At 67.5% G+C, this 56,260-nt stretch carries 49 protein-coding genes and 1 tRNA gene (2 of these 50 cut by a window edge); 17 read left to right on the forward strand and 33 right to left on the reverse strand.

Annotated features, from left to right (window positions below; all coding sequences use genetic code 11):
* The 4 genes in view from DV704_RS07860 to DV704_RS07875 are tightly spaced (at most 46 nt apart) and all read right to left on the reverse strand, a layout consistent with a single transcriptional unit that may run on beyond the window.
* Window positions 1-1,210: the 5' portion of a carbohydrate ABC transporter permease gene (locus tag DV704_RS07860; RefSeq protein WP_114799030.1), read on the reverse strand. Its footprint begins 152 nt before the window's first position; only the first 1,210 of its 1,362 coding nucleotides appear in the window; it begins with the start codon at window positions 1,208-1,210; the stop codon falls past the left edge of the window.
* Between the two features lie 8 nt (window positions 1,211-1,218).
* Entirely contained in the window at window positions 1,219-2,310 is a 1,092-nt protein-coding gene (locus tag DV704_RS07865; protein ID WP_114799031.1) for a carbohydrate ABC transporter permease, read from the reverse strand.
* Window positions 2,311-2,356: 46 nt separating this feature from the next.
* Window positions 2,357-3,589 carry an extracellular solute-binding protein gene (locus tag DV704_RS07870; RefSeq protein WP_114799032.1) on the reverse strand — a complete coding sequence of 411 codons (1,233 nt, stop codon included), beginning with the start codon at window positions 3,587-3,589 and terminating at the stop codon, window positions 2,357-2,359.
* Between the two features lie 39 nt (window positions 3,590-3,628).
* The gene (locus DV704_RS07875; RefSeq protein WP_114799033.1) at window positions 3,629-4,612 is read right to left on the reverse strand and encodes a LacI family DNA-binding transcriptional regulator; all 984 of its coding nucleotides are present in this window, start codon (window positions 4,610-4,612) and stop codon (window positions 3,629-3,631) included.
* A gap of 154 nt (window positions 4,613-4,766) precedes the next feature.
* Between DV704_RS07875 and DV704_RS07880 the strand changes: the two genes are divergently transcribed.
* Window positions 4,767-5,831 carry a glucose-1-phosphate thymidylyltransferase gene (locus DV704_RS07880; RefSeq protein WP_114799034.1) on the forward strand — a complete coding sequence of 355 codons (1,065 nt, stop codon included), beginning with the start codon at window positions 4,767-4,769 and terminating at the stop codon, window positions 5,829-5,831.
* Here DV704_RS07880 and DV704_RS07885 read toward each other — a convergent pair.
* From DV704_RS07885 to DV704_RS07925, 9 genes are read right to left on the reverse strand one after another with little or no spacing between them, the layout of a single operon-like run.
* The gene (locus DV704_RS07885) at window positions 5,828-6,664 is read right to left on the reverse strand and encodes a PfkB family carbohydrate kinase (protein ID WP_114799035.1); all 837 of its coding nucleotides are present in this window, start codon (window positions 6,662-6,664) and stop codon (window positions 5,828-5,830) included. The genes DV704_RS07880 and DV704_RS07885 overlap by 4 nt on opposite strands.
* A complete protein-coding gene (locus DV704_RS07890) occupies window positions 6,661-7,971 on the reverse strand; it encodes a fucose isomerase (protein ID WP_114799036.1) in 1,311 nt (436 codons plus the stop codon). The genes DV704_RS07885 and DV704_RS07890 overlap by 4 nt, the downstream gene beginning before the upstream one ends.
* A gap of 8 nt (window positions 7,972-7,979) precedes the next feature.
* Complete coding sequence (locus DV704_RS07895) at window positions 7,980-8,810, reverse strand: carbohydrate ABC transporter permease (protein WP_114799037.1); 831 nt, start codon at window positions 8,808-8,810, stop codon at window positions 7,980-7,982.
* Window positions 8,803-9,708 (reverse strand): carbohydrate ABC transporter permease, encoded by a 906-nt coding sequence (locus tag DV704_RS07900; RefSeq protein ID WP_114799038.1) that lies wholly within the window; start codon window positions 9,706-9,708, stop codon window positions 8,803-8,805. The genes DV704_RS07895 and DV704_RS07900 overlap by 8 nt, the downstream gene beginning before the upstream one ends.
* Before the next feature lie 2 nt (window positions 9,709-9,710).
* Entirely contained in the window at window positions 9,711-10,970 is a 1,260-nt protein-coding gene (locus tag DV704_RS07905; RefSeq protein ID WP_114799039.1) for an ABC transporter substrate-binding protein, read from the reverse strand.
* Between the two features lie 11 nt (window positions 10,971-10,981).
* Window positions 10,982-11,962, reverse strand: a complete 981-nt coding sequence (locus tag DV704_RS07910) for an Ldh family oxidoreductase (RefSeq protein WP_114799040.1) — start codon at window positions 11,960-11,962, stop codon at window positions 10,982-10,984.
* Window positions 11,959-12,888 carry a hydroxyacid dehydrogenase gene (locus tag DV704_RS07915; protein WP_114799041.1) on the reverse strand — a complete coding sequence of 310 codons (930 nt, stop codon included), beginning with the start codon at window positions 12,886-12,888 and terminating at the stop codon, window positions 11,959-11,961. Before DV704_RS07915 ends, DV704_RS07910 begins: the two co-directional genes overlap by 4 nt.
* A gap of 2 nt (window positions 12,889-12,890) precedes the next feature.
* The gene (locus DV704_RS07920; protein WP_114799042.1) at window positions 12,891-14,057 is read right to left on the reverse strand and encodes a UxaA family hydrolase; all 1,167 of its coding nucleotides are present in this window, start codon (window positions 14,055-14,057) and stop codon (window positions 12,891-12,893) included.
* On the reverse strand, window positions 14,057-14,368 hold the full coding sequence (locus DV704_RS07925) for a UxaA family hydrolase (RefSeq protein WP_114799043.1): 312 nt from the start codon (window positions 14,366-14,368) through the stop codon (window positions 14,057-14,059). Before DV704_RS07925 ends, DV704_RS07920 begins: the two co-directional genes overlap by 1 nt.
* Window positions 14,369-14,471: 103 nt before the next feature.
* On the opposite strand from DV704_RS07925, the gene DV704_RS07930 reads away from it, so the two are divergent.
* Entirely contained in the window at window positions 14,472-15,179 is a 708-nt protein-coding gene (locus tag DV704_RS07930; protein WP_114799044.1) for a GntR family transcriptional regulator, read from the forward strand.
* Here the strand turns inward: DV704_RS07930 and DV704_RS07935 are convergent.
* The 4 genes from DV704_RS07935 to DV704_RS07950 all read right to left on the reverse strand — a co-directional run bounded on the left by DV704_RS07935 (window position 15,115) and on the right by DV704_RS07950 (window position 18,876).
* Window positions 15,115-16,542 carry an amidohydrolase gene (locus DV704_RS07935; protein WP_114799045.1) on the reverse strand — a complete coding sequence of 476 codons (1,428 nt, stop codon included), beginning with the start codon at window positions 16,540-16,542 and terminating at the stop codon, window positions 15,115-15,117. The two genes, DV704_RS07930 and DV704_RS07935, sit on opposite strands and share 65 nt — an antisense overlap.
* Before the next feature lie 14 nt (window positions 16,543-16,556).
* Window positions 16,557-16,907, reverse strand: coding sequence for a hypothetical protein (locus DV704_RS07940; protein WP_114799046.1), 351 nt, complete (start codon window positions 16,905-16,907; stop codon window positions 16,557-16,559).
* 252 nt (window positions 16,908-17,159) lie between these two features.
* Window positions 17,160-17,236: transfer RNA gene (locus tag DV704_RS07945), tRNA-Trp, on the reverse strand.
* 62 nt (window positions 17,237-17,298) lie between these two features.
* On the reverse strand, window positions 17,299-18,876 hold the full coding sequence (locus tag DV704_RS07950) for an acyl-CoA dehydrogenase family protein (protein ID WP_114799047.1): 1,578 nt from the start codon (window positions 18,874-18,876) through the stop codon (window positions 17,299-17,301).
* 82 nt (window positions 18,877-18,958) lie between these two features.
* Here DV704_RS07950 and DV704_RS07955 point away from each other — a divergent pair, with 82 nt between their 5' ends.
* Window positions 18,959-19,978: a low specificity L-threonine aldolase gene (locus tag DV704_RS07955; RefSeq protein ID WP_114799048.1), complete on the forward strand. Its 1,020-nt coding sequence runs from the start codon at window positions 18,959-18,961 to the stop codon at window positions 19,976-19,978.
* A 3-nt stretch (window positions 19,979-19,981) separates the two neighbouring features.
* Here the strand turns inward: DV704_RS07955 and DV704_RS07960 are convergent, their stop codons facing one another.
* Window positions 19,982-20,176 carry a hypothetical protein gene (locus tag DV704_RS07960; protein WP_114799049.1) on the reverse strand — a complete coding sequence of 65 codons (195 nt, stop codon included), beginning with the start codon at window positions 20,174-20,176 and terminating at the stop codon, window positions 19,982-19,984.
* Between the two features lie 4 nt (window positions 20,177-20,180).
* Entirely contained in the window at window positions 20,181-20,864 is a 684-nt protein-coding gene (locus DV704_RS07965; protein ID WP_114799050.1) for a glycerophosphodiester phosphodiesterase, read from the reverse strand.
* A gap of 78 nt (window positions 20,865-20,942) precedes the next feature.
* Here DV704_RS07965 and DV704_RS07970 point away from each other — a divergent pair, with 78 nt between their 5' ends.
* The 3 genes from DV704_RS07970 to DV704_RS07980 are packed head-to-tail and all read left to right on the forward strand — an operon-like array spanning window position 20,943 to window position 24,066.
* Window positions 20,943-21,686, forward strand: coding sequence for a hypothetical protein (locus DV704_RS07970; RefSeq protein ID WP_114799051.1), 744 nt, complete (start codon window positions 20,943-20,945; stop codon window positions 21,684-21,686).
* 8 nt (window positions 21,687-21,694) lie between these two features.
* Complete coding sequence (locus tag DV704_RS07975) at window positions 21,695-22,030, forward strand: ComEA family DNA-binding protein (RefSeq protein WP_114799052.1); 336 nt, start codon at window positions 21,695-21,697, stop codon at window positions 22,028-22,030.
* Entirely contained in the window at window positions 22,027-24,066 is a 2,040-nt protein-coding gene (locus DV704_RS07980; protein ID WP_114799053.1) for a DNA internalization-related competence protein ComEC/Rec2, read from the forward strand. Before DV704_RS07975 ends, DV704_RS07980 begins: the two co-directional genes overlap by 4 nt.
* Here the strand turns inward: DV704_RS07980 and DV704_RS07985 are convergent.
* Genes DV704_RS07985 through mnmG form a run of 4 tightly spaced genes read right to left on the reverse strand, consistent with a single transcriptional unit; the run spans window position 24,063 to window position 28,168 of the window.
* Entirely contained in the window at window positions 24,063-24,878 is an 816-nt protein-coding gene (locus DV704_RS07985; RefSeq protein ID WP_114799054.1) for a ParB/RepB/Spo0J family partition protein, read from the reverse strand. The genes DV704_RS07980 and DV704_RS07985 overlap by 4 nt on opposite strands.
* A complete protein-coding gene (locus DV704_RS07990) occupies window positions 24,862-25,611 on the reverse strand; it encodes a ParA family protein (protein WP_114799055.1) in 750 nt (249 codons plus the stop codon). The genes DV704_RS07985 and DV704_RS07990 overlap by 17 nt, the downstream gene beginning before the upstream one ends.
* A 7-nt stretch (window positions 25,612-25,618) precedes the next feature.
* A complete protein-coding gene (gene rsmG / locus DV704_RS07995; protein ID WP_114799056.1) occupies window positions 25,619-26,338 on the reverse strand; it encodes a 16S rRNA (guanine(527)-N(7))-methyltransferase RsmG in 720 nt (239 codons plus the stop codon).
* A gap of 27 nt (window positions 26,339-26,365) precedes the next feature.
* On the reverse strand, window positions 26,366-28,168 hold the full coding sequence (gene mnmG, locus DV704_RS08000) for a tRNA uridine-5-carboxymethylaminomethyl(34) synthesis enzyme MnmG (RefSeq protein WP_114799057.1): 1,803 nt from the start codon (window positions 28,166-28,168) through the stop codon (window positions 26,366-26,368).
* Between the two features lie 91 nt (window positions 28,169-28,259).
* Here mnmG and dnaA point away from each other — a divergent pair, with 91 nt between their 5' ends.
* The 4 genes from dnaA to pyk all read left to right on the forward strand — a co-directional run bounded on the left by dnaA (window position 28,260) and on the right by pyk (window position 33,845).
* A complete protein-coding gene (gene dnaA / locus DV704_RS08005) occupies window positions 28,260-29,579 on the forward strand; it encodes a chromosomal replication initiator protein DnaA (protein ID WP_114799058.1) in 1,320 nt (439 codons plus the stop codon).
* A gap of 380 nt (window positions 29,580-29,959) precedes the next feature.
* A complete protein-coding gene (dnaN, locus tag DV704_RS08010; RefSeq protein ID WP_114799059.1) occupies window positions 29,960-31,048 on the forward strand; it encodes a DNA polymerase III subunit beta in 1,089 nt (362 codons plus the stop codon).
* Window positions 31,049-31,121: 73 nt separating this feature from the next.
* Entirely contained in the window at window positions 31,122-32,396 is a 1,275-nt protein-coding gene (eno, locus tag DV704_RS08015) for a phosphopyruvate hydratase (protein WP_114799060.1), read from the forward strand.
* 24 nt (window positions 32,397-32,420) lie between these two features.
* Entirely contained in the window at window positions 32,421-33,845 is a 1,425-nt protein-coding gene (gene pyk / locus DV704_RS08020; RefSeq protein ID WP_114799061.1) for a pyruvate kinase, read from the forward strand.
* On the opposite strand, the gene DV704_RS08025 is transcribed toward pyk, so the two are convergent.
* Entirely contained in the window at window positions 33,842-35,473 is a 1,632-nt protein-coding gene (locus DV704_RS08025) for a class I SAM-dependent DNA methyltransferase (RefSeq protein WP_114799062.1), read from the reverse strand. The genes pyk and DV704_RS08025 overlap by 4 nt on opposite strands.
* A gap of 8 nt (window positions 35,474-35,481) precedes the next feature.
* Entirely contained in the window at window positions 35,482-37,296 is a 1,815-nt protein-coding gene (gene glmS / locus DV704_RS08030; RefSeq protein ID WP_114799063.1) for a glutamine--fructose-6-phosphate transaminase (isomerizing), read from the reverse strand.
* A 564-nt stretch (window positions 37,297-37,860) separates the two neighbouring features.
* Between glmS and DV704_RS12165 the strand changes: the two genes are divergently transcribed.
* Window positions 37,861-40,599 (forward strand): S-layer homology domain-containing protein, encoded by a 2,739-nt coding sequence (locus DV704_RS12165; RefSeq protein WP_158539615.1) that lies wholly within the window; start codon window positions 37,861-37,863, stop codon window positions 40,597-40,599.
* A 46-nt stretch (window positions 40,600-40,645) separates the two neighbouring features.
* On the opposite strand, the gene DV704_RS08045 is transcribed toward DV704_RS12165, so the two are convergent.
* Window positions 40,646-42,661: a M3 family metallopeptidase gene (locus tag DV704_RS08045; RefSeq protein WP_114799064.1), complete on the reverse strand. Its 2,016-nt coding sequence runs from the start codon at window positions 42,659-42,661 to the stop codon at window positions 40,646-40,648.
* 41 nt (window positions 42,662-42,702) lie between these two features.
* Window positions 42,703-43,476: an ABC-2 family transporter protein gene (locus DV704_RS08050; RefSeq protein ID WP_199489963.1), complete on the reverse strand. Its 774-nt coding sequence runs from the start codon at window positions 43,474-43,476 to the stop codon at window positions 42,703-42,705.
* A gap of 47 nt (window positions 43,477-43,523) precedes the next feature.
* Between DV704_RS08050 and opgC the strand changes: the two genes are divergently transcribed.
* Entirely contained in the window at window positions 43,524-44,612 is a 1,089-nt protein-coding gene (gene opgC / locus DV704_RS08055) for an OpgC domain-containing protein (RefSeq protein WP_158539616.1), read from the forward strand.
* On the opposite strand, the gene nrdR is transcribed toward opgC, so the two are convergent.
* The 3 genes from nrdR to DV704_RS08070 are packed head-to-tail and all read right to left on the reverse strand — an operon-like array spanning window position 44,609 to window position 48,597.
* The gene (gene nrdR / locus DV704_RS08060) at window positions 44,609-45,115 is read right to left on the reverse strand and encodes a transcriptional regulator NrdR (protein ID WP_114799066.1); all 507 of its coding nucleotides are present in this window, start codon (window positions 45,113-45,115) and stop codon (window positions 44,609-44,611) included. The genes opgC and nrdR overlap by 4 nt on opposite strands.
* A complete protein-coding gene (locus DV704_RS08065; protein WP_114799067.1) occupies window positions 45,112-45,831 on the reverse strand; it encodes an SDR family NAD(P)-dependent oxidoreductase in 720 nt (239 codons plus the stop codon). The genes nrdR and DV704_RS08065 overlap by 4 nt, the downstream gene beginning before the upstream one ends.
* Before the next feature lie 30 nt (window positions 45,832-45,861).
* The gene (locus DV704_RS08070; RefSeq protein ID WP_233498298.1) at window positions 45,862-48,597 is read right to left on the reverse strand and encodes an HD domain-containing phosphohydrolase; all 2,736 of its coding nucleotides are present in this window, start codon (window positions 48,595-48,597) and stop codon (window positions 45,862-45,864) included.
* Window positions 48,598-48,740: 143 nt separating this feature from the next.
* Here DV704_RS08070 and DV704_RS08075 point away from each other — a divergent pair, with 143 nt between their 5' ends.
* Window positions 48,741-49,517, forward strand: coding sequence for an inositol monophosphatase family protein (locus DV704_RS08075; protein ID WP_114799068.1), 777 nt, complete (start codon window positions 48,741-48,743; stop codon window positions 49,515-49,517).
* On the opposite strand, the gene hrpB is transcribed toward DV704_RS08075, so the two are convergent.
* Window positions 49,505-51,955: an ATP-dependent helicase HrpB gene (gene hrpB, locus DV704_RS08080; protein ID WP_114799069.1), complete on the reverse strand. Its 2,451-nt coding sequence runs from the start codon at window positions 51,953-51,955 to the stop codon at window positions 49,505-49,507. The genes DV704_RS08075 and hrpB overlap by 13 nt on opposite strands.
* 58 nt (window positions 51,956-52,013) lie before the next feature.
* Here hrpB and DV704_RS08085 point away from each other — a divergent pair, with 58 nt between their 5' ends.
* Both DV704_RS08085 and DV704_RS08090 read left to right on the forward strand, forming a co-directional pair.
* Window positions 52,014-52,220, forward strand: a complete 207-nt coding sequence (locus DV704_RS08085; protein ID WP_114799070.1) for a hypothetical protein — start codon at window positions 52,014-52,016, stop codon at window positions 52,218-52,220.
* 79 nt (window positions 52,221-52,299) lie between these two features.
* Window positions 52,300-52,494, forward strand: a complete 195-nt coding sequence (locus tag DV704_RS08090) for a hypothetical protein (RefSeq protein WP_114799071.1) — start codon at window positions 52,300-52,302, stop codon at window positions 52,492-52,494.
* Here DV704_RS08090 and DV704_RS08095 read toward each other — a convergent pair.
* A complete protein-coding gene (locus tag DV704_RS08095) occupies window positions 52,491-53,252 on the reverse strand; it encodes a C40 family peptidase (protein ID WP_114799072.1) in 762 nt (253 codons plus the stop codon). The genes DV704_RS08090 and DV704_RS08095 overlap by 4 nt on opposite strands.
* Before the next feature lie 182 nt (window positions 53,253-53,434).
* Here DV704_RS08095 and DV704_RS08100 point away from each other — a divergent pair, with 182 nt between their 5' ends.
* Window positions 53,435-54,691 carry an S-layer homology domain-containing protein gene (locus DV704_RS08100; protein WP_114799073.1) on the forward strand — a complete coding sequence of 419 codons (1,257 nt, stop codon included), beginning with the start codon at window positions 53,435-53,437 and terminating at the stop codon, window positions 54,689-54,691.
* Between the two features lie 57 nt (window positions 54,692-54,748).
* Window positions 54,749-55,834 carry an MFS transporter gene (locus DV704_RS08105; protein ID WP_114799074.1) on the forward strand — a complete coding sequence of 362 codons (1,086 nt, stop codon included), beginning with the start codon at window positions 54,749-54,751 and terminating at the stop codon, window positions 55,832-55,834.
* On the opposite strand, the gene DV704_RS08110 is transcribed toward DV704_RS08105, so the two are convergent.
* Window positions 55,812-56,260 carry the end of a glucose-6-phosphate isomerase gene (locus DV704_RS08110; protein ID WP_114799075.1) on the reverse strand. Its footprint extends 883 nt past the window's final position, so 449 of the gene's 1,332 nt are visible here — the last part of the coding sequence; its start codon lies off the right edge, out of view — the gene reads right to left on this strand; it ends in the stop codon at window positions 55,812-55,814. The two genes, DV704_RS08105 and DV704_RS08110, sit on opposite strands and share 23 nt — an antisense overlap.

Below are 56,260 nucleotides of genomic sequence, written 5' to 3' on the forward strand. Positions count from 1 at the left end.
GGCCCAGGGGCAGGGTGTAGCTGGCCTGCTGCCCCGAAAGCACCACGGCGGCCTTGAAGAACTCGTTCCACATGCCCTGAAAGGTGAGGATGGTGAGCGCCCCTAGGGCCGGGGCGGCCAGGGGCAGGATGATGCGGAAAAAGGTGGTGGCCGGGCTGGCCCCGTCTATCAGGGCGGCCTCCTCAATCTCGCGGGGGATGGACTCGAAGAACTGCTTCATGATAAACACCGCCCCGGCCCCCACCGCGCTCCACACAACCATCCCCCAAAGGCTACCCAAAAGGTTCAGGTCGCGCAGCACCAGGTAATTGGAGATGAAGGTGGCCTGGCTGGGCACGGTCATGGTGAAAACGATGAAGGCGAACAGGTACTGCTTGCCCGGCAGGCGCATGCGGGCCAGGGCGTACCCCCCCAGCGAGGCGAAGAGCAGGGTGGTGAGGACCACGGCCAGGCAGACGAAAAAGGTGTTCAGCGTCCAGCGGAGGAAGAAGCTCTCGCCCGTGTTGGGGTCCCTGGCCTCGTTGAAGACCCGCACGTAGTTGCGGAACACGTAGCCCAGCAGGCCAGGGGTCACGCTGTCCCAGCTCGCCACCCGGCCCCGGCGCTCGAGGCGGTTGGGGTCGAGGGCGGCGGCGTGGTACTGCTGCCCCCTAGGGGCCTCGACATCCAGGGGCAGCCTGGGCACCACCGGCAGGCCTTCGGCCCCCTCGGGCCTGGGGTAGCGGATGGTAAAGCCGTAGGTCACGAGCTGGCCAGGCTGGCCCTCGAGAACAAAGGGCCTGCGCTCCAGCTCCTCCACCTGCGACACCTGGGCATAGCGCGCCGCCTGTACCTCCTCGAAGATGGCCCCCAGCCCAGCCCCTGCCCGTCTTACGGGCACGGTCACCAGGGGCTTTTCAGGGGTCTGGCCTTCGGGCACGAAGTAGGTGACCCAGAAGGGCACCTCGGCCCCCGGGGCGAACCCGCCCGTCCAGGGGTTGCCGGCCCCAAGCTGGCCCAGCCGCCAGGCCGCCACCCAGTTCTTGGGCTGGGTCTGGGCGAAGCTGTAGCGAAAGGGCCACTCCAGCGGGTTGTCCTTCAGGCTGCCCAGGAAGGCCACGTAGAAGGGCCCCACGAAGAACACCGCCAGGGCCAGCATAATACCGTACACCCAGCCGACGCGGGCCCAGCGCTGGCGGGCCAGGTGGCGCTCATCGAGCTTTCCAGCCATAGAACACCTCAGTGGGCCTTCTCCGAAATGCCCAAGGCCCGCTGCAAAAGCACGATGGCGAAGGTCAGCCCGGCCAGGACCAGGGCTGCCGCCGAGGCCAGCCCTACCTTGCCCTCCCCGCTAAAGACGTTGTTGTAGACGTAGTAGGCCAGGACGATGATCGAGTCCAGAGGGGCCGCATCTCCCATCAGCGCCACCTGGTCGAACATCTGCAGGGTGCCTATAAGCGAGAGGGTGACCACCAAGAAGGTGACCGGGCGCAGCATGGGCACCGTCACATGGAGAAACTGCTGCCAGGGGGTGGCCCCGTCGATGGAGGCCGCCTCGTAGAGGCTCCTGGGGATGTCCTGCAGGCCTGCTAGAAAGATGAGCATCAGGGTGGGGATGGTGGTGAAGGTGTTGAGGATGATGATGCTCCAAAGCGGGATGGGCACCCCCAAAAAGCGGTCGGGGTTGGTGAGCCAGGTGAACTCGGGAGGACGGGCCTCGAGGGGCCGCACCACCCCCAGGGCCGAAAGCCCCCAGGTGAAGGCCAGGGCCAACACCAGCGAAAGGGCTGCCAGCGCGGGGTCGGTGAGGGGGACCGCCACCCCTCGCCGCCGCTCCAGGCCCACCTGTAGGAGCTGGGCCAGCGCGAAAATTCCCAAAAAGGTGAGCCAGACCGGGGCGGTGGCGCTGACATACCCCAGGAAGGTGTTGAGAAACCCGGTCTTCTGGAAAAACCAGATGGCGATCACCGTCACCGCCGCCGAGGAGAGCACGCTGGGCAGGTAGTAGACCGTGCGGAAGAAGATGATGCCCCGCAGGCGCTGGTTGAGCACCGCGGCCAGGGCCAGCGCGAGGCTGGTCTGCAGCGTGGTCACGATGAACATGAAGCTGAGGGAGTGGCTAAGGGCGGTCAGAAAGCGAGGCTCGCGCAGCAGCTCGGCAAAGTTGGCCAGCCCCACGAAGCGGACCTCCTGGCCCAGAAGGGTGGCATCGGTAAAGCTGAAGCCCACCGTGCGCACAAAGGCGAAAACGAAAAAGATGCCCAGGTGGATGAGAAAGGGGGCCAGGAACAGAAGGGCGTAGAAAGCCTCCAAGCGCTCTGAGCGACGCATACTTTAGACTCCAAGAGTGGGTGGGGCTCGAGGCCCCACCCACCCCTTAGCGCTCAATGCGGTTCAGCTCGGCCTGGGCATCGGCTATAGCCTGGTCCACCGTCTTCCGGCCAGTAATCACCGCCTGCAAGGCCTCGTTGATGGGCCGCATCCAGTTGCCCCCATCAAGGGCACCGAACTTGAAGGGCAGCACCGCCCCGCCCACGCTGGTGGAACCCTGGAAGACCACCCGGTTGAGCTCGTTCTCCCTGCCCGGGCGCTGGAGGACGGGGCTGTTGGCCAGGGCGCTGCGGCTTGGGAGGGCCAGGCCACGGGAAAGAATCCAGTTCTGGGCCTCCACGCTGGTGAGCTGGCGCAGCACCTTGGCTGCGGCCTCCTTGTTGCGCGAAGCGGCGTTCATGCTCCAGGAGACGGTGAAGATGAAGTTCCCGCGCTGCCGGGTGACTGGGTCAAGGGGAATGAAAGTGGTGCCGTAGCGCAGGTTGGGGGCCTTGTCGCGCAGGAAAGCCCCAATCCAGGCCCCCTCGATGGCCACCGCGGCCTTCTCGGCCCCAAAGCAGCCACCCGTCCAGCCCTCCCCCAGGTCCTGGGCCAGCCTGCCCGCCCCGTCCCGCACCAGGCTGGTGTACCACTCGAAGGCCCGGCGGAAGTTGGCGTCCAGCACGGTGCGACCCTGGGCGTTGAAGGGCCGCCAGCCGGTGGCGTGGGCGAAGGCTCCGAATCGGGCATGGTCGGCCACCACGCAAAGCCCCACCACATCCTTCAAAGCGGCCTGCACCCTTCTGAGCTTGTCCTTGAAGGTGTCCCAGGTATCGGTCTGGTTGGGGTAGGGCACCTTGGCCTCATCGAAGAGGTCCCTGTTGAACTGCACCGCCAGGGTGTTGAAATCCTTGGGCAGCCCGTACACGTTGCCCCTGAGGGTGAAAGCGTTTAGAAGATTGCGGTTGAACACCGCCAGTTCCTGCGGGGTGAAGTAGCGGTTCAGGGGCTCTACCCGCCCCGAGGCGAAAAGGGGCTCCGACCAGAAGATGTCCACGTAGAAGAGGTCGGCTGCAGTACCCGCCGAGATGGCGTTGAGGAGGGCAGCCCGGTAGTCGCCCTCAATGCCCTGGTACTCGGCTCGGATTCCCTCCCGCTCCAGCGCAGGGTTCACGATCTCCCGCACCAGGCTGCTCATGATGGCGGTGTCGTTGCCGCCAAAGCCCTGCAGCCGCACCACAGTTTGCGCTGAGGCCATCCCCAGCGCCGCCAGAAAGACCAAAACCATCCAGTGCTTCATGTTCTTTCCTCCTCTCCTCGGCCAACGAAGACGCGCAAACTACGCCGTCTCCACCTCCTTCAAGCGGGTAGTCCCCCGCACCACCAGCCGCACCGGCACCCGCACCCCCCGGGGCTCGGCCCCCCCCAGGGCTTCGCGGAGCAAGCCGGCGGCGATCCGGGCAATCTGGGCGATGTCCTGGCGGATGGTGGTGAGGCCCTCGCCCACCTCGGGCAGATCGTCGTAGCCCACCAGCGAAACGTCCTGCGGAACGCGCAGGCCCAGGTCCTCCAGAGCGGCCCTGGCCCCCACCGCCATCTCGTCGGAGGCTGCGAACAAAGCGGAAAAGCGCAACCCCCCCTCCCAGGCCCTGCGCAGCACGCGGTAGGCCGTAAGGGTGGAGAAGTCGCCGTCCAGCACCAGCTCAGGCCGGTAGGCCACACCGTAGGCCTCCAAAGCCCGGCGGTAGCCGCGCAGCCGCTCGCGCCCAGCCTGGTGGTGGGGCTGGCCGGTGAGGTGGGCAATCTCGCGGTGGCCCAGCTCGAGCAGGTGGCGGGTTGCCGCATAGCCCCCTGCCTCGTCGTCCGGGGCCACCCAGAAACTCCCTGGGTAGACCCCCACCAGCACATGGGGGACCCCCGCCTGGGCCAGGGCCTCCAGGCGGGGGTCGTGGTCGTGGGCCCCCAGGAGAATATAGCCCCGCGCAGCCCGCAGGGGCAGGCCTGCCGGGTCGGTGGGGGTCTCCTCCAGACGCAGCCCCTCCTGCCACAAGGCCTCGGAGAGGTGCTCGAAAAGCAGCACGAAGTAGGGGATGTAGCGGCGTACCCCAGGGGCCAGCAGGATGCCCACCACCTCGCCCTTGCCAGCGAGCTCGCGGGCCGCTTGCATGGGAACGTACCCGAGGCGCTTCACCACCTCGAGCACCCGCTCCCGGGTTCTGGGATGCACCCCAGGCCGCTGGTTCAACACCCGGCTCACGGTGCCGGTGGAGACCCCGGCCAGGCGGGCCACGTCCTGTATGGTGGGGGTGCGGTTGGGCTCCATGGTTTGTAAACGCTTACGGTTTTTCTTTAAAGTATATCCAGCTCACGCAAAAAATCAAGGCCCTGAGCATGACCAAAGATTTTGTAATCGCTTACAAATTGCCGGCCCATTTGCACCGCCCTCCAAAGACCTCCCCTGCTAGAATGGGCCTGCCATGAAAGGACTCATCCTCGCGGCCGGGCGGGGCACCCGCCTGCGCCCCCTGACCCACACCCGCCCCAAGCCGGTCATCCGGCTGGCCGGCAAGCCCATCATCCGCTACGCGGTGGAGAACCTACTCCAGGCCGGCATCCGCGAGATTGGGGTGGTGGTCTCACCCGACACCCAGGAGGACATTCGCCAGGCCCTCCGAAACTGCCTGCCCGCCGACATCACCTACATCGTGCAGGAGCAGGCCCTGGGAATTGCCCATGCCGTGGGGGTGGCGCGGGAGTGGCTGGAGGGGAGCCCCTTTGTGCTCTACCTGGGCGACAACCTGTTCCAAAAGGGGGTGCAGCCCTTCGTGGAGGCCTTTAGGCCCGGGGTGGGGGCGGTGATCGCCCTGGTGCGGGTGCCTGACCCCCGGCAGTTCGGGGTGGCGGTCCTGGAGCAGGGCCGGATTACGAAGCTCCTGGAGAAGCCCAAGGACCCCCCCTCCGACCTGGCGGTGGCCGGGGTGTACGTCTTTAGCCCAAGCATTTTGGAGATTATCGCCAACCTGAAGCCCAGCGCCCGGGGCGAGTACGAGATTACCGATGCCATCCAGGCCCTGATGGACCAGGGCCATACCGTGCTGGGTCAGGAAATCGCCGGCTGGTGGAAGGACACCGGCCGCCCCGACGACCTGCTGGACGCCAACCGGCTCCTGCTGGTGGAGCAAAAAAGCCCCACGCCGGTGGTGGAGGGGCAGGTAGAGGACAGCAAGATCACCGGGCGGGTGGTGGTCGAGAAGGGGGCCACGGTGCGCAACAGCACCGTGCTGGGCCCGGTGCACATCGCCTCCGGGGCTCTGATTGAGGGGGCCTACATCGGACCTTTCACCTCGATTGGGCCCAACGCCAGGGTGCGCCAGGCCGAGGTGGAGTTCTCCATTCTGGAGGAAGGCGCGGTGGTGGAAGACGTGCCTTTGCGGCTGCACGAGTGCATCCTGGGGGTGGGAGCCCGGGTCACCCGCCGAAGCGGCCTGCCCAAGGCCCACAAGCTGGTGCTGGGGGACCTGAGCAGCCTCGAGCTAGCCTAGCCCAGAAGGGCCTCCACCGCTTGCCGGGAAGGCGGGCTGCCCCGGGCGCAGTGCAGCGCCGCTGCGGCGTTGGCAAAGCGGAGGGCCACCGAAGCGGCTTGCCCCTCGGCCAGGGCCAGGGCAAAGGCCCCGTGGAAGACATCCCCGGCCCCGGTGGTATCCTGCACCTCCAGTCTGTGGGCCGGCAGATGCCCCCCTTCGTAGACCACCCCCCGGGCCCCCAGGGTCACCGCGGCGAAGACCCCTTGCTTCGCCAGCCTGTCCAGAAGCAGCTCTATCCCACCGTGCTCGAGGGCCAGCTCCTCCGAGGCCACCACGTGGGAGGCCACCGTCACCAGCGACCAGTCCGGCGCGCGGTTGCGGTCCAGGTCCAGCACCACCGGAAGGCCCCGCGCCCGCGCCAGCGCGCCCACCGCCTGGCCTGCCTCGGGCCAGCGCCCATCTAGCAAGACCGCCCCCACCCCCTCGAGGAGCCTGACGGGGTCCAGCTCGAGCCCTGTCGGCAGGGGAGGGCGGTAGGGGAAGATGTAGCGCTCCCCCACCGGGGTCACCAGTACCGCCGAGACCGGGGTGGCATCCCCGAGCTGGAGGTGGACCTCTACCCCCTCGGCCTCGAGCATGGCCCGAAGCCGGGCCCCCGCTGGGTCCTTCCCCCAGCGGGAAAGCAGCCGGGCCGAACCCCCCAGCCGGGCCACCGCCTGCGCCGCCACCGCCGCCGGCCCCCCCAGGGTCTCACGGTAGGCCCGCACCCCGGTGCGGCTTTTCGTGGGGGGAAAAGCCTCCACATAGTAGCGCTGGTCCAGATTGGCCCAGCCCACGGCCAGCACCCTCATGCCAGCCCCTCCTCAGGGCGGGCAGGCAGCACCTCCAGCCCGAGCCAGGCGCACATCTCCAGAAGCGCGCCCTCGTGCGCCCCCATCCCCGCCACCAGGTGGTGGGGCAGGCGGTGGTTGAGCCAGCTCGCCAGGAACTGCTGGGGGGTGAGGGGCTGGGCGGCCCAGGTGGGGCGGGTGAGGTAGCCGGAGACCCCCTCGTAGCCCCGCTCGCCGCTCAGGTGCCCGCCGTAGACCACAGCCCTGCGGCCCGGCAGGAGGCGCAGGCCGCTGACGGGCCCTGCCCGGAGGGCCATATCCCGCACCGCCGGCAGCCCGCGGTTGAAGTGGGGAACGAGCCGGGTGGGGCCGCCGGCCCAGGCCCGGGAGGCCTCCCCCCCGTGCCAGAGCAGAAGCCCCTTATGGGAGAGGTGGACGAGGTCGAGCAGCAAGGCCGGCCGGCCCGAGACGGCCCGCAGGGCCAGCATCGAGGCCAGCCCCATCACATCCCCCTCGGGGGCCAGCGCATACCCTGCATCGGCCAGCCGGGCCAAGGCGGCCTGGGGCATCACCCCAAGCCGCCCCGGAATCTCCGGCCAGTCCCTGAGGGCCACCCCGTCGTAACCCCGGGCCAGGCGGGCCAGGGCCAGCTCGAGCCTGACGCTCTCCCAAAGGGCCTCTTCGGAGCACTCCGCAAGCTCATCCAGGGCCTGCAGGCGCTCTTTTACCTCGGCCTCGCGCACCTCACCGAGGGCTGCCCAAAGCTCGTCCAGGCCGGCCTGCTCCACCACCAGCCCGGTCTCGGGCAGGGCCTCAAAGGCGAAAAACCCCGGCGCCGCGCCCCCCAGCCAGAGCACCCGCCCCTCCCGCAGGACCCTGGCCCCCCGCAGCGCTGCGAGGGTAAGCCTGAAGCGCGACTGGAACCAGTCATCCTCCACCCAGCCGTAGAACCACTTGACCGGCCCCCTTGCCAGCGAGAGCCCCAGGTTGAGGCCGCACAGGGCGTTCTGCGGCAGGGGCCCTCCCTCCCAGGCCTCGGGAAGGGCCCAAAGGCCCAGCGGCAGAGGCAGCCGCAAAAGCGGCAGGAACTCCTCCCCCGTGGTGAAGGTCACGCACTGGAGCAGCAGGAAGTCCAGCCGCGCTGCCATGGCCGCCTGCGCAGCCGCCTCGGCCTGGGCCGCCTCCGCCACCGGCTCGGCCACGTAGGCCAGCTCAAAGCCCAGCTCCTCCCCGAGGGCCGCGAGGGCCCTTCGGGTGGTCTTTTCCAGACCGAGCCTGGAGCCCCGGAAAAGGGGCCGCACGAGGGGGACCAGGCCGATGCGGAGCATGCCGTAAGCTAGCCCTTCACCCCTCCTTGGGTCAACCCCCCCACCACCCGCTCCTGGAAGAGCGCGATCACCACCGCCACCGGCACCAACGCAATCACCAGCGCCGCCGAGATAAGGGGCCAGGGGAAGGTGTACTCCCCCTGCAGGAACTGAATCCCCACCGGCAGGGTGCGCATGGCCTGGGAAGGCATCAGGGTCAGGGCCAGCAGAAACTCGTCCCAGCTATTCACAAAAGCCAGAATGCCGGCGGTGAAGACCCCGGGAGCGGAAAGCGGCACCACCACCCGCCACAAGGCCCCCAGCCGGGTGCAGCCGTCCACCATGGCCGCGGCCTCGAGGTCCTTGGGGATTCCCTGGAAAAAGCTCACCAGCACCAAGGTGGCCACCGGAATCGAGAGCGCAGCATGGGGCAGGATGAGGGCGATGTAGGTGTTTCTCAACCCTAAGGCCAGCACCATCTCGAACAGGGGCAGCAGAAGGGTCACCGTGGGAAACATCGAGACCCCCACCAGCAGCGAAAAGATGAGGGTCTTGTAGGGGATGCGCAGCCGGGCCAGGGCGTAGGCCGCCAGGGCCGAGACGAAGACGCAGAGCACCGTGGCCCCTGTTGCCACTACCAGGCTGTTGAGAAAGTAGCGCCCGATGGGGGCTCCGGTTAGGGCCTGCACGTAGTTCTGCAGGGTAAAGCGCTCGGGCCACCAGGTGATGGGGATACGGGTGAGCTCGGCCTCGGTCTTGAAGGAGGTGAGAAGAATCCAAACCGCGGGGAAAAACCCGTTCACCACCACCGCGGCCGCGGCCAGCCAGAGCCAGATGCGCTGGCGGAACCCCCTACTCATCTACCCCCCGGATGTAGCGCAGATAGACCAGCGTCACCCCCAGGCTGAGGAGAAACATCAGCACCGCCAGGGCCGAGCCGTAGCCGAAGTTGAGGTTTTCTATGCTGGTGGTGCGCACGTACATGGCCAGCGTCTCGAAAGCGCTCCCCCCGTTTTGCATGGCATAGGGGATGTCGAAGGTCTGGAAAGCGGTAATGGTGCGAAAGATGGCCGCCACCAAAAGGGCCGGTAACAAAAGCGGCAGGGTAATGCGCCAGAAGCTCTGCCAGCGGCTGGCCCCGTCCACCGCAGCCGCCTCGTAGAGTTCTTTGGGAATCACCTGCAGACCGGCCAGCAGGATCAGGGCCACGAACGAGCTGGTCTTCCAGATGATGGTGAGGCAGATGGCCCAGAACAGAAGCTCGGGGGTGGTCACCCAAAAGAGCCGTTCGCCCCCCAGGCGCACCAGCACATCGTTGACCACCCCATACTGGCTGTCGAAGAACCAGCGGAAGATGAGCCCAGCGAAGACCAAAGGCAGCGCCCAGGGAAGCAAAAGCCCAAGCCGCACCGGCCACCTCACCCGGAAGGGCAGGTTGGCCAGCAGCGCGAGCAGCAGCCCCACCACCAAAGCCCCCGGCACCGTGACCAGCACAATCAGCAGGGTGTTCCACAAGGCCGTCCAAAATCGCTCGTCGGCCCAGGCCTGGGCAAAGTTGCCGAGCCCCACGAAAACCGGCTGCACACCGGTCTCGTCGGTCAGGCGGCGGCGGAACAGGCTGTTATAGAAGAGCCGGGCTACCGGGTACAGGGCCACCAGCCCCAAAAGCAGGGCCGCCGGTGCAAGCAGCCAGAAGGCCAGGGCGCGCTCGCTCAGGTCGCCTAAGCTGCGGCGGGGACGGGGCTCTGGCCGGGTCATGGCTAGCGTCCGGCGTAGATGGCCTGCAGGCGGCCCACGATCTCGCGGGCCCCCTGCTCAGGGGTTTTCTGCCGGGCCAGCACCTGGTTGGTGGTCACGCGGATGACCTCGGATATCTCGCTGTAGCGGGGGTGCTGGGGCCTAGCCCGGGCAGCCTGCACCACCGGCAGGGCCTGGGCAAACCAGGGGTTCACCCGCAGGATATCGGGGTCGCGGTAGAGGGCTGGGAAGACCGGCAGGTTGGAGGCCTCGATGGCCAGGATTTTGGAGACCTCGGGGCTGGAGAGGTAGCGCACCAGCTTGTGGGCCTGGGCCTTGTTGCGGCTGAAGTCGGAGACCACCCACTGCCAGCCACCCAGGCAGCTCGCCTGGCGCCCCCCGGCAAAGGCCGGCAAGGGCACCACCCCAATCTTGCCCTTGACCTGGCTGTCGGGGTCGTTTTGGAACCTATTCCAGGCGTAGGCGAACAGGGTGCCGAAGATCCAGCGCCCGGCCTGCATCTCCTGGCGGATGGTGTCCTGGGGCTTCTCGGCCATGTTGGGGGGCGAGACTTTCTGGTCCATCAGGCCCACCCAGAACTGCAGGGCCCGCTGGGCCTGCTCCACGGTGAGGGCGAACTGCCCCTGGGCGTTGGTCACATCGCCCCCGGCAGCCCAGACCGGGAGCAGGAAGGTGCAGACCGCCCCCTCGACCGGGGCTCCGATGAAGCCGATGCCGTTCAGGGTGGGGTTGTTTTCCCGCTGCAGGATGGTCTGGGCCTGCTGGATGGCCTCTTCCCAGGTGGTGGGGGGCCTGAAGCCGTACTTCTCCAAAAGGTCGGCCCGGTAGTAGAGGAACATGGCATCGGCGAAGCCCGGCAGGGCCACGAGCTGACCGTTGATCACGTTGGCCTGGGAGTAGGCCGGCAGGTACTGCTGCAGCAGGGCCTGCCTCGAGGCCGCTGGCAGGTACTTGTCGATGGTGTCGGCCCAGCGGCTGGCCAGGTACTGGGCGGGGCGGATGATGTCGATGAGGATAACGTCGATGCTGGGGTCGCGCGAGGCCAGCACGGTGGTGAGGTACTGCTGCTGCTGGTCGGAGGTGGCCCCGCCCACCTCGATCTCCACCCGCACCCCGGGGTTGCGCGACTGGTAGAGGTCCAGGATCTTCCGCATCACGTCCGGGCGCTGCTGCCCCCCCACGAAGACCCGCAGCCGGGTCTGCTGGGCCAGGGCAAAGGAGGCCAGCAGCACTGCCAAAAGGAGCCAGAAAAGCCTTCTCATACACCACCTCCTCATAGGCGCAAGCCCAGCTCGCTGAGCTCGGCCTGAAGGGACTCGTTGATCCAGATGCCCTCCTGCAGGGCCCTGGCCCGCAGGGCGGCCCGGCGCCAGCCCGGAACCCGGCCCCCCACGGCCTCGAGGGCCCCTAGAAGCCGGGCCATCCGCGCTGCGTAGCCCTCGCCGAAAGCTGTGGGCTCGAGGGCCAGGAGCAAAAGCCCCGGCCGGGCGGCCTGCTCGGGCGGGCCCCAGGGCAGGGTCAGCTCGGGCGAGAGCACGGCCCCCGCCAGCACCCCAGCCAGCACCTCCACCAGCACGGCCAGGGCATAGCCCTTTCCCTCCCCCACCGGCAGCAGCGCCCCTTCCAAAGCGGCCCGCGCGTCGGTGGTGGGCCGGCCCGCCCGGTCCACTGCCCAGCCCAAAGGGATGGGCTCCCCTCTTTTGGCTGCAGCCATAATCCGACCCCGGGCCACCACCGCCACCGAGGTGTCCACCACCACCGGGTAGGGCTCGGCTGGGGCCCCCAGGGCGAGGGGGTTGGTACCCAGGACCGGCCCAGGGGCCAGGGCAGGCGGGGTATTGGCAAAGGCCAGGCCCACCAGACCCGCCCGGGCCAGCCGGCCCACGTAGGCCGACAGGGCCCCCGCGTGCCCCGCCCCCCGCACCGCGACCAGGGCCACCCCCTGCGCCCGGGCTCGGGGCACCAGGGCCTCCAGCGCGAAAAGCCCGGCCACCGGCCCCAGAGCCCAATCGGCGTGGAGCACCGCCACCCCAGGCCGCCCCTCCTCCAGGCGCATCCTGGGCCGCGGGTTGAGGCCCCCCGCCCTGAGCTGGGCGGTGTACTGCCCCACCCGGGCCAGGCCGTGGCCGGTGTGGCCCTCGAGCTCGGCCTCGAGGAGCACCCGGGCCACCCCCTGGGCATGGGCCGCAGGCAGGCCCAGCCCCTCGAAGTGGGCCACCAAGGCCGCCTCGAGCCGCTCGCAAGAAACCCTCATGCCTCCACCCCCAAGGCCCGCAAGACCCCCTCGGCCACCCAAAGCCCCACCGCCTCCTGGGCCTCGGCGGTCAGGCCCGCAATGTGGGGGGTAATGTAGAGGTTCGGCACCCCCCTAAGCGGATGGGACTCGGGCAGGGGCTCAGGCTCCACCACGTCCAGCACCGCCCCCGCCAGGTGCCCCTCCCACAGGGCCTTTGCCAGATCGGCCGAATGCACCAGCTCGCCCCGCGCGGTATTAATCAGGTAGGCGCCCCGCGGCATCTGGGTGAGGGTCTCGGCCCGAATCAGGTAGCGGGTCTCTGGGGTAAGGGGCGCGTGCAGCGAGAGGAAGCGGGCGCGGGCCAGGAGCTGCGGCACCTCGCAGAGCTCAATCCCCAGGTCCTCCACCACCGCCTCCCAGGGCTGCCGCGCTGGGTCGGCCGCCAGTACTCGCATCCCTAGGGCCCGGGCCCGCCTGGCCACCCGCAGCCCCACCTCGCCCAGGCCCAGAAGCCCCAGGGTCTTGCCGGCCAGCTCGAAGCCGCCGAAAGCGGAGCGGTCCCACCCCCCCGCCGCCACGTGGGCCGCAGCTTTAGCAAGGTTGCGGGCTAGGTGCAGCATGGCGGCCAGCACGTACTCTGCCACCGCGGTGGCGTTGAGGCCCCGGGCATGGCAGAGCACCACGCCCCGGGCCTCCAGGTCGGGCTGCACGATGTTGTCCAAGCCTGCCCCCAGCCGCCCCACCGCCCTCAGGTGGGGCGCTGCGGCCAGCAGCTCGGCGTCCACCCGGGTCTGGTTGCGCACGATGAGGGCCAGGGCCCCGGCCAGGTGGGCCTTGAGGGCTGCGCGGTCCTTCCACAGCTCGGGGTCGTAGAAAACCCCAAGACCGCTCTCCTGCAGGCGCGCCAGCCCGCCCGGGCTCATGTACTCACAGACCACAATCATGGCTATGCGCTGGGGTAAAGCTTGGTGAGCACGAACTCCTGGTGCTTTAGCAGCTCGGCCGCCGTCAAGCGGCCGTTCACGGTACGGGCGAAGACCTCCCAGATACGCTCAGCCGCTTCCTCCAGGCCGATCTCTCCCACCAGCAGGTCGGGCAGTTTCACGTCGATATGCTCGCCCATGGTCTCGCAGGTGAGGGGGTTGGGCGATATCTTGATCACCGGGATCAAGGGGTGGCCCACGATGTTGCCCTGGCCCGTGGTGAAGAAGTGCAGCACGCTGCCCCCCGCGGCGCAGAGGGTGACCTGCTCGGCCCCTGCCGAGGAGCTATTCATGAAGACCAGACCCTGGCCAGGCCGCACCTCCTCGGCATAGTCCACCACCGCGCTCACCGGGCGGGTGCCGGTCTTTTGGATGTTGCCCAGGGCCTTTTCCTCGATGGTGGAAAGCCCTCCCCGGATGTTGCCCTCGGTGGGCTGGGAGCCCAGGAGGTCCACCCCCTGGGCCTCGATTAGGGCGATGTAGGCGTTGTAAAGCTCGAGAAAGCGCTGCCTCAAAGCCGGTGTAGCGCAGCGTTCGGCAATCAGGTGCTCTCCCCCGGTGAGTTCGGATGTCTCGCCGAAGATGACCGAGGCCCCCATGTCCACCAGCCGGTCCACCACCCGGCCCAGCGCCTTGTTGCCCGCCAGGCCCAGGGTGGGGTCGGACTCCCCACACTTGATGGAGACGACCAGCTCAGACGCCTGGATGGGCTCCCGCCGCTGCTCGGAGGCCTCCTGCACCAGCCGATAGGCCGCCCGGCTGGCCGCGTTGATCACGTTCAGGTCGCCATGGCGTTCGATGGAGAAGGTCTCGACCGGCTTGCCGCTTTGGGCGATGGCCGAGGCCACCCGCTCGGTCCAGCGGGGCTCGATGCCGATGACCACCACCCCGTAGACGTTGGGGTTGGCCCCGTGGCCCGAGAGGGTGCGGAAGGTGAGCTCCAGGTCCTTGCCAAACTGCAGCCGGCCGTAGGGGTGCGGCAGGGGCACCGTCCCAGCAACGAGCCGCGCCACTCCCAAAGCGGCGGTGTTGGAGAGGTCGTCTACCGGCAGGACCAGCACGTGGTTGCGCACCCCCACCCGCCCGTCCGGTCGGCGGTAGCCGGTAAGCGGCGGGGCATGCCCCAGCATCAGCGGCCCCCTTTCGCCCCGTCGCCGTAGTCCCAGCGCAGGGTACGGAGGTTGTGCACGTGCACCCAAGCGCCTTTCCGGACTGCCTGGGTGGTGCGCCCAATTTTCTCGCCGTACTCGATCACCACGTGGCCCTCGGGCAGGTCCCTCAGCGCAATCTTGTGGCCCAGGGGGATATCCTCCAGCACCCTCACCCAACAGGGCTGGCCTCCTTCCAGGCTCTCAACCAGCAGCTCTTCTCCGGCCTTCAGGTCGGTCACCGCTATCGCCACATCGTCGGTGGACTTGTGCGCCAGGGCTCGGTGCACCACCAGTTCCTCCTTGGTTGGAGAAATTTTATATCTAAAATCTTCTAGGGTCAAGCGTGCTAATATTGAGGCAGGGCCTGTGTTCGAGCAAAGCAGAAACCCAACGATGACCCTGAAGCGCACCACCCTCAACCGCGAGGCCTACCGGGCCCTGCGCCAGGCCATTCTGGAGCGGAAGATTGCCCCAGGGCAAAAGCTGGTGGTGCGGGTGCTGGCCGAGGAGCTGGGGCTCTCCCCCACCCCCGTCAAGGAGGCCTTGAGCGCGCTGGAGCGCGAGGGGCTGGTGGTGGCGGTGCCCCACCGCGGCTACTTTGTGCTGGAGCCCAGCCTGGAGGACGTGCGCGAGATCTACGACCTGCGCGAGGTGCTGGAAGGCCTGGCCGCGCGGCTTGCGGTGGAGAAGCAGAGCAAGGCGCTTCTGCGCCGGCTCGAGCGGCTCTTCCACAAACAAACCCAGGCCGCCGAGGCAGGGGCGCTGGAGACCTATGCCGACCTTGACCTGGCCTTTCACCGCACCCTGTGGGAGGCCGCCGGCAGCAAGCGCCTTCTGGCCACCGCCGAGACCATGGTGGGCCAGATCCGCCTCCTCATCAGCAGCTCGGCCACCGTTCCGGGCCGGCTGCCCCAGTCGCGGGCCGAGCACCAGGCCATCCTGGAGGCGGTGCGCAGCAAAGACCCCGAGGCCGCCGAAGCGGCCATGCGGGCCCACGTGCGCAACGCGGGGCAGGCGCTGGCGGCCTTCCTTGAGGTCAGCTCACCTCGAGTACCCCCCCAAACACCCGCCCCACCGGCCGCCCCCCTTCCCACAGGGTGAGGTCGGCGGGGGCTCCGGGGCAGATCTGGCCCTGCTCCGCCCAGCCAGCGGCCAGCGCCGCACCCCGGGTGTGGGCCCAGAGCACCTCCAGGGGGGTGAGGCTCTGGGCAGGATCGAGCGGATGCTGGGTGGCGGCCTGCAGGTTGAGGGCAAAAAGGGGCTTCATCACCGGGGCGTCGGAGCCAAAGGCCAGCGGCAGGCCGGTGCTCCACAGGTCGCGCAGGCGGAAGGCCTGGCGTTCCTGGCCCCTCAGGTGGTGCCGCACCAGCTCGGCATCGCCCAAAAGATGCATGGGCTGCAAAGACAGGGCCAGCGGAAGGCCCCTAAAGCGGGGCAGGTCCTCGTCCTGAACGTGCTGAACGTGCTCCATTCGCAAAACGCGCCTGGCGTGAGGGGCCAGCCGGTGGAACACCCCCAGCACCTCGCGCACCGCCCGTGTGCCGATGGCGTGGACGGCCAGGCCGAACCCGGCCTGCAGGGCTGCCCTACCCTCGCTCTCGATGAGCTCTGGGGGGTCGAGCACAAGGCCGTGTGAACCATCCGGGTAGGGCTCAACCATCCAGGCCGTGCGGCTCCCCAGGGCTCCGTCGGCGAAAAACTTGACCGCGGCTATTTCCAACCTGTCCCCGCGCCAGCCGGGCCGGGTCTCGCGCCAGTGGTCCTTGTCCAGCGCCCACCAAAGCCACACCGGAAGCCGCCCCGTGGCGGCCAGTCGTTCGGCCAGGCCGTAGTGGCACCAGCCCATGTGGTGCACAGCGGTGTAGCCCCGGCGAGCCAGGTCTTGCAGTCCGCGCTCGAGCTCCACCAGGCCAGGCGGGGGCAGGACCCGCTGGACCAGTTTCTGGGCGTTCTCCAGCAGGTACCCGGTGGGCTCTCCCGCGCCATCCCGCACCAGCACCCCCCCAGGCGGGTCGGGGGTCTCCCTGCCGATGCCGGCCTGCTCCAGAGCCCGGGTGTTGACCCAGGCCGAGTGCCGGTCGCGGCTTTGCAGGAAGACGGGGTGAAGAGGTGCGGCCCTATCTAAAAGCGAGCGGTCGGGGTAGGCCTTGAAGAGGTAGCCTGCCCCCCGAATCCAGCTTCCTGGGGGAAGGCCCTGGGCCCTCTCCGCCACCCGCTGGGCCACCGCCAGAGGCTCGGTGAGGCCCTCCAGGTCGAGGCTGTCTAGCTGGAGCCCCCAGAGCTGGGGATGGGCGTGGGCCTCATGCAGCCCTGGGGTGATCTGCTCGAACTGGAGGCGGCGGGCTCCCGGATAGCGCGCGCAGAGGTCGTTCTGGCTGCCCACGTCGGCGATGCGGTCGCCCTCGAGGTAGACCGCCTCCGCAGGGTCCCCGCAGAAGGTGATGACCCGGCCAAGCAGGAGCATAGAGGCATGTTAGCTCAGAAGCGAAGCCCTGCGGAGAAGTTTACCAGCAGCGCCCCCTCAATGCCCCCCAGGCCCCCTATCTCAATGAGGAAAGGCTCTGCCTGGTAGCCCAGGTTTAGTTGGTAGAGCAGAAAACCAAAACTTCTGTACCGGGAATCTGTGGTCCGGAAAGCCAGCCCGTGAAGCCTGGGGCTCAGGTAGAAGGGCCCTGCACCCACCAAAAGACCCAAATCGGCGGCCAGGGGTAGCCCCTCGTAGCTAGCCAGCAAGGGCAGGTTCAGGCCCACGTCAAGGGCTAGACCCTCCCCCAACGCCACCTTGACTCCCCCCCGTGGGCCCATCTGAAAGGTGAAGTTGTACTCCACGCTCCCATCCCCGCGGGCGTACCCTATATAGGGTAAAGCAGGTAGAAGGGGTGAGGAAACCCCTTTGCAGGGGAGAACCCAGCCAGCAGGCTTCCGCCCACAGTGAATTGCGACCCCCGTACAGGCTCCGGCGTGCGTAAAACGGCAAAGGGGACGCACCCCGCCAGCAGGCCCACCCAGACTGAGAGAGCCACCACTTGCAGGCGCCGCATACCACCTCCGCGTGCCTTGCAGAACGCCCCTATTACTTCCTGGCGGGCCGTGAAGGATTCGAACCTCCGACTTTCCGTTTTGGAGACGGACGCTCTACCAGACTGAGCTAACGGCCCCCTCTGCCAGCCCGCAGGACCAGCGCAGAGGATTGTAGCACAGCCCGGAGAGAGAGACAACCCTACACGCTTTGGAGCTGGTCCTCCATCGCCCAAGCGGGGTACTCATCTTTGGCCAGGAAGTGCCGGGCATAGAGGGCCGCGAGCCTGGCGTGGCGCTCGCTGCCCAGGTCGTACAAAAGGGCCACAGTCGCAGCGTCGGCCAGGGTGCGTAGGGCGTCCTTGGCCCGCCACTGGGCCTCCTCGGGGGAGAGGGTTTGCAGGCGGGCCAGGGTGTCTTGTAGGGCTGAATGGGCCAGGTGGGCTTCCTCGGTGCCGACGGCCTCGAGCCTGGGCAGAAACTCCTCCGCAAAGGGCTGGGCCGCACCCTTGCGGAAGAGCACCTCGAGGGTATCCAGGGCCTGCACGTTGGCCGGGCCTTCCCAGATGGGGGTGATGAGGGCCTCGCGGGCTAGGCGGGCGATGGCGAAGTCCTCCACAAAGCCCACCCCGCCGAAAAGCTCCATGGCGAGCTGGGTGCAGTAGGTGCCGTGCTCGGCGGTGCGGGCCTTGGCCAGGTGGGCCAGGAGGCGGGCGTAGTGATAACGGGGGCTGTAAGGGGGGGTCTGTGTCCAGGCCCCCTCCCAGGCCGCCACCGCGCGGAAGGTGAGGGCCAGGCCGCCCGCAATGCGCACCGCCAGGTCGGTGAGGTCGCGCCTTACCAGGGGGTGCTCCTCCAGCCTCTTGCCGAAGGCCACCCGGCGCTGGGCGCGGAAGAGGGCCTCGAGCTGGGCCTTGCGGGCCAGGCCCAGCGCGCCCACCGCGTTGGCCAGGCGCGAGAGGGTGAGGGTCTCCAGGATATAGTAGATGCCCTCCTCGGCCCTTCCGACGAGGTGGGCCTCGGTGTGGTCGAACTCCACCTCGCCCGAGGGCACCGCCCGGGTGGCCAGTTTTTCCTTCAAGCGCCGCACCCGGTAGTTGAGCTCTCCTTTACCGTTCAAGCGGGGCACCAAAAACAGGGCCACGCCCTTGGGGCCCGGTGGAGCCCCCTGGGGCCGGGCGGAGACCAGCGCATAGTCGGTGAGGCCCGCCCCACTGGAGAAGTACTTGTCGCCGTAAAGCCGCCAGACCGCCCCGTCGGGCACGGCCCGAACCCTGTTGGCCCCCAGGTCCGAGCCCCCCTGTACCTCGGTCATCCAGGTGGCGCCAAAGGCTCGCCCCTCCAGGAGCTCCTCTTTCCAGGGAGCCAACTGGGGGGCGTACTTGTGGATGGCGTAGATGGTGGCGTTGGTGATGGTCTGGATGCAGTAGAGGCCGGGGTCGGCTAGCAGGAAGCCCTGGGCAAAGTGCAGGTGCCAGCTTCCCCCCTGGTAGGGGGCGCGGTTGATGGCGGCCAGCTGGCGGTTTAGGCTTTCCTGAGCAGGTGAAAGCCGCACCCGGTCTATGCGGTTTCCATCCAGGTCGTGCATCACCAGAACCGGACGGGCCTCCCTGTCCACGTGGTCGGCGATGCGGTAGGCCTCGCCCCCGGCCAGCCAACCAAAGCTTTCCAGCTCGCTTTGGTGGGCTCTCCAGCCCTTCCAGTAGCGGTCCAGGATGGCGGGCAGGTCGGGCTCGAGCGTCCAGTGGTTCCGGGCGTAGGCGTATGATTGGTGTTCCATTGTTCATAGCCTACTACCTCCCAGGGAGCAAGCGGCGCTGCTTGCCAGAAAAAACACGGGGGCCTGGCCTTAGGATGGGGCCATGCGCGTGATTGATTTCCGCTCCGACACCGTGACCCAACCCACCCCTGCCATGCGCAGGGCCATGGCCGAGGCCGAGGTGGGCGATGATGTGTACGGCGAAGACCCTACCGTGAACCGCCTGGAAGCCCTGGCCGCCGAGATGCTGGGCTTCGAGAGCGCCCTCTTCATGCCCAGCGGCACCATGACCAACCAGGTGGCCCTGATGCTCCACCTCAGGCGCGGCCAGGAGGTGATTGCTCCCAGAGGCGCGCACATCTACGAGTACGAGCCGGGCTCGCTTGCGGTGCTCGCGGGCGGCACCATCCGGCTGGTGGAAGCCCCATACGGCGTACCCGATCCCGAGGCGGTGCGGGCCGCCATCCACACTTCGGTGCACCAGGCCCCTACAGGTCTCATCGCGCTGGAAAACACCCACAACACCGCAGGGGGCACGGTGGTGCCCCTCGAGGCCCAGCGGGCCATCCAGCAGGTGGCGCAGGCGGCCCACCTGCCCATCCACCTGGACGGGGCCCGCCTCTTCAACGCGGCGGTGGCCCTGGGGGTAGAGGCCGCCGAGCTGGCGCGGGGCTTCACCACGGTCTCTATCTGTCTATCCAAGGGCCTGGGCGCGCCCGTAGGCTCCCTGCTGCTCATGCCCAGGGCGCTGCGGGCCGAAGCCTGGCGCTACCGCAAGCTGCTGGGGGGCGGGATGCGGCAGGCTGGGGTGCTGGCCGCAGCGGGCCTGATTGCCCTTACCGAGGGGCCCAAGCACCTGGCCCGCGACCACCAGATGGCCCGGGCCCTGGCCGAGGGGCTGCTCAGGCTTCACCTGGGGGTGGACCTGCGAGCGGTGCAGACCAATATGGTCTACGTAGAGGTGCCCCAGGCCCCCAGCCTGGCCGAGCGGCTCAGGGCGCTGGGCGTGCTGGTGAACGCCATGGGCCCGCGCCGGCTGCGCTTTGTGACCCACCGCGATCTGGAGGACCAGGACATCCCCCAGGCGCTGAAGCGGATTGAGCAGGCCCTGCAGCTAGCCTAGGGGCTACTCCTGCCAGCTTTCCACGGTTTTGTACTGCACCAGCGCGGCATAGGTGGTCTGGTTCCCGCTTTGGCTGGTCGAAAACTTTATATCAACCAGCAGGGCCTCTTCGGGCAGGCTTTGAATGAAGCGGTTGAGCCGCTCCTGGAAGACATCGGGGTCGGCGGCCGCGATGAGCTTGAGATGCACGCCTTGCATGGCCCTAGCCTAGCACCTCCCGCGCCCCCGCCCGTAGCGCATCGGGCCGGTCGCCGATGACGCCGTCTACCCCCCAGGCCAGCAGCCGCCCCACCACCTCGGCCTGGTTGACCGTCCAGGCGACCACGAAGAGACCCTGGCGCTTAAGTGCCCCCACCCGCTCCTCGTCCAGCAGAGCATAGTGAGGGTGAGCCCCCTGCACCGGCAGGCAGGGCAGCAGGGCCTCCATCTCCGGCACAGAGTACAGGAGGGCCAGCGGAGCACCCACCCCCAGGCGGTGCAGGCGAAGAAGGGCCAGCGGGTCAAAGCTGCTTACCCAGACCTGCTCACGACCCTGAAGGGCCCTGGCCAGGGCCTCCTCCCGGCCATCGGTGGGACCGGGCTGGCTTTTGAGCTCGAGGTTCAGCCAGGCTTCAGGAAACTCCTGGGCCAGGGCAAAGACCTCTTCAAGCCGGGGTATCCAGGGGGCTGCCTTCCTGAGCTGGGGCCAGTCCAGCCCGGCGATGGGGCGGCCCTCCAGGTCGAAGTCGTGGTGCACCACCAGCACCCCATCCCGCGTAAACTGCAGGTCGAGCTCGAGGCCGTCCAGACCGGCCTCGAGCGCATGGCGAAAGGCTTCCAAGGTGTTTTCCCGCGCCGCCAGGGGAGCACCCCGGTGGCCGAGCAAAAGGGGCCTGGGCAGTTTCATGCGGTGCCTCCCTAACCCGGGCGATTCTACCGGGGATATGGGTGCTGGGAAAGTTGCCGATGGTGTAAACTCAGGGCCATGGGCAAATACGACGAGCGCCTCAAAGGCCTTACCCAGGCCGAGATCATCGCCCGTCTGGAAGGGCCAGGGGGGCTGCTGGCCTTCTCGAGCCACGAGCTGTACTACATCGACGACACCAAGGCCCAAAGCGCGCGTCTTTCCCAGATTAGGCGCGTCGGTTTGAACAGACAGAGCGGCACTGTGGACGTGACTGGTCCCGAGGGCACGCTGATAGCCATCCCCCCTGCTGCTTTCCAAAAAGACGAGCTGCGGCTTTTCCTGGAGTCCCTGAAAAACCACATCCTGAGGGCCAGGGCGGAACCCCCATCCCCCGAGCCCCCGAAGGCCCCGAGCCTGGTGGACGAGCCTGCCGAACCCCCCATCCTCACCCCCTCTGAAAACCGTCTGCCCCCCAACCCTATTCCAGAGAAGACCCAGGCCGTCGAGCCGCCCAAAACCCTGCCCGATGAGCCTCCCGACATGCCTCGGGGCTCCGAGACATCCCCCAGGCCTCCCCTCGATCCCGCTCCCACCCTGCCCCCTCCAGCCCAGGCCAAGCCCTCCCTGGGCAGGGGACCTAGGCCCACCCAACGGCTCACCTCCTTCCTGCTCAAGGTTTCCACCCTCATCACCGCCGCGGTCACCGCGGGCTATCTGGTCGCCCACATGGGTACCACCGCCGACATCTGGTCTCCCTTGGGGGTGACCGCCGTAGGGCTGGCCCTGGCCCTCATCCAGTGGCACCTCTCTGAGCTGTCTTAAGGTTTCCCGTGGAACGTTGGTTTAGCGCGGCCTACGTGGCAGCAGTTTTAGCACTGGGCCTGGTCAACCTCTGGCCCAGGCTCACCCCAGGGTTTGCCCCGCTCGAGCTCACCCCTGCGGAAAGCCCGCTCGCCCTGCAGCCCGGCCCCATCCGCCCCCAGGTGGCCCCGGTCAGCCTCAACAGCGCCAGCCAGGCAGAGCTCGAGAGCCTGCCCGGCATCGGACCGGCCCTGGCCCAGCGCATCATCGAGGGCCGCCCCTACCGCTCCGTTGAGGAGCTAGAGCGGGTCAGGGGCATCGGCCCCAAACTCTTGGAGCGGCTGCGCCCCCTGGTGGTGCCGTGATCCCCTATGCCCTGGGCCTAGGCGCCCTGCTCGGCGCCCTCACCCAGCTCTCGCCCTGGGCCTTTCTTGGCCTCCTCGGTGGGCTCTTGTGGCCCCAGTCTGCCCGCTGGCTGGGGCTGGCGGCCTACAGCGCGGTGCTGCTCCGTCTGGCGCTGGTCCAGGACCCCTGGGCTGCCCAAATTGGGCAGTGGGTCCGGCTGGAAGGGCACCTGCGGGATGGATTCCTCCACACCACCCAAGGCCCCGTTTACGTCCATCACTTCCCCCGGTTGAAAGACGGCTTCTACGTGCTGGAGGGCCGCCTGCTGCGCCCTGAAGGCAAACGCAACCCCGGCGGCTTCGACCAGCAGACCTGGCTGCGCGGCCTGGGGGTGAGCGCGGTGCTGCGGGTGGGCCGGGTAGTGCAATTTCAGCCCCTCCCGAAGAACCTGCGCCAGCAATTGAAGGAGCAGCTCCTCTCGGGGCTTTCCCCCCCCGTCGCGGCCCTCGCCTCTGCCCTTACCCTGGGGGAGCGGCGCGAGCTAGGCGAGGCCTACCAGGCCTTCCAGCAGGCCGGCCTGGCCCATGCCCTGGCGCTATCGGGCCTGCACGTGGGCATTCTTACGGGGTTCTTTCTGCTCGCACTCTACCCCTTGGGGCCCTGGCGCTACCTTGCTACCATCCTCCTGCTGCTGGGCTACCTCTGGCTGGTGGGCCCCTTCCCCTCGCTGGTGCGGGCCGTGATCATGGCCGCCCTGGTGCTGCTGGGGCTTTTTGTGGGGCGGGGTCGGGTAGCCCTCCTGCCGGCGCTTTCACTGGCCCTGTTCGTCCACCTGCTGCTCGAGCCCCATGCACTTTTCAGCCTCTCGGCGCAGCTATCTTACCTGGCGGTGCTGGGCCTGGCGCTGGTCCTGCCGCGGCTGCCGCGGCTTTCCGGCTGGAAGCAGTGGCTCTGGGCCTCCATAAGCCTCACCCTAGCAGCCCAGCTCCTCACCCTTCCCCTGCTGCTTCACCATTTCCACCAGCTCCCCCTGGTCTCCCCCTTGTCCAACCTGCTGGTGCTACCCCTGCTGAGCCTCCTGGTCCCCCTGGGCTTCCTCAAGCTCCTGCTGGGGGAGGTGCTGGCCTGGGCCGTCGAGGGCCTGGGCCGGCTGGTTCTGGGGCTGGTGGGCTGGCTGGCCCAGGGTCCCCAGCTTTACTGGGGGGAGATTAGCCCTGCGGGCTTTGCCCTCTACTACCTCGGCGTCCTTCCCCTGGTGCTGGCCCTCTACGGCCGGCTCCGCTGGTTGAGGGCCGCCAGCCTGAGCGCGACCGCGGCGCTGAGCTCCTTGCTGCCGCAAAGCCTGCCGAAGGCCGAACTTTGGCAGCTCGACGTGGGCCAGGGCGACGCAACCCTGGTGCGCCTGCCCGGCCGGGTGGAGATTCTGGTCGACGGCGGCCGGGGATGGGCCTACCCCAGGCTAGAGCGGGCCCTGCGGGCTTTGGGGGTGGATGATATAGACCTGCTGGTCGCTACCCACCCCGATGCCGACCACGTGGAGGCCCTGGTAGAGGTAATGCGGAACTTTCCTGTGGGGGTGCTGCTGACCGGTCCTCCAGTCCGCAGCGATAGCCTAGACCGAGCCCTACGCCAGACTGCTCAAGCGCAGGGCATCCGGGTGGTAGAGGTAAGGCAGGGCTTCCGCCTGCGCCTCGCTGGCGCAGAGCTGAGGTTCCTTGGACCTCAAGGCCTTGAACTGGAGGACAATGCGCGCAGCCTGGTCTTCGTCCTGGAATACGCGGGCCGGAAAGCCCTTTTCACCGGCGACGCACCCGCCTCGGTCGAGGCCCGCTGGCCGGCCGAACGGGTGGACATTTTGAAGGTAGGCCACCACGGGGCCGAGAGCAGCACCAGCGAGGAGTTGCTGTCCCGATTCCAGCCCCGGGTGGCCCTGATTGGGGTGGGCAACAACCCCTACGGCCACCCCTCGCGCGCGGTGCTGGAGCGCCTCCAGCGGCACGGGGTGGCTATTCGCCGCACCGACCTGGAAGGGGCCATCCGCATTCCCCTGCGCTAGCCCTCGTATCCAATAGCCCGCAGGATGGCGCTCAGCTCTTCTTCAGAATGGTAGTGGATCTCAATCCGACCCCGGCTGGGGTGGGTAAAGCGAACCCTGGTGCCCAGGCGCTGGGAGAGCTGGCGGGCTATCTCGGGATAGGCCTCCTCCTTCCCGGGACGGGCAGGAGCGCCCAACCGCTCCTTGAGCCGCTCGGTCTCCCGCACGCTGAGCCCCTTGGCGAGCACCTCGGCAAGCCCCCAGTTACGCCGCGACTCGGGCAGCATCAGCAGGGCCCGGGCATGTCCGGCGGTGATCCGGTTCTCCTCCAGGGCCTTGAGAATCTCCGGGGTAAGCTGCAGAAGGCGCAGGGCGTTGGTGATGGTGACCCGGGCCTTGCCCACCGCTCGAGCCACCTCCTCCTGGGTCAGGCCCATCTCCACCAGGCGCTTGTAGCCCTCGGCCTCCTCCACCGGGTTCAGGTCCTCGCGCTGCAGGTTCTCGATGAGGGCAATCTCCAGGGCCTCACGCTCCCCGATGTCCCGGATGATTACCGGAACCTCGCGCAGCCCAGCCATCTGCGAAGCCCGGTACCGGCGCTCGCCCGCAACCAGCTCGTACATGTCCCCCTTGGGGCGCACCAGCAGCGGCTGGAGCAGCCCCTTCTCCCGAATGGAGGCGGCCAGCTCCTCCAGGGCCACCGGATCGAAGCTGCGCCGCGGCTGGGCGGGGCTGGGCTTTATGAGGGCCAGGGGCAGCTTGGTGAGGGAGGCGGGGGACTTGGGCAGCAGGGCCTCCAACCCCTTGCCCAGGCCGCTAGGCTTCTTGGACACGACGCATCACCTCCTCGGCCAGACGACGGTAGGCGTGGGCCCCGCTGCTGGTGGGGGCGTACTGCCCGATGTCCTGGCCGTGGCTGGGGGCCTCGGCCAGGCGAACGTTGCGGGGGATAACCGTCCAGAAAACCTTGTCGCCCAGGTTGGCCCGCAGGTTGCTCTCCACCTGCTGGGAGAGCAGGGTGCGGGGGTCGTACATGGTGATGAGCACCCCCAGAAGGCGCAGGGCAGGGTTGAGGCTCGAGCGCACCCGCTCGACGGTCTGCAACAGCCCCGCCAGGCCCTCCAGGGCGTAGTACTCGGCCTGTACCGGAACGATGAGGCCCTCCGCAGCCGAGAGCACGTTCAGGGTAAGGGGGCCCAGGCTGGGCGGAGCGTCCAGCAGAACCAGGTCGTAGGCAGGCAGCAGAGGACGCAACACCTCGGCCAGCCGCCCGGGCTCCTCGAGCAGTTCGGCCGAGGCCCCCACCAGGTCGGGGCTTGAAGGCAGCAGGTCCAGGCCTGGCAAAACCCTTTGCACGGCCTGTTCCGCAGTGCAAGCCCCCATCAGCAGGGCATAGATGTTGTGCTCGGGCGGGGTCTGGCCCAGGCCTGAGGTGGCGTTGAACTGGGGATCCAGGTCGACCAGGAGCACCCGCTGTCCGGCCCGGGCCAGGTAGGCCGCAAGGTTGACGGCGGTGGTGGTCTTCCCCACGCCCCCCTTCTGGTTCACAATCCCGATGCGTTTCACGCCCTACCTAGGATAACGGATTCCGGGCTGGAAGGCCCGCCCTGCGGGGATAGCGTGGAGGGGTGGGGGCCACCTTTTCCAGAACCACCAGCCGGCGCGTCTCACCGCTTATGGGAAGCTGAAAGGGAATCACCCCTCCAAGCCGCCCCCCCAGTTCCTCCAGGGCCCTTTGCGCCTGGACCAGCTCCTGCTCCACCTCAGGCCCCTTTTGCAGCAAAACGAACCCCCCTACCCGCACCAGCGGCAGGGTTAGCTCGGCCACCACCGGCAAGGAGGCCACCGCGCGACTCAGGGCGGCGTGGTAGGTTTCACGTTTTACCCCTCGGCCCAGCTCCTCGGCCCGCCCCCACCGGGCCTCGGCGTTGGGCAGGGCCAACTCCCGGATAACCTCCTGTACAAAACGAACCTTCTTTTGCGTAGCGTCCAGGAGTTCGAAGCGGATCCCGGGGCGCACAATGGCCAGGGGCAAACCAGGGAAGCCGGCCCCGGTGCCCACGTCCACCACCGTCATGCCATCGGAAAACCCCGGGTAGCGCAGGCAGCTCAGGGAGTCCGCGAAGTGCTTGAGAACCACACCCCGCTCATCGCGGATGGCGGTCAGGTTGATCCGCCGGTTAGCCGCGACCAGCAGGCTGTAGAACCGAGCGAAGCGGTCCAGGTGGGGCCTTAGGTCAAGCCCCAGCGCCTCTCCTGCCTGAAGCAGCAGCCGGCTGCCCTCGGGGCTCATCCCACCCCCTGTAAAACGTGAAACATCTCAAGCCGTCACCCGGGTCAGGTACACCAGCAGGGCGGTGATATCGGAGTCGCGGATTCCAGGAATGCGGGAAGCCTCCGCCACCGTGCGGGGCTGGAGGCGGCCAAGCTTCTCGGCGGCCTCTTTGGAGAGGCTCGGCACCCGGCCATAGTCCAACCCCTCGGGCAGATGGTAGGCCTCGAGCTCCCTAAGCCGCTCCCTAAGCCGGGCTTGGCGCTCGATATAACCGGCGTACTTGGCCCGCAGCTCCACCTGGTAGGCCTCAGCGGGGCTCAGGGGATGGGGAGGAGGACCCACCCGCTCCAGTACCTGGGCGTAGCCGACCTCGGGCCGGCGCAGGTACTGCAGGGCCGAGACCCCCTCTATCCGCACCCGCTCCAGCCGGGCCAACTCCTGCTGGACCCGGGCGTACTTGGCCCTCACCCGCTCTAGGTCGGCCTGGGGACGCAGGCCCCAGGCCACCGCCAAAGGCACCAGCCGCTCATCGGCGTTGTCGGCGCGGCAGAGCAGGCGCAGCTCGACCCGAGAGGTCATCATCCGGTAAGGCTCGTCCACCCCCCGGTGGACCAGGTCGTCTACCAGCACCCCGATGTACCCTGAGTCGCGCGGCAGGTGGACCTCGGGCAGGCCCATGGCGTAACGGGCCGCGTTCAGCCCGGCCAGCAAGCCCTGGGCCGCGGCCTCCTCATACCCCGAGGTGCCGTTGATCTGGCCAGCGGTGAACAGCCCCGGCAGCCGGCGGGACTGCAGGCCCGGGGTGAGCTCGAGGGGGTCCACCGCGTCGTACTCCACTGCGTAGGCGTAGCGCTGGATCACCGCCTGTTCAAAGCCTGGCAGGCTCCGCACCATCTCCACCTGGAGCGCGGGAGGCAAGGACGAGCTGAAGCCCTGCAGGTAAAGCTCGCTGGTCTGCAGTCCATCGGGCTCCACGAACAGGAGGTGGGTCTCCTTATCGCTAAAACGCACCACCTTGTCCTCGATGGAAGGGCAGTAGCGCGGGCCAATCCCCTCTATGTCCCCCCCATACAGAGGGGAGAGGTGCAGGTTCTCCCGGATGAGCCGGTGGGTGGCCGCGGTGGTGCGGGTCTGCCAGGTAGGCCGGGCGGTGGCGTGCGGCCCCGGGGTCCCAGCAAAGGTCTCTGGGGGGTCGTCGGGGGGGACCACCTCGAGCCTCGCGTAATCCACCGAGTCGGCCCGGATGCGGGGCGGTGTGCCGGTCTTAAAGCGCATCAGACGGTGGCCCAGGGCCCGCAGGCTCTGGGAAAGGAAGCGCGCCGGGGGCTCCCCCTGCCGGCCAGCTGGACGGGACTGGCGGCCGTACCAGACCACCCCCTGCAGGAAGGTGCCGCTGGCCACCACCACCGCCGCTGCAGCCAGCCGGCGGCCGTCCACGGTTCTCACCCCCCGCAGCGCCCCTTGTTCCACCCACAAGGCGGCCACCTCCGCCCGCACGCTCTGGACACCCGGGTGGGCCAGCAAAACCCGCTGGGCTTCCAGGGCGTACGCATCCCGGTCCACCTGCACCCTAAGGCTCTGCACTGCCGGCCCCTTGGAGCGGTTGAGCACCCGGGTGTGGATCGCGGTGGCATCGGCCAGGCGACCCATCAGCCCCCCCAGGGCCTCCACCTCGGCCACCAGCTGGCTCTTGCCCGGCCCCCCCACCGCCGGATTGCAGGGCATCAGGCCGATGCGGTCCGGGTTGGAGGTAACCAGCCCTACCCGCACCCCAAGCCGGGCAGCTGCCCAAGCCGCCTCGATTCCGGCGTGCCCACCTCCCACCACAATCACGTCAAAAGCACGCATGCAACACCCCTTTGCATCCTACCACCCCACCTCCCCCACCTGTGGATAACTTTGGGTAGAATGTTCGAACTGAAGTTGGGGAGGAGCAGCCTTGACCCACACGACCGTTTGGCAAAACGTGCTGGAATACGTGCGCCAAAGCATCACCGAGGTGGAATACCACACCTGGTTCGAAAAAATCCAGCCCCTCGGGATGGTCAACGGTTCCCTCGAGCTCGGCGTGCCCACCAGCTTCTTCAAGGGCTGGATCGAGGAGCACTACGCCGAGCTCTTGACCGAAGCCCTCACCCGCCTGGGGGCCCAAACCCCCCGCTTCGAGATCAGGGTCATCCCGGGAAAGGCTATCCAGGAAGACATCTTCTCCGCAGCAGGCCAGGCCAAATCCCAGGAGACCCGTGCCCGGCTCAACCCCAAGTACACTTTCGAAAACTTCGTGGTGGGACAGAACAACAACCTGGCCCACGCCGCGGCAGTGGCAGTGGCCGAGTCCCCTGGCAACGCCTACAACCCTCTCTTCATCTACGGGGGGGTGGGGCTGGGCAAAACCCACCTGATGCACGCCGTAGGCCACTCGGTAGCCCAGCGGTTCCCCGAAAAAAAGATCGAGTACGTCTCCACCGAAACTTTCACCAACGAGCTCATCAACGCCATCCGGGAAGACCGCATGAGCGAGTTCCGCGACCGCTACCGCTCAGTGGACCTGCTCCTGGTGGACGACGTGCAGTTCATCGCCGGCAAGGAGCGCACCCAGGAGGAATTCTTCCACACCTTCAACGCCCTCTACGAGGCCCGCAAGCAGATCATCCTCTCCTCCGACCGGCCGCCCAAGGACATCCTCACCCTGGAGGCCCGCCTCCGCAGCCGCTTCGAGTGGGGCCTGATCACCGATATCCAACCCCCCGACTTGGAGACCCGGGTGGCCATCCTCAAGATGAACTCCGAATACCGCAACGTGCGCGTACCTGAGGAGGTGCTGGAGTACATTGCGCGCCAGATCACCTCCAACATCCGCGAACTGGAGGGGGCGCTCATGCGGGTAATCGCCTACGCTTCCTTGAACGGAGTGGAGCTCAGCAAGGCGGTAGCTGTTCGAGCCCTATCGGACATCTTTGCGGCCAACGAAAACCCCCTGAGCCCGGAGGAGATCCTCAAGGCCGTGGCCGAGTACTACGGTCTGCGCCCCGAGGAGATACGGGGCAGCGGACGGCGTAAGGAGGTGGTCATCCCCCGCCAGGTGGCGATGTACCTGGTCCGCGAACTGACCCACGCCTCTCTGCCCGAGATTGGCCAGTTCTTCGGTGGGCGCGACCACACCACCGTGCTCTACGCCATCCAGAAAATCCAGGAAAGCAGCGAGTTCGACACCGCCCTGCGCCAGGCCTTGAGGGCCATCCGGGAACGCCTGGGCTAGCACGCCCATCGCTTGGGGCGCCCGAGTTATTAACACCTGTGGATAACTCTGTGGATAACCTGTGGATAACCCTGTGGATGGCCCTGTGGATAACTCCATCGTCTTGGGCCCTGTGGATAAGTCGGGGATTTTTCCACAAGTTATCCACAGCCCTGAGCTGGTTATCCACAGAACTTATCCACAGGCCCAATTCGATAACCATCGGACTTAAATGAGGCTTATCCACATATCCACAGGCCCTACTACTACTACTGCTAGGTTTTAAAAATTTCAGGAGCCGTCTTTAAAAAATTGCCGGGGCCCTTAAAAAGCAACTGGGTGGGGTAGATTGCCTTAGAATATCTGGGCCTGGCGTGGCGTAAGCCCCAGCGGGAGGCAGTGTGGAGATACGCATCCCCAAACGCACCCTTACCGAAGGGCTCTCCATCCTGGAGCGCATCATCCCAAGCCGCAGCACCAACCCCATCCTGACCTATCTGCCCATAGAGGCTTCTGAGCGGGGCCTGACCCTCCAGGGTACCAACGGTGAGGTGGACCTCGAGGTCCGGCTCGCGGCCGAAGTCCAGGGCGCCGGGCGGGTGCTGGTACCGGCCTCGACCTTTGCCCAGGTGGTGCGCGGGGCCCCGGGTGAGCTCATTGAGCTAAGTCTTACCGGCGAGGGTCGGCTCGAGCTGTCCTCAAGCACCTTCAACACCCTGCTTTCCACCGCGCCTCCTGAAGGCTATCCCGAGCTTTCCTTTGCTCCGTCCCCCCAGGAGCGGATGCCAGCTCTAGGGCTGGCCCGGGCCATCACCCGAGTGCGCTATGCGGCCAGCCAGGAGGAGTACCGGGCCATCTTCCGGGGGGTCCAGCTTGAAATGTCCTCCCGGAGGCTTCGGGCGGTGGCTTCGGACGGTTTTCGGCTGGCCCGCTATGACCTGCCCCTGGAGGGGCTCCCCTCGCGAAAGCTGGTGGTCCCAGCGAGGACGGCCGATGAGATCGTCCGGGTGTTCAAGGACGCGGAGGAAGAACTGGCCTTCGCGGTGGAGGAAGGAAGCCTGACCCTGGCCGGCCGGGCGGTGCGGATGGCGGTCAAGCTGATGGAGGGGGAGTTCCCCGATTATGAGCGGGTCATTCCCCAGAGCTTCGTCCTCGAGGCCACCCTCCCGGCTGAGGCTTTCCGGGAGAGCCTGAAGCGGGTGGCGCTGATGGCCGATCGGAACAACCACCGGGTCAACCTGACCTTCACCCCCGGGCGGCTCGGCATCGATGCGGAGGGGGATTACGGCCGGGGCCGGGAGGAGATGGAGGTGGAGCTATCGGGCGAAACGCAGATGCTGGCGGCCTACAACGCCCGGTACCTGATCGAGGCCCTGGCACCCGTCGAGGGCGCCGTGCGCCTCAGGCTTTCGGGGCCGACCACCCCCAGCGTGCTCCAGGCGGTGGAGGACGCGGGCTACCTGGCGGTGGTGGTGCCTTTGCGGGTTTAGCGGACTGCTGGGTCTTGGGGCCGGGGTGTAAACTTTGAGACGGCATTAGAAGCGTTTCCAGCCAGGAGGCGGCATGACCACGATCGTAGAGGTGAGAGGACGCGAGGTGCTTGACTCGAGGGGCAACCCCACCGTGGAGGCCGAAGTGGCGCTCGAGTCGGGGGCCAGGGGGCGGGCGATGGTTCCCTCGGGGGCTTCCACAGGGACCCACGAAGCGGTGGAGTTGCGCGACGGAGGACCCCGGTACGGCGGAAAGGGGGTATTGCGCGCGGTGGCCGCGATCAACGAGCGTATAGCCGAGGAGATCGTCGGCCTCGATGCCCTCAACCAGGAAGCGGTCGACCGAGCCATGCTGGAGCTCGACGGCACCCCCAACAAGGGCAATCTGGGGGCCAACGCCATCCTGGCCGTCTCGCTGGCCACTGCGCGGGCAGCGGCCGAGGCTTTGGGGCTGCCCCTGTACCGCTACCTGGGCGGGGTGCAGGGGGTGACCCTGCCGGTGCCCTTGATGAACGTGATCAACGGGGGGAAGCATGCTGACAACAACGTGGACTTCCAGGAGTTCATGCTGGTGCCCGGAGGCCTGCCCAGCTTCAGCGAGGCCCTGCGGGCTGGGGTGGAGACCTTCCATGCCCTGAAGGCGGTTCTGAAGTCGAGGGGCTACAACACCAACGTGGGGGACGAGGGGGGGTTTGCCCCTGACTTGAGGTCGAACGAGGAGGCGGTGGAGGTACTTCTTACCGCCATCGAGAAAGCCGGCTACAAGCCTGGCCAGGACATCGCCTTGGCCCTCGACCCGGCCAGCTCTGAGTTCTATCAGGAGGGCAAGTATGTGCTCCAGGCCGACGGGAAGGTCCTTTCGGGGCCCGAGATGGTGGAGTACTGGGAGAGCTGGGTGCGCCAGTACCCGATTGTCTCTATCGAGGACGGGCTGGCCGAGGACGACTGGGAAACCTGGAAGCTCCTCACCGAGCGGCTGGGCGCGCGGGTGCAGCTCGTGGGGGACGACCTTTTCGTGACCAACCCGGCCATCCTGAAGCGGGGCATAGAGGCGGGGGTAGGGAACTCCATCCTGGTCAAGGTCAACCAGATCGGCACCTTGAGCGAGACTTTGGAGGCCATCCGGCTGGCCCAGCGCTCGGGCTATACCACCATCCTCTCCCACCGCTCGGGCGAGACCGAGGACACCACCATCGCCGACCTGGCGGTGGCGGTCAACGCGGGGCAGATCAAGACCGGTTCGTCCAGCCGCTCAGACCGCCTGGCCAAGTACAACCAGCTTCTGCGCATCGAGGAAGAGCTGGGGACTGGGGCGCGCTTTTTGGGGTTTGAAGCCTTCAGAAAGTAGGCGCAGGGGCCCCCGGGGGGAGCAATGGGACTCACCAAGCGCACCAAGATCGTGGCCACCCTGGGCCCGGCTTCGCGTTCTCCAGAGATGATCCGGGCCCTCATCGAGGCAGGGGTGGACGTTTTCCGCCTCAACTTCTCCCACGGTTCGCCTGAGGACCATCGCCAGTCGGTGCAGATGGTGCGGGCCGCCTCGGCTGAGCTTGGCCGCACCGTGGCCATCCTCCAGGACCTGCAGGGGCCCAAGATCCGCTGCGGGCGTTTCCGCGAGGGGGCGGTGGAGCTCCGGGCTGGGCAAAAGTTCATCATCACCGCGGAGCCGGTGGAGGGGGATGAGACCCGGGTTTCCACCACCTACCGGGGTCTGCCAGACGACGTGCAACCAGGCCAGGTGCTGCTGCTGGACGACGGCAACATTCGCCTGCGGGTGGACGAGGTTCGGCAAAGGGACATTCACACCACGGTGCTGGTGGGGGGGCGGCTTTCCAACAACAAGGGCATCAACATCCCTGGGGCCGACCTTTCGATTCCTGCGCTTACCGATAAGGACATCGACGACATCGCCCTGGGGGCGGAGCTCGAGGTGGACTGGGTGGCCATCAGCTTCGTGCGCAGCCGCGACGACCTGCTTCTGGCCCGCCACTACCTGACCCGCTACAACTCCCGGGCCCGGCTGATGGCCAAGATCGAAAAACCCAGCGCGGTGGCCCGCTTTGACGAGATTCTTGAGGAGGCCGATGGGATCATGGTGGCCCGGGGCGACCTGGGGGTGGAGATGCCCTTGGAGGAGGTTCCGGCGGTGCAGAAGCGGATCATCCTCAAAGCGGTGCAGGCTGGCAAGGCGGTGATCACCGCCACCCAGATGCTGGAGTCCATGGTCAAGAACCCCACCCCCACCCGGGCCGAGGCCTCGGACGTGGCCAACGCCATCTTCGACGGCACCGATGCCATCATGCTCTCGGCCGAGACCGCGACGGGGCAGTATCCGGTGGAGGCGGTCTCCTTCATGACCCGGGTGGCCAGGACCATCGAGGCCACCCAGGAGTACTACGACCGGTTGAACGCCCTGCGCCCTCCACCCACCCGGACTGTCCAGGACGCCATCGCCCGAGCGGTGGACGACGTGGTGGAGTCCACCGGGGCCAAGGCCGTCGTAGTCTTTACCGCTACCGGTGGGGCAGCCCGGCGGGTGGCGCGTACCCGGCCCCCGGTGCCCATCCTGGCCCTCACCCCCAACCCCCACGTGCGCAACCAGCTCGCCTTGGTCTCGGATGTGCTGCCCCTTCTGGCCCCCGACCCCAAGGATACCGACGATATGGTGCAGATAGCGGTGGAGAAGGCCAAGGAAACCGGTCTGGTGGGGCCGGGAGAGTACGTGGTGATTGCCGCTGGGGTGCCCTTTGGGGTGCGGGGGACCACCAACATGATCCGGGTCGAGCGGGTGAGCTAGGGCCTGCGGCAGCGGCGCAGCCTCAGCTTCTGGCGGGCTCGAGCCAAGCAGGCCACCTCCTCCTCGGAAAGGCCCAAGCCCTCCCGTAGAATCACCGAGTCGGCCAGGGCCTGGGCCTCCTGGGTTTTTCCCTGACGCAGCAGGCGGTCCAGGCCATCGGCCAGCGCTTCGAGCCGTCCCTCCTCCCACCGGTTGCGCGCCGTACTGGGCAGCACCACCCGTTCGGCCTCCCTGGGTTCCAGCTTGAGCATCCCCCCGCCCAGGGCGTGGCCCTCGAGCTCCACGCTTAGCTGGGTGAGCGAACTCTGCCACAAGGCGGCCAGGGCCCTGGCCCCGAGGCCCTGGGGGTGGACGGCGTAGAGGCTGTTCGAGAGTAAAACCCTGGCCTCGTTGACCACCAGCCGGGGCTCGCCCATGTACACCAAGAAGGCCTCGGGCCCACCCCCGGGGCAGAGGCTGTACCAGGGTTGGCGCCGCCGGCACTGGTAGGCCCGGTGGACCTGGGCAGCCTGGCCGGCTTCCAGATAGGCCGCCACCGCGGGGGGCAGGGGGGCCTCGGGTGGAATCGAGAGCAAAAAGCCAGCCTGCCCCTTTTGGCCCGCTTCTTGCCAGTCGGCAGAGGTGAAGCGGAGGCCCCGGAGCCCCCGACCCCGCCACAGCGCCGCCCGTAGAAAAGCCTGGGGGATGCCCTGCTGGGCCGCTTCGGCGGGGCTTAGGTGGAAGAAGCGGTTGTGGCCGGTGACGTAGCCGATGTCCACCCGGGCCACCTGGCCCAGGCGCAGGGCGGTGGGCCCGGCCAGCCGCAGGTAGAGCTCGCGCTCCTCAGGGGAAAGCCAGTACAGGGGGAGCCGGGCCTCACCCCCCAGGGCGAGCAGATTCACCCGCACGGCCTTTGGGGTGGGCAGGGCAAGCTGCTCCAGCCCGGCCGGGTCTGGCAGGTCTACCAGCCAGGCGGCCGCCCGGCCATCCGGCATGGGCCGGCGGCCTTCGGCCAGGAGCAGCAGGGTGTCCTGGTTCAGGCGGGGAAAGAGGCTTTTTTGGAAGCTGATGAGCCAGATCTCCTCGAAGGAGCGGCTAAGGTGGTCCAGGACCGGCCTCGCATACGCCGCATGGGCAATCTCAGCGGGCACCACCATGGCCAGCCGCCCTCCAGGCCTGAGCCAGGCCACCGCCCGCAGCAGGAAAGGGGCCCAGGCGCTCGAGCGGCCGCTCAGCCGGAGGCCTGCCTTTGCCAGAGCTTTTTGCAAGCCGGGAAAGCGCTGGTAGCGGATAAAGGGCGGGTTGCCCACCACCGCGTCCACCTGGCCTGGGGGTTCCAGGTCGAAGAAGTCGCCCTGGCGGAGGTGGGCTGGGGGGAGGTCGAAGCGGGCCCTCAGCCAGGCAGCCGTGCGCCGGTGGGCCTCTTCGTCCAGCTCCACCCCGAAGACCTGGGCCCTGGGGTCCCCCCCCATCCCGGCCAGGCGCTCGCTGGCCGCGGCCAGGAACACCCCGCCGCCAAAAGCCGGGTCGGCGACGGTTTCCCGCGGAGCGCGCAGGGCCCAGCGCACCAGGAAGCGGGCCACCCCGGCGTCGGTGTAGTAGGCGCCTAGGGCCTTGGCCACTGGGGCGGGAGGACCTTCCAGAATCATCCAGGGCCCTACTCCACCGTCACGCTCTTGGCCAGGTTGCGCGGCCGGTCCACATCGCGCCCCAGGAGCACCGCGGTCTCATAGGCCAAGAGCTGCAGCGGCACCACGCTGACCACCGGGGCCAGCAGGTGGTGAATTCTGGGGACGTAAATCACGTCCTGGGCAAAATTTCGCACCTCGCTGTCGCCCTCGGTGGCCACCGCGATCACCCGCCCGCCCCGGGCCCGCACCTCCTGGATGTTGGAGAGGGTTTTCTCGTAGAAGGGGCTTTGGGTGGCAAGCACCACCACAGGAAGCCGCTCGTCAATCAGAGCAATAGGGCCGTGCTTCATCTCGCCGGCGGGGTAGGCCTCGGCGTGAATGTAGCTGATCTCCTTGAGCTTGAGGGCCCCTTCGTAGGCGGTGGGGGCCTGGATGTGCCTTCCCAGGAATAGGTAGTCCTGGGCCTGGTGGTACTTCTCCGCGACGTGGGCGATGTGGGGGCGCTGTTCCAGGACCTCCTCCACCAGCCGGGGCAGCTTGCGCATCTCCTTGAGGAACTCCCGTGCAGCGGCCTCGTCCAGGCTGCCCCGGCTCCGACCCATCCAGACTGCGAGCATCCCCATTGCAGCCAGCATGGCGATGTAGGCCTTGGTGGAGGCCACCCCGATCTCCGGACCGGCGTGGATGTAGAGGGTATCGTCGACCTCGCGGGTGATGCTGCTGCCTTTGACGTTGATTACCCCCAGCGTTGCGGCACCCCTGCGCTTGGCCTCGCGCAGGGCCTCCAGGGTATCTATGGTTTCGCCCGACTGGCTGATGCCGATGGCCAGGGTTTTTTCGTCCACTATGGGATCGCGGTAGCGGTACTCGGAGGCCACCTCGATTTCCACCGGTACCCGGGCCAAAGCCTCCAGGAGGTACTTCCCTACCCAGGCTGCGTAGTAAGCGGTGCCGCAGGCCACGATGTGCACCTTGTTGTAGTGGGTGGGCTCGAGGCCGAGCCCAAGCTCGACGGTGGCTTCCTCCTCGTAGAGCCGGCCGCCCAGGGTGTTCTCCAGGGTCCGGGGCTGCTCGTAGATCTCCTTGAGCATGTAGTGGGGGTAGCCGCCCTTCTCGGCCGCCTCGAGGCTCCACTCCACCGTCTCCACCACCCGTTCCACCGGGTTGCCGGCGAGATCGGTGACCCGCACCCCCTCGCTACTTACCACCGCCATGTCCCCGTCTTGGAGGAAGATGACCCGCCGGGTGTAGGGCAGGAGGGCCGGCACGTCCGAGGCCACGAAGTTCTCTCCCTCCCCCAGCCCGATCACCAGGGGGCTTACGGTGCGGGCCACCACGATTTCCTCGTGGTTTTTGTGGGCCACCACCAGGGCATAGGCCCCGTAGGCCTCCGATAAGGCCAGCCGCACCGCCTCGACCAGGTCGCCCCGGTACTTTTCCTCGATCAGGTGGGCCAGCACCTCCGAGTCGGTCTCGGAGCTGAAGGTGTGGCCCCGGGCGATCAGGCCCTCCTTGAGGGCCAGGTAGTTCTCGATGATGCCGTTGTGCACCACCACAATATCGCCTTTCTCGGTGCTGTGGGGGTGGGCGTTGGGGTCGGTGGGGGCCCCATGGGTGGCCCAGCGGGTGTGGCCCACCCCAAAGTGCCCCTCCAGGCGGTGCTCCGCCAGGCTGTCGGCCAGCACCTGGAGCTTGCCCGCCCGCTTGACCACCTCGAGCCGCCCGTTGACCTTGACCGCAATCCCCGCCGAGTCGTAGCCGCGGTACTCCAGCCGCCTAAGACCGTCCAGAATAACCTCGCTCGCGTTGCGAAAGCCCACGTACCCTACGATTCCACACATTTGCAAACCTCTCGCGCGCCCAGCGTCCGGGGACGCTGCCCTATACATTCCTCCTCTGGCCCCCGGGGCCAGAGGACCTGCCGTTGAGCCTTCCTAGATTTTTCCCGGTGAGCCCTGCCCCGCGGTTGTCCGGCGCTCGCGCAACCGGCTTTCCCTTGGGGCTTGACTGGCTTGGCCAGCGGAGAGGGAGGGGCTCGCTCCCTGGCGGCATCCGCGGAATCCTTCGATCTTTTGCAGCCTGGCTGCTTATCCCCTGTCCGGGGACCGCCCCCTCGTAAGGTGAAAACTCACCCCCTGCGCTCCTCCTTTTTTGTAGCCCTCCTTTCTGGGGTCTTAATGAACCCCCTTTCATCCTACCCTTTTTTCCCCAATAGGCCCGTTCATACTTGACAGCACAGTCTGGACGCGGTTATGATTCGCGCGGATGTGCAAGGTGAGAGCTTCTTGAGCCCGGTGAGGGAGAAGCCTTGCCGCCGTCCATCGCGGGTGCTGGGGTCTGGGAGAGGAAACACGGCAACTCGCCCCGTATAGTTCCCAGCCTCCGCAAAATGCCAAGGAGGCAAGATGAAAAAGAAGCTAGTGGTCTACTTGGCCGGCCTGCTGACCGTGCTCGGTCTGGGCTTCGGCCAGGCCCAGTTCTCCGATGTACCTGCGGGGCACTGGGCCAAGGAGGCTGTTGAGCGCATCGCAGCCTGCGGGCTCATCACCGGTTTCCCGGACGGCACCTTCCGGGGCAACCAGAACCTGACCCGCTACCAAGCCGCCCTCATCTTCCAGCGCCTGCTGAACGAGATTCAGCAGGGTGGTGAGTGCGTTCGGGGCAGCGGGCAGGGTCTGAGCGAGGAGGACCTGACCGCCATTCGCAATGCCCTGCAGGAGCTGGCCGCTGAGCTGGCTGCTTTGGGCGTGCGGGTCTCGGCCCTGGAGGACAACGCCGCCACCAAGGACGACATCGCCCGCCTCGAGGCCGCCTTGGAGGAGCTGAAGGCCATGCGGGCCCAGCCGGCTGAGCCCGCCCCAGGCATCGACGAGGCCGCTTTGGCCGACCTGGCCGACCGGGTGGAGGCCGCCTCGGTGGCCGCCGACACCGCGCTGGCCCAGGCCCAGGCGCTGGCCGAGCGGCTTGAGCGGGTGGAGGGCGATGTGGCTGCGCTCAAGACCCAGCTCGAGGCCGATGCCGATAGCATCCGTGCCCTCAACGAGCTGGCCGTGCTGCTGAACCAGGACGTGCTCAGCCTGCAGGACCGGGTGACCGCGGTGGAGAAGCAGCTCGCGCAGCTCGGCGAACGGCTGGGCGAGATCAACTTCGACGAGTTTGCCAACCGCGAAGACGTGAGCGCCATCCAGGAGTTCGCCACCGCCCTGCGGGCCGACCTGGTGCGCCTGGCCGACCGGGTGAGCGCCCTCGATGCCCGCGTGGGCGGCCTGGACAGCCGCCTGGCTGCGGTGGAAGGCACCCGCCCCACCCTGACCGGTAACATCCTGGCCCGCTACGGCTACCGCATTCAGTCCGGTTCCCCTGACTTCGACATCGACCGGCTCTTCCCGGCCACAGGGTTCGCCCAAGACAGCGATGGGCCCGACTTCACCACGCAGGCGGACTCTTACTTCCAGACCGACCTGACCTTCGGCATCAAGCGCACCCCCACCACCACCACCGGGTTTAACCTCTCCGAGGCCAACGCCACCATTCGCTTCAGCGGGGGCAACGGCCAGATTCAGGTGCCCGGCAACACCGTCGCTTTCCGCAGCGCTGCCGTGGTGGGCGATGTGAACGGGCAGCCGGTGGCCATCCGCTATAACGTGAACAACACCTTCCGCTTCACCCCCTACTTCATGAACAACGGTTCGGATCCGGCGGGCAGCGGCGTGGTGGTCACCGCCAACCTGAACAAAGCCCTGCTCGCGCCCAGCTTCACCATTGCCCTGGGCAGCACCGCCAGCGCGACCACCCAGGCCAACGCAGGCGATGGCGACTACTTCGGTATCCGCGGTACCGTGAGCCTGCTGGGCCTCAACCTGGGGGTCAACTACGCCGAGAACAACTTCGTGGCCGGGCCGGCCAACCGCCGCGCCCTCGCGGGGCTAGACCTGAGCGGCAAGCTGCTGGGCCTGCTGGATCTGCAGCTCGAGGGCATCAACTCCAACAACGTTGCCACCAACACCGCCGACACCCTGTTCTATGCGCAGGCCGGCCTGGGGCTGGGCCCCATCAGCCTGCGGGCCAACTACCGCTCCATTGACACCGACTTCGCCAACGGCGACTGGCCCGGTGGCGCCAACGCCGCGGGTCTTTCCCGCAACGACACCGACCGCATCTTCAACCCGGCCAGCGCTGGTACAGGCTTCGGTGTGATTGCCGGCGCCGACCTGGGCTTCATCAGGCTGAACGGCTACTTCGACAGCAAGAGCAACTACTCTACCTTGGCCAACCCCACCACCGCCTTCGGTGTAGGCGCGGTGCTGGGCCCACTGGCGGGCTTCAACGTTACCGGCTACTTCAACAGCCTGACGGTCGGCGGCACCACCACCTACTCGACCACCAGCCCCTACTCCAACCAGGGCCCGGCCACCCGCGCGGCCTTCGGCACCAACCTTGGGGTGCGCCTTGCCCACGACGGTGCGGCCTCCAGCGCACTCATCCGCGGCTTGAACCTGGCCTTTGAGTTCCGCAGCTCCGATGGTGCCAACGCCGCCTTCAGCTCCAACGGCGCCCGCACCGACTTGGTGGGCGAGGCTAGCTACGCTCTGACCCTGGGGCCCATCACCATTACCCCCAACTTCCGCTTCCACGGTTATACGGCCGCAACCACGCCCGGCACCGAGGTGAACTACACCACCCTCAAGTACGGCGTTCAGCTTTCCACCCAGCCGCTCTTCTTCGGCCTTAGCCTGAACGGCGCCTTTGCCCAGCGCAACACCGACTTTGCGGCCGGCACCGACGCCAGCGAGACCCTGATCCGCCTGGGCGTGAGCCTGGCCGACTTCCTGCTGCCCGGGGCCACCCTGGCGGTGGATGCCGCCCAGCTCACTGGCACGGGCGTGGGGGCCTTCACGACCCGCGCTGCCAACACCCCCTTCGACACCACTGTTGACCGTCTCTTCAACGGCCCCAGCGCTGGCTTTGGCCCTGTAGCCCCGGCTACGGGCGACGGCGGTGTGAAGGGTCTGCAGGTGCGCTACACCTATGCGGGCTGGGGCGTCTGGTGGGGCGTCTTCGACCTCGACAACAACGCCACTGACTTTGCCACCATCGAGAACACCGTTCGTGCCTTCCGCATCTTCTACACCCTGAACTTCTAGTCCAGGGATTTATCCGGCCCCGCCCCCAAGGGGCGGGGCTCCTTTTTTACAGCAGCCCGGCCCGGGCCAGAAGGGCCTTGGGGTTGGGGTCGCGCCCCATGAAGCGGCGGAAGAGCTCGGCGGGCTCGGCGGCGTTGCCCTGGCTCAGGATGTGGGCGATGAACTCCTCCCCGGTCTTGCGGTTGAAGATGCCCTCGGCCTTGAAGCGGGAGAATGCATCGGCGTCCAGCACCTCGGCCCACTTGTAGGAGTAGTAGCCCGCGGCATACCCCACCGGGTGGCCGAAGAGGTGGGCGAAGCCGGCCACGAAAGCGAAGGACTCGGGCAGGGGGGCCGGGAAGAAGGGCTGCATCACCTCCCTGGCGTAGGCCACCACGTCGCCCTTGGCCGGGGTGTAGTGCACGTGCAGATGGAGGTCCAGGGTACCGAAGGCCAGCTGGCGCATGCCCAGGAGGGCGGCCTGGTGGTTGCGGGCCCGTTGGAGCTTTTCGAAGAGCTCTTCTGGCAGGGGTTCGCCGGTCTCGTGGTGGCGGGCGAAGAGGTCCAGGGCCTCGCGCTCCCAGCACCAGTTCTCCATGATCTGGCTGGGCAGCTCCACGAAGTCGCGGGCTACCTGGGTGCCGGCCAGGCTCTGCACCTCCACGCTGGAGAAGGCCAGGTGCAGCAGGTGGCCGAACTCGTGGAAGATGGTCTCCACCTCGCGGTGGGTGAGTAGGGCAGGCCGGTCCCCCACCGGGGGGGTCAGGTTGGCACAGATGAGGCCCAGGTGGGGCTCGCCCCGGCGCACCCCGCGATAGAGGGTGTTCATCCAGGCCCCCCCGCGCTTGTTCTCCCGAGGGTGCCAGTCGGTGAAGAAGCGGCAGATGAGCTCGCCCTGGCGGTGGATCTCGTAGACCCGTACCTCGGGGTGCCAGGTTTTTACCCCGCCCACCTCCCGCACCTCTACCCCAAAGACCCGCCGCGCGATTTCGAAGAGACCCTCCAGCACCCTGGGCAGAGGAAAGTAGGGGCGCAGGGCTTCCTCGTCGAGGTCGTAGAGGGCCCGGCGCTGTTTCTCGGCATAGTAGGCGATGTCCCAGGGGGCTAGGGTGGGCGCCTCGGGGCCCTCCAGCTCGCGGCGGAAGGCCTGCAAGGCTTCCAGCTCGCGCTTGAAGTGGGGTTCGTAGGCGGCCTTCAGCTCCTCCTCGAAGCGCAGGGCTCGCTCGGCGCTGCCAGCCATGCGGTCTTCCAGCACGTAGTCGGCGAAGTTGGCGTAGCCCAGAATCTGAGCTTTCTCGCGCCGGAGGGCCAGGATCTCCTCGATCAGGGGGCGGTTGTCGTGGCTTCCCTGGGTGGCCCGGGTGTAGTAGGCCAGGTAGGCGGCCCTGCGAATCTCGGGGTCGTCCAGGTAGGTCTGCAGGGCCTGAAAACTGGGCTGCTGCAGGGTGAAGCGGTAGCCCGTTCGTCCCCGGGCCTGGGCGCTTTCTCGGGCGGCTTTTCGGGCGCTTTCTGGCAGGCCTTTCACCTGGTCTTCGTCCAGGTAGAGCTCCCAGGCCGCGGTGGCGTCGGTAAGGTTTTGCTCAAACTGCGCCGTGAGCTCGGCCAGGCGGGTGTTGATGGCCTCGAGCCGGGCCTTTTTTTCGGGGGGCAGGTCGGCCCCCTGGCGGCGGAACTGGTCCAGGCGGAGCTTGAGGAAGCGGGCCCACTCGGGGCTGAGCTCCTGGGCTGCGGGGCTTTGGGCGAGCTCTCTGAGGGCCTGGTAGAGTTCGCTCGAGAGCTGGACCCGGGTGGTGAAGGCGGTGACAGGGGGGATGACAGCGCGGTAGGCCGCCCGCAGCTCGGGGGTGGAGGCTACGCTCTCTAGGTGGGCCACCAGGTTGAAAGCGAAGTAGAGGCGCTCCCCCAGCCGGTCCAAGGGCCGCAGGGTGTTCTCCAGGGTGCGGGGGCCCGCTACCCCGAGGAGGGCCTCCAGCTCAGCCTCGGCCTCCCGGAGCAGGGCCTGGATGGCTGGCTCAATGTGGGCGGGCTGTATCTCGTCGAAGGGGATGTCGAAGCGTATCTCCGTCAGGGGGTTTTTATCCATGGGGCCTCAGTATATTTGGGTCGGGTTTCAGGCAAAGAGCCTCAGGCTCCCATTCCCGAGAACTGGCGGAGCCCCTTGCGCCAGAGCCAGCGGTTGAGAACCCAGAAGAGCACAAACCAGACCCCCAGCACCACGAAGCCATGGCCGGGCACGGGCAGCCCGGCAAAAAGCGAGGCGGGGAAGTAGACCAGATAGGGGAAGGGCGTGAGCAGGGCCAGCGTCCGCACCGCCTCGGGGAAGACCGAGAGGGGGGCGATGAGCCCCGAGAGGAACAGGTAGGCCACGAACCATAGCTCCTCCACCGCCGCGGCCCGCTCGGTCCAGAAAGCGAGCAGGGCAAAGGTGTACTGCATCAAAAAGCGCAGCAAAAAAGCCGCTGCTGAGGCCAATAGGCCGAGCAGAAGGTCCCCTATCTCCGGCACAAAGCGGGCCTGGGGGTAGATCAGCAGGAACACCGCCACTATGGCGAGCCCAAAGGGGAGCCGGGTCAGGCGTTCGGCCAGGTGCTGGATGAGGTGGTCCCATCCTGGGTCCAGGGGCCTCAGGAGCTTGAAGGAGAGGCGCCCCTGTACCACATCGTCCTGGAACTCCCAGACCACCCAGACGATGGTGAGCTGGCGCACCAGGAACACGCACAGGAAGTAGCGGGCGAACTCCGAAGCTGAGAGGGCGAAGCTGCCTCCCTCGGCGGCCTCGGTCCAGACGCCCATCAGGATAAGGGGCAGAGCAGAGGAAAGGGCCCACAAGACAACCTCGGCCCGGTACTCCAGGAAGTAGGCGTACCAAACAGACAAGAGAACGTAGAGCTTGCGCAGCATGCTTTGACCCAAAGGACCGAGCCAGGCGGTCTATGCTGAAGTATATGTTTTCATGGCTGGAGTCCTGGGGGTACGAGGCCCAGGGGGGGCGTGACCTGCGGATTGACTGGCTGAGGGGGTTCTGCCTCTTTGCCATGACCATAGACCACATAGGCGGGGAGTCCTTTTTGTATGTGTTTTCGGGCCGGCTCAACTTCTACATCAGCGCGGCCGAGGGGTTCTACTTTATCTCGGGCCTGACCCTGGGTCTCCTGGCCAGCCGCCAGACCCTCTTGCAGACCCTCGAGCGAACCTTTTCCCGCACCCTGGTGCTCTACCGCACTGCTGTTCTTATCGCTTTGGGCTTCATGGCCCTGAGCCTGCTCGGGCTCAAGGTCTGGTACGACCCCTGGGACCGAAAGCAAAACCTAGTGGAGTTCGTGGCCGGGGTCCTGACCCTCCAGAACGGCTACAATGGCTCGGAGATTCTGGGGCTCTACGTACTCTACATGCTCTTTGCCCCGCTGGCCTTCTGGCTGATGTACCGCGGGCGGACCTGGGTGGTGCTGCTGGCGGCGGGCGTGGTCTACGGGCTAAGCCAGGCCTACCCCCAGGTGGTGGGGGCGCCCATCGCCTCGGTCTTCAAGGCCGCAGCCTGGCAGATTCTGTTCTTCGGCGGGATGGTGCTGGGCTTTCACCGCCAGGCGCTGGCCCGGTTTTGGGCGGCAAGGCCGCGGTGGCGGGATGCTCTGGGGGCGGGCGTTTTGCTCCTGGCAGGGCTCATGCTGGTTGGGCATGTCCGGGGCTGGTTTCCTTCCGTAGACCAGGCAGTGCTGGGCCCGGCCCACACCGAGGCCCTGGTATGGCCAAGGCTTCTTTTGGTGGCCCTGTACCTGCAGGCCTTCTACCTGCTGGTTACCTGGTTCTGGCGCCCTCTGGCGTGCGGGCTGGGCTGGTTTTTGCTGCCCTTGGGCTCGGCCTCCTTGTGGGCCTTCACCTGGCACCTTCTGGTCATGGTCCCCCTCTACAACCTGACCGACTACTGGGCCCTGACCCAGAACCCGTGGATGGGAACACTCCTGCAGACCCTGGCCCTGGGGGTGATCTGGGGATCCATCCTGCTTTACCGCCGCTGGCGCGCCCGTGTCCTCTAGACCGTGCCCAGCCTGGCCTCATCGTCTAGGTTGGCTTCCGCTTCTTCCTTCCTATCCTGGGTTTGCCCCTCGAGCCGGCGGATTTCCTCGATGAAGTTTTCCAGACTATCGAACTCGCGGTAGACCGAGGCGAAGCGGATGTAGGCCACCGGGTCGAGCTCCTTGAGGAAGGCTAAAGAGCGCAGGCCTATCTCCTCCGAGGTGATCTCCATCTCCTTGACGGTGTCCTCGAAGCCAAAGGCGAAGGCCTGCAGGACGCTGGGGTCGATGGGCCGCTTGCGGGCGGCCAGGGTCAGCCCTCGCAGCAGCTTGTTGGGGTCGAAGGTTTCCTTGCGGCCGGAGCGCTTGATGACCACCAGCGGTTCCACCTGGGCCCGCTCGTAGGTGGTGAAGCGCCGCCTGCAAGCAGGGCACTCCCGCCGTCGGCGGATCACCGAGCCCTCGTCCGAGGGGCGGGAGTCCAACACGCGGCTGTCGGGGTGTCCGCAGAAGGGGCAGTTCATGGCAGTTCCCGCAGCAGGTCGTAGATCTCCGGCTGATGGGGGGGGTCGGGCAGCAGCACCTCCAGCATCTGCCCCCGCACCCCCTCCGAGACCATGGAGCCGAGCGCCACCGCCACCCGCACCAGGGGCCTGTCGTGCTCCTCGCTCACCGGGTCGCGGCTGGGGATGACCCCGTTGACCCGCACGTTGGTGGGGAAGATGCGCGTGGCCCCTTCGATCAGGCCTGCCACCGCACCCCGGATGGCCGCCACGTGGGGCTGGTCGCGCTGAAGGGGGGGGAGCACCAGGGTCACGAAGCCGCCCCCGCTCAGGTAGCGCAGGCCCTGCTGGAGCACGTAGAGGCTCGACTTCACGTCGGCGTTCAGAAGGTCGTACCACTCGGTTTCCAAAAGCTCCACGAAGGGGGTCTTGCTCTCAGCGCTGGTCACGTGCACGATGCCGTCCAGCATGCCGAAGAGCTCCTCGATCTTCTCGAAGGTGCTCATCACATCCAGCACCACCGACATATCCCCCCGGATGGGGATGGCGGTGGCCCCGAGCTGTTCTACCTCAGAGGCGACGGCGGTGGCCATCTCCACATCGGGGTCCACGGTGATGAGCGTGGCCCCGTTGCGGGCGTAAGAGCGGGCGATGGAGCGGCCGAAGCCCCTACCGGCCCCTGTGACCATCACCACCCGCTGCTCCAGACCTAGCAAATCTCGTGAAAATTCGACCATTAGCCCCCATCATAGCGCAAAGGGGGCGGCCTAGTCGGCAGCCTGGGGCAGCCGCAGGGCTTCCTCCAGGCCCTGAAGCTTCAGGAAAACCTCGGCCAGGTGGGGGTCCAGGTGGCCCCCGAGCGCGCTGCGCCAGAGCTCGCAGGCGGCCTCCAGGGGCATCATGGCCTCCTTATAGGGGCGTTTGGAGCAGAGGGCGTCGAAGACGTCACAAACCGCGAAGATGCGGGCTGGGAGGGGAATCTGTTCACCAAGGAGGCCATCCGGGTAGCCGCGCCCGTCGTAGCGCTCGTGGTGGTGGCGCACCACCTGGCGGGCTCCTTCCGGCACGAAGGGCAGGTGGCGCACCAGGTCATCGCCAAGCTGGGTGTGGGTTTTCATGGCCTCGAACTCTTCGGGGGTGAGCCGGCCCGGTTTGAGCAGGATGGCATCGGGGATGGCCAGCTTGCCCACGTCGTGCAGGTAGGCCCCCCAGCGCAGGTCTCGCAGTGCGGTCTCGCCGAGGCCCAAAGCCCGGCCCAGCGCCTCGGCCATGGCGGCCACCCGGTCGGTGTGGCCGGCGGTCTCCCGGTCGCGGGCCTCTATGGCCAGCCCGATGGCCCGTAGAGCCCCCTCGTAGGCGGCCTCGAGCTGCCGGGTGCGCTCCAACCGCAAAAGCAAGGCCCCCAGCATCTGGACCGCTCCCTTGAGCAGGCGAACCTCGGCGGGGCCCCAGCCTGGGCTGGGCTCGAGGCGGAACAGGGCCAGCCCGGCCTCGAGCTCGGGCTCCTGCACCACCTTCATCAGGTAGAGCCCCCTGAGGCCCATTTCGGCGTAGGGCTTCAGCAGGGGGTGCTCCTGGGTGTCCCCCGCCTGCACCTCCTCCCCGGCGAAGACCCGCTGGGCCAGGGGGTGCTCGGCCGGCACGGGTTCTTGCAGGACCCTCTCTAGCCCATTCCCCAGCTGCCCGCTCAGGGCCCGCATGCGGTAGGCTGCTCCCTCCCGCACCCAAAGCCCTACCCCGTCGGCGTGGGCCATCCGGCGGATCTTCTCTAGGGCCTGGTTCAAGGAGGCGTCGCTGTGGCCCAGCATGAAGGAGAGCTCGAGCAAGGCGGTCTTTTCGGCCACCTCGGCCTCCAGGCTCTCGCTGGCCCGCACCCGCTCCAGGGTGTTGGCCGCGATGTTGCCGATGACCTGCATGAGGCGCACATCCCGCTCGGTGTAGGAGGCCACGCCGTTGCGGGCCGAGAGCAGGGCCCCCAGAGGCTCGCCCCTGGAGTTGATGAGGGGCACCGCGATCTCCGAGCAGGCCGGTTTGGCCTGGCGGAACAGGCCATAGGCCCGGGGGTCTTCATGGGCGTTGTGGCTCCAGATGGGGGCCCGGGCTTCCACTGCGGCCCAGCTAAAGCCCCGCCCCCGGGGAATCCGCCAGTCCAGGCCCACCAGAAAGAAGCCCGCCGCCGCGTAGCAGCGCATGTGCTGGCCATCGGGTTCAATCAAGAGCAAGGCAGCGTGCTCGGAGTTCATGAGGCGGACGGTCTCCCGCACCAGCCGCTTGGCAATGGCCGCGGTGCCCTTGAGGCCCCGCAGGGCCCCGCTCAGGGCCTCGATGACCTCGAACTCGCGGATGCGGGCCTCGAGTTCGGCCCGCTGCCGCCGTGCGGCCAGCAGCACCGCCACCTGCAAAGCGTACTGGCGGGCCACCTCCACCGAGTGCTCGGTGAAGGCCTGGTCGCGGAAGGCGTCCAGGTTAATCTCGGCCACCACCTCACCCCCAAGCCGGATGGGGAGGCAGAGGTTGGAGCGAATCTGCCGGACGCGCCCAGGGTGGCTGGCCGATTCGAGCCGCCGGGTGAGCTGCCCGTTGCCGGAGTGGGTGGCCTGGATGCGCTGGATTTCAGCCCGGTTGGCAATCCGGGGCTGGCCCTGCCGCCAGGCCTCGGGGTTGCCGTGCCAGGCCATGGCCTCTTCCTCGCTGCTCTCCAGGCCCAGGATGCCCTCGCCAAAGCCCTCCTGGGCTACAAAGACGAAGCGGTGACCCTGGCGCAGCCGGAGGCTTCCGGCCTGGGCCCCGGGCACCACCCGCACCGCCGACTGGAGCAGCTTGGACCAGAGCGCCTCGTCCGGGTGCTGCACCAAAGCCTCCATGGTCTGAAGCAGGGTGGTGTAGGCGCGCTCGAGGGGGCGCGCGGGAGGGTTTTTCCGCGTCCACTCCAGGTACCCCCAAAGCAGCGGAGCGCTCAGGGCTGCCTGAAGGGCAAGCCCCAGCAGCACCTCTTCCCCGAGGGGATAAAGCCCCCAAAGAAGACCGATATTGACGAGGAGCAGCAGGGCCATGGAGTAGAGCAGGGCCCCAATCCGGCTCCGGGCCGCCCAGCGGGGATAGAGCCAGCGCACTGCTATTGCCCCCGCAAGCAGGCTTAGCCCGTGAAGCCCGACGTGGAGGGCCACGCTGCTCGCTGGGGGGGCAGGGTAGGGAAGGTTATCGTCGATCCAGGCGTAAAGCCCCAGCGCCAAGAGGTTGATCCAAAGAAGGCCCAGCAGGGTGTTGCGCCAGCGCTGCTCCCCGTCCAGAATGGCCAGCGCTAGAAGGCCGAGCTGCAGGGCAAGGGTGAGCTCGGCGTAAAGCGCGGTCAGGTTGAGGAGCAAGGAGGTGCTGAGCGCAGCAAGGTTGAGGGCCGCGGCCAGCATGACCCAGGGCACTAGGCTCCAGCGCTCCCGGCCCCAGTGGGCCACCAGCAGCAGCGCGGTGATGAGTAGGGCGATGCCAACCCCTGCCGTTCCCACAACAACCTAAGGCTAGCCCAGCGGCTTTCTAATCTTCCGGCATTTGCACCAAGCCGCTACCCCTGCCGTTACGTGTGTCAGGGAAAAGTCACGCGCGATTTATGCCCCTCGGGCTGCCGCAAAGGCCCGGTAAAATCCAAGGCATGGACCTGCGCCCTTATCTGGAGACCGCCCTCGAGGCGGCCTACTTGGCCCAGGGCATCCACCAGTACTACCAGGCCAAAGGCTTCACCCAGCGCAGCAAGTCCACCCCCACCGACCTGGTGACCCAAGCCGACCAGGAGTCGGAGGCGGCCATCCGCGAGCTCATCGCCGCGCGCTTTCCTGACCATGTGGTGCTGGGGGAGGAGGCAGGGCAGGAGGGGGAGGGGGCCTTTCGCTGGATTGTGGACCCGCTGGACGGCACGGTGAACTACGCCCATGGGTTTCCCTTCTACGCGGTGAGCATCGGCCTCGAGGTGGGGGGCGAGGTGGTGCTGGGGGTGATACTGGACACCGCCCGGGGTGAGCTTTTCACCGCTACCAAGGGGGGCGGGGCCTATCTGAATGGGCGGCCCATCCGGGTCTCGAGCCGCGACCAACTCTTGGGTAGCCTGCTGGCCACCGGTTTCGCCTACGACGTGCACAAGGACCCGGAGAACGTCCACTACTTCCAGCGGGCCCTGGCCAAAGGGTTGATGGTGCGCCGGCCCGGGGCCGCCGCCCTCGACCTGGCCTATGTGGCCGCCGGTCGGCTGGACGGCTTCTGGGAGGTCAAGCTCAACCCCTGGGACGTGGCCGCGGGCTGGCGGATTCTCCTGGAAGCAGGGGGGCAGATGACGGGGCTGGAGGGGGAGGCCTACCGGCTTGGCAACCGCTACCTGGTGGCCACCAACGGCCTGATCCACCAGGCCCTCCTGGACACCCTTCACGGCCGGTAGGGCCTGGCCTGCCAGGGGTCTTCCGGCCAGGGGTGCTTGGGGTAGCGGCCTCGCAGCTCCTTGCGCACCTCGGGGTAGGTGTTCTCCCAGAAGCTCCGCAGGTCCTGGGTGATTTGGACGGGGCGCCCGGCAGGGGAGAGCAGGTGCAGCATCACGGGGGTGCGCCCCTCGTTGATCCGGGGGGTCTCGGCCAGGCCGAACAGCTCCTGGATCCTTACCGCCAACACAGGTGGGCGGCCATCGGGGAAGTAGGTGAGGCGAACGCGGGCCCCGCTGGGGACCTGGAGGCGGGTAGGGGCCAGGGCCTCGAGCCGCTCAGAGAGGGGCCAAGGCACCAGGCCCCTGAGCAGCTCTTCGAGGGGCAGGCGGGCGAAGTCCTCCCGGCGGCTCACCGGTGAAAGCCAGGGGAGGAGCCAGTCCTCCAGGGTTTCCAGCAGGTGGGCTTCGGATAGGTTGGGCCAGGCCTCCAAGGGCCGCCAGTGCCGCAGGCTCTCCACCCGAGCCTGCCACTGGCGGAGGGCTTCCGTCCAGGGCAAGAGGGCCAGCCCCTTCTGCCGCACCACCCGGCAGAGGAGGGGACCTTTCTGTTCCAGGGAGGGCTCCAGCGCCTCTCGGAACAGCACTAGCTCGCCCACCCGCTGCTGCCGCTCGGCCACCACACCCCGCTGTTCGTCCCACTCCACCACCTCCACCGTGCGGGCCAGGGGGAGCAGGGCCTCCGGCTCAAGCGGCGCGGCCAGGAAGATGCGCCCTTCTTCCACCCCTGCGTCCAGGTGGGCCACCGCCAGCCAGGGGGCCCCGGCCAGGGGGTCGTTCGGGGAGAGGCGCACCCCCCGTCCACTGACCAGCCGGTAGCGCAGCCGCTCGCCCGGGCGCAGGACCGCCAGCCGGTCGGGGTAGGCCAGGGCCAGGAGCCGGCCCACCGCCAGGGGGTCAGGGGGGTCCTTCAGGGGGGCTACCCCCAGCTGGGCGCGCCACCGCCGACTGAGCCGCTCGATGCGGCCAAGCAGGGCTTCGTCGGCCCCCGGGTTCTGCCCGGCCCGCCAGCGCTGCAGGGCTTCGAGGCGCAGGGTGAGGTCGGCCCCGGCCTCCCGCCAGGGGTCGCGCTCCTCCAGCAGGGCCGCCAGGTCTGCGGCCAGGGCGCCTAGGCCCAGGGCCCGCCCTTCTTCGAGCAGGTGGGCCAGCCGGGGGTGGGTGGGCCAGGCTAGGAGCCGCCGGCCCCGCTCGGTAAGGCGGCCCGATGCGAGGGCCCCCAGGGCCTCCAGCAGCTCCTCGGCCTGCCGGAGGGCGCCTTGGGGGGGTGGGGTGAGCCAGTCCAGCGCGAGGGGGTCTTGGACCCCCCATTGGCGGAGCTCGAGCAGAAGCGGGGCCAGATCAGCCTCCAGAATTTCGGGGCTTCGCTCGGGGCGGAGGTGGGCCAGGGTGGCCAGGCTGTAGAGCCGGTAGCAGACCCCGGGCCCGAGCCGTCCAGCCCGCCCAGCCCGCTGCTCGGCCACATCGCGGGTAACCCGCTCGGTCACCAGACGCGTAAGCCCGGTCCTGGGGTCGAAGCGGGGGCGCCGGGTGTACCCTCCGTCCACCACCACCCGGATGTCCTCGATGGTCAGGCTGGTCTCTGCGATAGAGGTGGAGAGCACCACCCTGCGCCGCTGGGGGTCAGGCAGGATGGCCGCCTGCTGGGCTGCCAGGGGGAGTTCGCCGTGAAGCGGGGCAATCTTGAGCCCAGGGTGCTGCTCGGCCAGCTGCCGCCCCACCCGGGCAATCTCGGCCGCGCCGGGCAGAAAGACCAGCACGTCACCGCTTTCCTCCCGTAAGATTCGGCCCACCGCTGCCGCCACCACCTCGCTTAGGGGGCCCTCGGGGTCTTTGGGCAGGTGGCGCACCTCTACCGGGTACTGCCTTCCCTCAGCCCGGACCACTGGGGCCCTCAGGAAGCGGGCCAGCCCTTCTGCCTCCAGCGTGGCCGACATCAGGAGGATGCGCAGGTCCTCGCGCAAGGCGGCCTGCACCTCCCGGCAGAGGAGAAGGCCCAGGTCGGCCTCGAGGCTGCGCTCGTGGAACTCATCGAAGATGACCAGCCCCACCCCCCTTAGCTCCGGGTCGTGCTGCAGCCGGCGAACGAAGAGACCCTCGGTCAGCACCAGGATGCGCGTGGAGGGTCCTTCGCGGCGCTCGAAGCGCACCTGGTAGCCTACGGTTCTGCCCACCTCCTCCCCCAGAAGGGCGCTCATCCGGGCGGCGATGCTTTTGGCGGCCAGGCGGCGCGGTTCCAGCATCCAGATCTGCCGGCCCTCTAGCCAGGCCTCCTCGAGCAGGGCCAAGGGCAGCGCGGTGCTCTTGCCGGCCCCCGGCGGGGCCTGCAGCACCAGGGTGTGCGCCCGGGCCAGGTGGGCGCGGATGGCAGGCAGGACCTGATAAATGGGTAGGGCCTTCTCCATAAGGGGAGCTTGGGCATTTGACGCAGGGCCGCCTCCCGCGGCCTGCTACCCTTGCAGTATGCCAGGGATTGCTTGGCTCGTGCTGCTCCTCGTGGCGGCCTGGATTTCAGCCCAGGTGGTGTTGCGCCCCAGCCTGTGGCGCACCCAGGCCCCTGCGTTGGGCGAGGTGTTCGGGGTTTGGGCCATTCTGACCGGGGTGTTGACGGCGCTTCTGCTCGCTCTTGCCGGCCTGCTGGCCCCGGGGGCTTTTCCTTTTGTCCGCTAAAGCGTTAGCAACGCGTTACGGGAATTTTTTGTGGCATTTTGGCAGTCTCCCTGGGGAGCATAGCTTATTTTGGGGGGGTATGCGTGCGGAGGAGTACCTACCCTGGGCCCTGAGCTTCATTGAGAGCCGGCGCGTGGTGGCGGTGGAGATAAACCCTGAAACAGGAGAGTACAAGGCGCTTTGTGAAAACGGCTCGAGCTATTTCCTGGAGCGGCTCGAGCAGGCCCAGGCCCTCCTGGAGGCTTTGAAGCGAATCCAGGCCGGGCCGGGCTAGGGGCCCTCGATGCGCTTGGCTCCGCGGTAGACCCGCTTGTAGAAGGGGCTGTCCAGGCTTTCGATGACCACCCGGCTGCCGTGGCTGCTGGCGTGGGCGAAGACCCCTCGGCCCAGGTAGATGCCCACGTGGTCTACCGCTCCTCCCCCGAAGCTGAAGAAAACCAGGTCGCCCTGGCGCAGGGCCCCCTGCACCGTGGGCAGCGCTGCCCACTGCTCGCGGCTGGTGCGGGGCAGCCTTATGCCCAGCTCGGCGAAGACCTGCTGCACGAAGGCGGAGCAGTCTACCGCCCGGTTGGACTGGGCTCCAAACACGTAGGGCAGCCCCAGATACTTGAGCACCACCTGGATCAGGGGGTGCTGGGGGTTGAAGTCGGTGTCCGCTGGGGGTTCGGGCGGGGGTTCTGGAGGTAGGGCAGCCTGGGGAATCCGCAGCACCTGGCCCGGGGTGATGACGGTGGAGGTCAGGTTATTTTCCTGCTGCAAAGCCTCCACGCTCGAGCCGTACCGACGGGCAATGGAGTAAAGCGTCTCCCCCCGCTGCACGGTGTGCTCCAGGGCTCTAGCGGGAAGCAAAAGCACTTGGCCCACGCTCAGGGTGGCGTCCTCCAGTCGGTTGAGCTGCATGAGGGTCTCCACCGTGGTCCCGTAGCGCCGGGCGATGGAGTAGAGGGTGTCCCCGCGCTGCACCGTGTGGGTTGGGCTGCTCTGGGACAGGGCCAGAGCGAGGAACCAGGGCAAAATTACAGCTTTGCGCATGTGACAAGTATATGTGTAAAAAAATGCCCCATGTCCTAACCAAACCTTCACAAAAAGGCCATGAATGAAGCGGGTGTTAAGGCCTCTAACCCCGCATTAAGGCCCCACTGGCCTGGCCTCTCACCATGCCTGCTTAGCGTGTGGGTGGGGCTGGTGCGGCCCCTTCCGAGAAGGAGGAATCTATGAAAAAAAGCCGATTCTTCGTCACCCTTGCGATGGCTACATTTTTCGGCCTACTTGCGCAGGCCCAGACCCAGTTTCGCGATGTTCCGGCAGGGCACTGGGCTCAGGAAGCGGTAAACTTTGCAGTGCAATGCGGTCTGATTGAGGGGTTTCCCGACGGTACCTTCCGTGGAAACCAGAACCTGACCCGCTACCAAGCTGCCCTGATTTTCTTCCGTCTGTACCAGACCAACCGCTTAGAGGATGCCCGGCCTGAGTGCCGCCTGGCGGTGGAGCGAGGGGCCCAGGAGGTAGCCCCGGAGATGGAGCAGCTCCGCCAGCGCTACGAGGCGCTGGAACGCACCCAGCAGGACCAGGCCGCCCGCCTGGCTGCGCTGGAGGCCGAGGTGCGGCGGGCCATTGAGGTGAGCCAGCAGGCCCAGGCCCTGCAGGAGCGCCTGGCTGCCCTGGAGCAGCAGGTGCAGCGCCTGGCCCAGGCGCCCACTGCCCCGCAGCCCCAGCCCGCCCCGGCCGGCCCCACCCCGGCAGAGCTTCAGGCCCGCATCGAGGCGCTAGAGCAGCAGGTGCAGCGCCTAGCCCAAGCGCCCGCCACCCCTGCAGCGCCCCAGGAGCTGGCGGCCCTCGAGGCCCGGGTGGCTGCCCTGGAAGAGCAGGTGCGGGCCAAGCCCGATGCTGCCCGGGTAGCCGCTTTGGAGGAGCAGGTGCGCAGCCTGAGCAACCAGGTCACCACCCTGCAGAACCAACTGGGTGAGCTGCGCCAGCAGGTCCAGCAGCCCGCTCCCGCGCCTGCGCCGCAGCCCCAGCCCGAGGTGCGCCCACTGCCCCCAGCCCAGCCCGCAGCGGTTGCGAAGCCCAGTTTCTACCTGGCCGCTGGCGCTGCCCTTGGCATTGTTCCACAGCCTTCGGCGGGCTTCTTTGACAGCAGCAACATCGCCGTAAGCGGGGCGGTAGGGGTGCGCGACGTGGCGGCGGGCTTCGGTTTGCGGGCTGGGGTGGACTACAACCTGGGTACCCAGGCCCTGGGGGTGGAGGCCTACCTCACCCGCCACTTCAGCCAAGGTCCGGTGGGCTTCTACCTGGGTGTTGGGGCCCGCTACCTGCCTGCCCTCACCGACCCTGTCTATGGCTCGGCGGCGGTGGGCCTCGAGTTCAACCCCCAGGGCTCGGTGGGCCTCTTCCTGGAGGCCAACCCCCGCTTCGAGCCCGGCCTGAACTTCGGGCTTGGGGCTAGGGCTGGTGTGAAGCTCAACTTCTAGGCCTTCTAGTCTGAGAAGAGGCCCTTTGGGGGCCTCTTCTGTTGGTATGCTCTGAGGGTGGGCTGGGCGCTGATTCCTGCTGGAATGCTCATCTACATAGCCCTCTATGCGGTGGTGCCCGTGCTGCCTGGATTGGAGCGCCTTTTTGGCGTACCTCCCGGCAGCGCCCACCTGGGCATAAGCCTGCCCTTTTTGGCCCTGGTGCTCCTTTCCCCCCTGGTGCCGCGCATTCCCCTCCCGGTGGGGGTCGTGGTTGGGCTGGGGCTTTTGGGGGTGGGGCTGATGGGTGTCTTGGCGGGCCTTTCACCTAACCTGGCCCTCTGGACCCTTTGCCGCACCCTGCAGGGGGCTTTTGCGGCGCTGGTGCCCGGGCTTTCGCTGGCCCTGCTGCCCCGCCTTTTTCCAAAGCGGCACGCCCAGATGGCGGGTCTCTGGATAGCTGGGAACGTGCTCGGTGGGGGGCTTGGCCGGGGGCTGGGCGGGGTGCTGGCCGAGGCCCTGGGCGAGCGGATGGCGCTGGTGCTGCTCTCCTTGCCGGTGGTCCTGGCGGCGCTTTTCGTGCTTCGGGGGGGCGAGCGGCTCGTGCTTCCGCCACCCCGCTACAGCCTCTCGGCTTGGCCGCTTTATGCCCTGGGCTTTGCCCTGCTCTTCCTCAACTTCTTCCTGGCCAACCTGCTTCCCTACCGGCTGGAGGCCCTGGGGCTTTCCCAGGCCCAGATCGGGGGGGTCTTCTTCGCCTATTTAGCCGGCATCCCGGGCAGCGCCCTGGCGGGCCGCCTGGTCCTCTTTGCAGGCGAGATAGGAGCCTTTCGGCTGGCCTTCGGGGTTGTGGCCCTGGGCGTGATTTTGCAGGTCCCCAACCACCCCCTGCCGATTCTCCTGGGCTTCGTTTTGCTCATGGCCGGTATCTTCACTGCACAGGCAGTGGTAGGTGGAGCCTCAGGGCGCGGCGGCAGCGGGGTGAGCAGCGCCTACATCGCGGCCTTTTACCTGGGGGGTACGGTGGCGGGCCTGGTCTACCCCCCCTTCATCGAGGGGGTCTTGTGGGGCCTGGGGCTGGCCTTGCTGGTGGTCCTGGCCTCGCTGGGGCTGGCCCCCCGGGCGCTGGGCGGTGGGGGGCCTAGACCACGCCCTCTGCTTTGAGCTCCTCGGCCAGCTTCTCGTAGCCCCGTCGGCCCATCAGGGCGTAGGTGTAGGCCTTTCCGAGCTCCACCCCCGGCTGATCGAAGGCGTTGATGTTCCAAAGCTCACCCAGATAGGCGGTCTGCCACATCAGGTGCTGCAGCAGCCAGCCCAGGTGGTAGGCGTCCAGCTTTTCCAGTAGGAGGGTAAAGTTGGGTTGCTGGGCTTTGGCCAGGGCGTGGGCGGTGGCCTTGGCTTCGGCATCGAGCAACTCGAAGAAGGTTTTGCCAAACAGGTAGTCCAGCCCCTCCAGGCCCCTTACCGCCGGAATGGTCAGGTCCTCGCTGGGGTTTTCCAGGCGCACGAAGACCACCAGCTTGTCATGGGGGCCCTCGCGGAAGAGCTGGACCTGGGCGTGTTGGTCGGTGGTACCTATGGCCCGGACCG

The organism is Meiothermus sp. QL-1 (genome assembly GCF_003351145.1).
Taxonomy (GTDB): Bacteria; Deinococcota; Deinococci; order Deinococcales; family Thermaceae; genus Meiothermus.

Coding starts and splice junctions, on each gene's coding strand:
- DV704_RS07865 (WP_114799031.1), bottom strand. CDS start 2,310: ATGCGTCGCTCAGAGCGCTTGGAGGCTTTCTACGCCCTTCTGTTCCTG.
- DV704_RS07870 (WP_114799032.1), bottom strand. CDS start 3,589: ATGAAGCACTGGATGGTTTTGGTCTTTCTGGCGGCGCTGGGGATGGCC.
- DV704_RS07875 (WP_114799033.1), bottom strand. CDS start 4,612: ATGGAGCCCAACCGCACCCCCACCATACAGGACGTGGCCCGCCTGGCC.
- DV704_RS07880 (WP_114799034.1), top strand. CDS start 4,767: ATGAAAGGACTCATCCTCGCGGCCGGGCGGGGCACCCGCCTGCGCCCC.
- DV704_RS07885 (WP_114799035.1), bottom strand. CDS start 6,664: ATGAGGGTGCTGGCCGTGGGCTGGGCCAATCTGGACCAGCGCTACTAT.
- DV704_RS07890 (WP_114799036.1), bottom strand. CDS start 7,971: ATGCTCCGCATCGGCCTGGTCCCCCTCGTGCGGCCCCTTTTCCGGGGC.
- DV704_RS07895 (WP_114799037.1), bottom strand. CDS start 8,810: ATGAGTAGGGGGTTCCGCCAGCGCATCTGGCTCTGGCTGGCCGCGGCC.
- DV704_RS07900 (WP_114799038.1), bottom strand. CDS start 9,708: ATGACCCGGCCAGAGCCCCGTCCCCGCCGCAGCTTAGGCGACCTGAGC.
- DV704_RS07905 (WP_114799039.1), bottom strand. CDS start 10,970: ATGAGAAGGCTTTTCTGGCTCCTTTTGGCAGTGCTGCTGGCCTCCTTT.
- DV704_RS07910 (WP_114799040.1), bottom strand. CDS start 11,962: ATGAGGGTTTCTTGCGAGCGGCTCGAGGCGGCCTTGGTGGCCCACTTC.
- DV704_RS07915 (WP_114799041.1), bottom strand. CDS start 12,888: ATGATTGTGGTCTGTGAGTACATGAGCCCGGGCGGGCTGGCGCGCCTG.
- DV704_RS07920 (WP_114799042.1), bottom strand. CDS start 14,057: ATGCTGGGGCATGCCCCGCCGCTTACCGGCTACCGCCGACCGGACGGG.
- DV704_RS07930 (WP_114799044.1), top strand. CDS start 14,472: ATGACCCTGAAGCGCACCACCCTCAACCGCGAGGCCTACCGGGCCCTG.
- DV704_RS07935 (WP_114799045.1), bottom strand. CDS start 16,542: ATGCTCCTGCTTGGCCGGGTCATCACCTTCTGCGGGGACCCTGCGGAG.
- DV704_RS07950 (WP_114799047.1), bottom strand. CDS start 18,876: ATGGAACACCAATCATACGCCTACGCCCGGAACCACTGGACGCTCGAG.
- DV704_RS07955 (WP_114799048.1), top strand. CDS start 18,959: ATGCGCGTGATTGATTTCCGCTCCGACACCGTGACCCAACCCACCCCT.
- DV704_RS07960 (WP_114799049.1), bottom strand. CDS start 20,176: ATGCAAGGCGTGCATCTCAAGCTCATCGCGGCCGCCGACCCCGATGTC.
- DV704_RS07965 (WP_114799050.1), bottom strand. CDS start 20,864: ATGAAACTGCCCAGGCCCCTTTTGCTCGGCCACCGGGGTGCTCCCCTG.
- DV704_RS07970 (WP_114799051.1), top strand. CDS start 20,943: ATGGGCAAATACGACGAGCGCCTCAAAGGCCTTACCCAGGCCGAGATC.
- rsmG (WP_114799056.1), bottom strand. CDS start 26,338: ATGAGCCCCGAGGGCAGCCGGCTGCTGCTTCAGGCAGGAGAGGCGCTG.
- mnmG (WP_114799057.1), bottom strand. CDS start 28,168: ATGCGTGCTTTTGACGTGATTGTGGTGGGAGGTGGGCACGCCGGAATC.
- eno (WP_114799060.1), top strand. CDS start 31,122: ATGACCACGATCGTAGAGGTGAGAGGACGCGAGGTGCTTGACTCGAGG.
- pyk (WP_114799061.1), top strand. CDS start 32,421: ATGGGACTCACCAAGCGCACCAAGATCGTGGCCACCCTGGGCCCGGCT.
- DV704_RS08025 (WP_114799062.1), bottom strand. CDS start 35,473: ATGATTCTGGAAGGTCCTCCCGCCCCAGTGGCCAAGGCCCTAGGCGCC.
- glmS (WP_114799063.1), bottom strand. CDS start 37,296: ATGTGTGGAATCGTAGGGTACGTGGGCTTTCGCAACGCGAGCGAGGTT.
- DV704_RS12165 (WP_158539615.1), top strand. CDS start 37,861: ATGAAAAAGAAGCTAGTGGTCTACTTGGCCGGCCTGCTGACCGTGCTC.
- DV704_RS08045 (WP_114799064.1), bottom strand. CDS start 42,661: ATGGATAAAAACCCCCTGACGGAGATACGCTTCGACATCCCCTTCGAC.
- opgC (WP_158539616.1), top strand. CDS start 43,524: ATGTTTTCATGGCTGGAGTCCTGGGGGTACGAGGCCCAGGGGGGGCGT.
- nrdR (WP_114799066.1), bottom strand. CDS start 45,115: ATGAACTGCCCCTTCTGCGGACACCCCGACAGCCGCGTGTTGGACTCC.
- DV704_RS08065 (WP_114799067.1), bottom strand. CDS start 45,831: ATGGTCGAATTTTCACGAGATTTGCTAGGTCTGGAGCAGCGGGTGGTG.
- DV704_RS08075 (WP_114799068.1), top strand. CDS start 48,741: ATGGACCTGCGCCCTTATCTGGAGACCGCCCTCGAGGCGGCCTACTTG.
- hrpB (WP_114799069.1), bottom strand. CDS start 51,955: ATGGAGAAGGCCCTACCCATTTATCAGGTCCTGCCTGCCATCCGCGCC.
- DV704_RS08085 (WP_114799070.1), top strand. CDS start 52,014: ATGCCAGGGATTGCTTGGCTCGTGCTGCTCCTCGTGGCGGCCTGGATT.
- DV704_RS08090 (WP_114799071.1), top strand. CDS start 52,300: ATGCGTGCGGAGGAGTACCTACCCTGGGCCCTGAGCTTCATTGAGAGC.
- DV704_RS08095 (WP_114799072.1), bottom strand. CDS start 53,252: ATGCGCAAAGCTGTAATTTTGCCCTGGTTCCTCGCTCTGGCCCTGTCC.
- DV704_RS08100 (WP_114799073.1), top strand. CDS start 53,435: ATGAAAAAAAGCCGATTCTTCGTCACCCTTGCGATGGCTACATTTTTC.